The 57,317-nt window shown below is 72.5% G+C and carries 47 protein-coding genes (2 of these 47 cut by a window edge); 15 read left to right on the top strand and 32 right to left on the bottom strand.

Annotated elements, in window-relative coordinates:
* The 3 genes from ACIBAF_RS06315 to ACIBAF_RS06305 form a co-directional block, all read left to right on the top strand.
* Window positions 1-1,219: the final stretch of a CHAT domain-containing protein gene (locus ACIBAF_RS06315; protein WP_399461955.1), read on the top strand. The gene continues 1,307 nt to the left of window position 1, outside the view; the window shows 1,219 of its 2,526 coding nt (coding positions 1,308-2,526); its start codon lies beyond the left edge, outside the window; the stop codon is at window positions 1,217-1,219.
* Window positions 1,220-1,286: 67 nt separating this feature from the next.
* On the top strand, window positions 1,287-10,817 hold the full coding sequence (locus ACIBAF_RS06310; protein ID WP_399461954.1) for a hypothetical protein: 9,531 nt from the start codon (window positions 1,287-1,289) through the stop codon (window positions 10,815-10,817).
* 84 nt (window positions 10,818-10,901) lie between these two features.
* On the top strand, window positions 10,902-11,351 hold the full coding sequence (locus ACIBAF_RS06305) for a hypothetical protein (RefSeq protein WP_399461953.1): 450 nt from the start codon (window positions 10,902-10,904) through the stop codon (window positions 11,349-11,351).
* 43 nt (window positions 11,352-11,394) lie between these two features.
* On the opposite strand, the gene ACIBAF_RS06300 is transcribed toward ACIBAF_RS06305, so the two are convergent.
* A complete protein-coding gene (locus tag ACIBAF_RS06300) occupies window positions 11,395-11,850 on the bottom strand; it encodes a MarR family winged helix-turn-helix transcriptional regulator (protein ID WP_399461952.1) in 456 nt (151 codons plus the stop codon).
* A gap of 114 nt (window positions 11,851-11,964) precedes the next feature.
* Here ACIBAF_RS06300 and ACIBAF_RS06295 point away from each other — a divergent pair, with 114 nt between their 5' ends.
* On the top strand, window positions 11,965-13,416 hold the full coding sequence (locus ACIBAF_RS06295; RefSeq protein ID WP_399461951.1) for an MFS transporter: 1,452 nt from the start codon (window positions 11,965-11,967) through the stop codon (window positions 13,414-13,416).
* Window positions 13,417-13,472: 56 nt separating this feature from the next.
* On the opposite strand, the gene ACIBAF_RS06290 is transcribed toward ACIBAF_RS06295, so the two are convergent.
* The 5 genes from ACIBAF_RS06290 to ACIBAF_RS06270 all read right to left on the bottom strand — a co-directional run bounded on the left by ACIBAF_RS06290 (window position 13,473) and on the right by ACIBAF_RS06270 (window position 18,849).
* Entirely contained in the window at window positions 13,473-14,123 is a 651-nt protein-coding gene (locus ACIBAF_RS06290) for a response regulator (protein WP_399461950.1), read from the bottom strand.
* Window positions 14,120-15,379, bottom strand: coding sequence for a sensor histidine kinase (locus ACIBAF_RS06285; RefSeq protein WP_399461949.1), 1,260 nt, complete (start codon window positions 15,377-15,379; stop codon window positions 14,120-14,122). The genes ACIBAF_RS06290 and ACIBAF_RS06285 overlap by 4 nt, the downstream gene beginning before the upstream one ends.
* A gap of 104 nt (window positions 15,380-15,483) precedes the next feature.
* On the bottom strand, window positions 15,484-16,626 hold the full coding sequence (locus ACIBAF_RS06280) for an ABC transporter substrate-binding protein (RefSeq protein WP_399461948.1): 1,143 nt from the start codon (window positions 16,624-16,626) through the stop codon (window positions 15,484-15,486).
* 171 nt (window positions 16,627-16,797) lie between these two features.
* Window positions 16,798-17,787, bottom strand: a complete 990-nt coding sequence (locus ACIBAF_RS06275) for a helix-turn-helix domain-containing protein (protein WP_399461947.1) — start codon at window positions 17,785-17,787, stop codon at window positions 16,798-16,800.
* A gap of 87 nt (window positions 17,788-17,874) precedes the next feature.
* Window positions 17,875-18,849, bottom strand: coding sequence for an alpha/beta hydrolase (locus ACIBAF_RS06270; protein ID WP_399461946.1), 975 nt, complete (start codon window positions 18,847-18,849; stop codon window positions 17,875-17,877).
* 240 nt (window positions 18,850-19,089) lie between these two features.
* Here ACIBAF_RS06270 and ACIBAF_RS06265 point away from each other — a divergent pair, with 240 nt between their 5' ends.
* A complete protein-coding gene (locus ACIBAF_RS06265) occupies window positions 19,090-20,070 on the top strand; it encodes a TerC family protein (protein ID WP_399461945.1) in 981 nt (326 codons plus the stop codon).
* On the opposite strand, the gene ACIBAF_RS06260 is transcribed toward ACIBAF_RS06265, so the two are convergent.
* The gene (locus ACIBAF_RS06260) at window positions 20,060-21,010 is read right to left on the bottom strand and encodes an FkbM family methyltransferase (RefSeq protein ID WP_399461943.1); all 951 of its coding nucleotides are present in this window, start codon (window positions 21,008-21,010) and stop codon (window positions 20,060-20,062) included. The genes ACIBAF_RS06265 and ACIBAF_RS06260 overlap by 11 nt on opposite strands.
* 159 nt (window positions 21,011-21,169) lie before the next feature.
* Entirely contained in the window at window positions 21,170-21,733 is a 564-nt protein-coding gene (locus ACIBAF_RS06255; protein ID WP_399461942.1) for an NAD(P)H-dependent oxidoreductase, read from the bottom strand.
* 118 nt (window positions 21,734-21,851) lie between these two features.
* Here ACIBAF_RS06255 and ACIBAF_RS06250 point away from each other — a divergent pair, with 118 nt between their 5' ends.
* The 3 genes from ACIBAF_RS06250 to ACIBAF_RS06240 all read left to right on the top strand — a co-directional run bounded on the left by ACIBAF_RS06250 (window position 21,852) and on the right by ACIBAF_RS06240 (window position 25,289).
* Entirely contained in the window at window positions 21,852-22,508 is a 657-nt protein-coding gene (locus tag ACIBAF_RS06250; protein WP_399461941.1) for a TetR/AcrR family transcriptional regulator, read from the top strand.
* Between the two features lie 116 nt (window positions 22,509-22,624).
* The gene (locus ACIBAF_RS06245; protein WP_399461940.1) at window positions 22,625-23,662 is read left to right on the top strand and encodes a LacI family DNA-binding transcriptional regulator; all 1,038 of its coding nucleotides are present in this window, start codon (window positions 22,625-22,627) and stop codon (window positions 23,660-23,662) included.
* Window positions 23,663-23,852: 190 nt separating this feature from the next.
* Complete coding sequence (locus ACIBAF_RS06240; protein WP_399461939.1) at window positions 23,853-25,289, top strand: aldehyde dehydrogenase family protein; 1,437 nt, start codon at window positions 23,853-23,855, stop codon at window positions 25,287-25,289.
* 19 nt (window positions 25,290-25,308) lie between these two features.
* On the opposite strand, the gene trxA is transcribed toward ACIBAF_RS06240, so the two are convergent.
* Complete coding sequence (gene trxA, locus ACIBAF_RS06235; protein ID WP_399461938.1) at window positions 25,309-25,689, bottom strand: thioredoxin; 381 nt, start codon at window positions 25,687-25,689, stop codon at window positions 25,309-25,311.
* Window positions 25,690-25,807: 118 nt separating this feature from the next.
* Between trxA and ACIBAF_RS06230 the strand changes: the two genes are divergently transcribed.
* Window positions 25,808-27,229, top strand: coding sequence for a dihydrolipoyl dehydrogenase family protein (locus ACIBAF_RS06230; RefSeq protein ID WP_399461937.1), 1,422 nt, complete (start codon window positions 25,808-25,810; stop codon window positions 27,227-27,229).
* A 1-nt stretch (window position 27,230) separates the two neighbouring features.
* Here ACIBAF_RS06230 and ACIBAF_RS06225 read toward each other — a convergent pair whose 3' ends face one another.
* Window positions 27,231-27,875 carry a peptide deformylase gene (locus tag ACIBAF_RS06225; protein WP_399461936.1) on the bottom strand — a complete coding sequence of 215 codons (645 nt, stop codon included), beginning with the start codon at window positions 27,873-27,875 and terminating at the stop codon, window positions 27,231-27,233.
* A 161-nt stretch (window positions 27,876-28,036) separates the two neighbouring features.
* Between ACIBAF_RS06225 and ACIBAF_RS06220 the strand changes: the two genes are divergently transcribed.
* Window positions 28,037-29,473 carry a PepSY-associated TM helix domain-containing protein gene (locus ACIBAF_RS06220; protein ID WP_399461935.1) on the top strand — a complete coding sequence of 479 codons (1,437 nt, stop codon included), beginning with the start codon at window positions 28,037-28,039 and terminating at the stop codon, window positions 29,471-29,473.
* A 158-nt stretch (window positions 29,474-29,631) separates the two neighbouring features.
* Here the strand turns inward: ACIBAF_RS06220 and ACIBAF_RS06215 are convergent, their stop codons facing one another.
* From ACIBAF_RS06215 to paaK, 4 genes are all read right to left on the bottom strand, one after another.
* The gene (locus ACIBAF_RS06215) at window positions 29,632-29,997 is read right to left on the bottom strand and encodes a tetratricopeptide repeat protein (RefSeq protein WP_399461934.1); all 366 of its coding nucleotides are present in this window, start codon (window positions 29,995-29,997) and stop codon (window positions 29,632-29,634) included.
* Window positions 29,998-30,119: 122 nt separating this feature from the next.
* Complete coding sequence (locus tag ACIBAF_RS06210) at window positions 30,120-30,563, bottom strand: MarR family winged helix-turn-helix transcriptional regulator (protein ID WP_399461933.1); 444 nt, start codon at window positions 30,561-30,563, stop codon at window positions 30,120-30,122.
* A complete protein-coding gene (locus ACIBAF_RS06205) occupies window positions 30,560-31,048 on the bottom strand; it encodes a MarR family winged helix-turn-helix transcriptional regulator (RefSeq protein WP_399461932.1) in 489 nt (162 codons plus the stop codon). Before ACIBAF_RS06205 ends, ACIBAF_RS06210 begins: the two co-directional genes overlap by 4 nt.
* Window positions 31,049-31,161: 113 nt before the next feature.
* Window positions 31,162-32,508, bottom strand: a complete 1,347-nt coding sequence (gene paaK / locus ACIBAF_RS06200; RefSeq protein ID WP_399461931.1) for a phenylacetate--CoA ligase PaaK — start codon at window positions 32,506-32,508, stop codon at window positions 31,162-31,164.
* 188 nt (window positions 32,509-32,696) lie between these two features.
* Here paaK and ACIBAF_RS06195 point away from each other — a divergent pair, with 188 nt between their 5' ends.
* Window positions 32,697-33,920, top strand: coding sequence for a thiolase family protein (locus tag ACIBAF_RS06195; RefSeq protein WP_399461930.1), 1,224 nt, complete (start codon window positions 32,697-32,699; stop codon window positions 33,918-33,920).
* Window positions 33,921-33,986: 66 nt separating this feature from the next.
* Here ACIBAF_RS06195 and ACIBAF_RS06190 read toward each other — a convergent pair whose 3' ends face one another.
* A complete protein-coding gene (locus tag ACIBAF_RS06190) occupies window positions 33,987-34,868 on the bottom strand; it encodes a hypothetical protein (protein ID WP_399461929.1) in 882 nt (293 codons plus the stop codon).
* A 162-nt stretch (window positions 34,869-35,030) separates the two neighbouring features.
* Here ACIBAF_RS06190 and ACIBAF_RS06185 point away from each other — a divergent pair, with 162 nt between their 5' ends.
* Window positions 35,031-36,674: an NAD-dependent malic enzyme gene (locus ACIBAF_RS06185; protein WP_399461928.1), complete on the top strand. Its 1,644-nt coding sequence runs from the start codon at window positions 35,031-35,033 to the stop codon at window positions 36,672-36,674.
* A 192-nt stretch (window positions 36,675-36,866) separates the two neighbouring features.
* Here ACIBAF_RS06185 and ACIBAF_RS06180 read toward each other — a convergent pair whose 3' ends face one another.
* From ACIBAF_RS06180 to ACIBAF_RS06170, 3 genes are all read right to left on the bottom strand, one after another.
* Window positions 36,867-37,289 (bottom strand): CBS domain-containing protein, encoded by a 423-nt coding sequence (locus ACIBAF_RS06180; protein ID WP_399461927.1) that lies wholly within the window; start codon window positions 37,287-37,289, stop codon window positions 36,867-36,869.
* A 69-nt stretch (window positions 37,290-37,358) separates the two neighbouring features.
* On the bottom strand, window positions 37,359-38,426 hold the full coding sequence (locus ACIBAF_RS06175) for a YihY/virulence factor BrkB family protein (RefSeq protein WP_399461926.1): 1,068 nt from the start codon (window positions 38,424-38,426) through the stop codon (window positions 37,359-37,361).
* A gap of 119 nt (window positions 38,427-38,545) precedes the next feature.
* The gene (locus ACIBAF_RS06170; RefSeq protein ID WP_399461925.1) at window positions 38,546-39,649 is read right to left on the bottom strand and encodes an endonuclease/exonuclease/phosphatase family protein; all 1,104 of its coding nucleotides are present in this window, start codon (window positions 39,647-39,649) and stop codon (window positions 38,546-38,548) included.
* Window positions 39,650-39,736: 87 nt separating this feature from the next.
* On the opposite strand from ACIBAF_RS06170, the gene ACIBAF_RS06165 reads away from it, so the two are divergent.
* The 3 genes from ACIBAF_RS06165 to ACIBAF_RS06155 all read left to right on the top strand — a co-directional run bounded on the left by ACIBAF_RS06165 (window position 39,737) and on the right by ACIBAF_RS06155 (window position 42,621).
* Window positions 39,737-40,441, top strand: a complete 705-nt coding sequence (locus tag ACIBAF_RS06165) for a response regulator transcription factor (protein ID WP_399461923.1) — start codon at window positions 39,737-39,739, stop codon at window positions 40,439-40,441.
* The gene (locus ACIBAF_RS06160; RefSeq protein ID WP_399461922.1) at window positions 40,434-41,546 is read left to right on the top strand and encodes a sensor histidine kinase; all 1,113 of its coding nucleotides are present in this window, start codon (window positions 40,434-40,436) and stop codon (window positions 41,544-41,546) included. Before ACIBAF_RS06165 ends, ACIBAF_RS06160 begins: the two co-directional genes overlap by 8 nt.
* A gap of 409 nt (window positions 41,547-41,955) precedes the next feature.
* Window positions 41,956-42,621: a phosphatase PAP2 family protein gene (locus ACIBAF_RS06155; protein WP_399461921.1), complete on the top strand. Its 666-nt coding sequence runs from the start codon at window positions 41,956-41,958 to the stop codon at window positions 42,619-42,621.
* Window positions 42,622-42,633: 12 nt separating this feature from the next.
* On the opposite strand, the gene ACIBAF_RS06150 is transcribed toward ACIBAF_RS06155, so the two are convergent.
* The 14 genes in view from ACIBAF_RS06150 to ACIBAF_RS06085 are tightly spaced (at most 19 nt apart) and all read right to left on the bottom strand, a layout consistent with a single transcriptional unit that may run on beyond the window.
* Window positions 42,634-43,968, bottom strand: coding sequence for a glutamate-1-semialdehyde 2,1-aminomutase (locus ACIBAF_RS06150; protein WP_399461920.1), 1,335 nt, complete (start codon window positions 43,966-43,968; stop codon window positions 42,634-42,636).
* A 19-nt stretch (window positions 43,969-43,987) separates the two neighbouring features.
* A complete protein-coding gene (gene rfbC, locus ACIBAF_RS06145) occupies window positions 43,988-44,533 on the bottom strand; it encodes a dTDP-4-dehydrorhamnose 3,5-epimerase (RefSeq protein ID WP_399461919.1) in 546 nt (181 codons plus the stop codon).
* Window positions 44,530-45,774, bottom strand: coding sequence for a polysaccharide pyruvyl transferase family protein (locus ACIBAF_RS06140; protein ID WP_399461918.1), 1,245 nt, complete (start codon window positions 45,772-45,774; stop codon window positions 44,530-44,532). The genes rfbC and ACIBAF_RS06140 overlap by 4 nt, the downstream gene beginning before the upstream one ends.
* Window positions 45,771-46,727, bottom strand: coding sequence for a glycosyltransferase family 2 protein (locus ACIBAF_RS06135; protein WP_399461917.1), 957 nt, complete (start codon window positions 46,725-46,727; stop codon window positions 45,771-45,773). Before ACIBAF_RS06135 ends, ACIBAF_RS06140 begins: the two co-directional genes overlap by 4 nt.
* Complete coding sequence (locus ACIBAF_RS06130; protein ID WP_399461916.1) at window positions 46,724-48,031, bottom strand: hypothetical protein; 1,308 nt, start codon at window positions 48,029-48,031, stop codon at window positions 46,724-46,726. Before ACIBAF_RS06130 ends, ACIBAF_RS06135 begins: the two co-directional genes overlap by 4 nt.
* A complete protein-coding gene (locus ACIBAF_RS06125; RefSeq protein WP_399461915.1) occupies window positions 48,028-49,326 on the bottom strand; it encodes a DUF4910 domain-containing protein in 1,299 nt (432 codons plus the stop codon). Before ACIBAF_RS06125 ends, ACIBAF_RS06130 begins: the two co-directional genes overlap by 4 nt.
* Window positions 49,323-50,348 (bottom strand): NAD-dependent epimerase/dehydratase family protein, encoded by a 1,026-nt coding sequence (locus ACIBAF_RS06120; RefSeq protein ID WP_399461913.1) that lies wholly within the window; start codon window positions 50,346-50,348, stop codon window positions 49,323-49,325. Before ACIBAF_RS06120 ends, ACIBAF_RS06125 begins: the two co-directional genes overlap by 4 nt.
* A 3-nt stretch (window positions 50,349-50,351) precedes the next feature.
* Entirely contained in the window at window positions 50,352-50,999 is a 648-nt protein-coding gene (locus tag ACIBAF_RS06115) for a PIG-L deacetylase family protein (protein WP_399462115.1), read from the bottom strand.
* A complete protein-coding gene (locus ACIBAF_RS06110; protein WP_399461912.1) occupies window positions 50,996-51,790 on the bottom strand; it encodes a glucose-1-phosphate cytidylyltransferase in 795 nt (264 codons plus the stop codon). The genes ACIBAF_RS06115 and ACIBAF_RS06110 overlap by 4 nt, the downstream gene beginning before the upstream one ends.
* Window positions 51,787-53,031 carry a class I SAM-dependent methyltransferase gene (locus tag ACIBAF_RS06105; protein ID WP_399461911.1) on the bottom strand — a complete coding sequence of 415 codons (1,245 nt, stop codon included), beginning with the start codon at window positions 53,029-53,031 and terminating at the stop codon, window positions 51,787-51,789. Before ACIBAF_RS06105 ends, ACIBAF_RS06110 begins: the two co-directional genes overlap by 4 nt.
* Entirely contained in the window at window positions 53,028-54,239 is a 1,212-nt protein-coding gene (locus ACIBAF_RS06100; RefSeq protein WP_399461910.1) for a glycosyltransferase, read from the bottom strand. Before ACIBAF_RS06100 ends, ACIBAF_RS06105 begins: the two co-directional genes overlap by 4 nt.
* Window positions 54,240-54,241: 2 nt before the next feature.
* Complete coding sequence (locus tag ACIBAF_RS06095; RefSeq protein ID WP_399461909.1) at window positions 54,242-55,561, bottom strand: O-antigen ligase domain-containing protein; 1,320 nt, start codon at window positions 55,559-55,561, stop codon at window positions 54,242-54,244.
* Window position 55,562: 1 nt separating this feature from the next.
* A complete protein-coding gene (locus tag ACIBAF_RS06090; RefSeq protein ID WP_399461908.1) occupies window positions 55,563-57,119 on the bottom strand; it encodes a right-handed parallel beta-helix repeat-containing protein in 1,557 nt (518 codons plus the stop codon).
* Between the two features lie 9 nt (window positions 57,120-57,128).
* A protein-coding gene (locus ACIBAF_RS06085) for an alginate lyase family protein (RefSeq protein WP_399461907.1) crosses the window boundary here: on the bottom strand, window positions 57,129-57,317 show its final stretch. Its footprint extends 1,779 nt past the window's final position; the window shows 189 of its 1,968 coding nt (coding positions 1,780-1,968); its start codon lies beyond the right edge, outside the window — the gene reads right to left on this strand; it ends in the stop codon at window positions 57,129-57,131.

The raw sequence follows: 57,317 nt of genomic DNA, 5'->3' as shown, positions 1-57,317 counted from the left end.
CTCGATGGGGTTCGTGGTGTGCTGGGACGCGCCCGAGGGCTGCGCTGCGGGCGCCGTCCGTCCCGCAGTGGACCTCATGCGGGCGGTCGCCTCGGTGCTCCCCGGCGCGGCAGTGCTGCTGCAGGTCCGAGGGAGCGACGAGGAAGCCCTGCTCGGTGCGGCCGAAGAGGCGGCCAAGCGGCTGCCTGCCCGGGACGACGGCTCGGGGATCGCGCCGGCGGTGCTGACCCGGGTGCGATGGGGGGACACCGCCTGGCACGGGCTCACGGAAACCGATCCCCCGGGGGATGCGGACGCCGCCGGACACCCCGACGCACAGTCCTCCGAACACCTGACGCTCAGCGCTCTGGCCGAGCTCTACGAGCGGGAGACGGGCCAGCAGGACGCGGCCGAGCAGCGGTTGAACGTCGCGAAAAAGGACATCGCGGAACTGAAGGCGGGCAGGCTCTCCCATCTGATGACGGATCCGGTATTCCTGGCGAAGTATTTGTTCCGGACGCGCGCACGACCCGAGACCGAGGCACTGCTCACCGTGCTCGCACGGGAGCCGGACGACGAGGAGCGCTACGCCTCTTTGGCCGCCGCGGCCACCCGGGAAGATCACCTGGACGTCTGGCTCACCGCCGCGGAAGGGCTTCCCACCGCGAGCGGCGAACCCGCTGAGGGCGTCAAGCCGATCGCCCCGCTGTCGCTGCCGCACGTCCTGTTCCCCGAGCCGGTCCGGACCCGCGTGGCGCTGGGGCTCCTCCGTCGTGGCGACGATCCCGCGCGGGCCGTCCCGGGACCGCCCTGGGACTACCAGGTCCCCCAGGACCTGCGCCACGTGCTCGCCTACCTGCGCTCCGCGCCCAAGGGCCGTGACACGGCCGAGGGCAGAGCCGCCGACCTGGAGTTCCTGCTCGGTCTGCGCAGCCACGAAGCCGCGGCCATCGCGCTGCGGGCCGGCGTCGGCCGGTCGTTGTCGATCCGTGAACTGGCCCCTGCCGAGCCGAAGTTCCCCAACGGGCGGCTGTCGCCCGCGGGTTGGGCGGCGCTCGCGTCCCGGCCGCTGGAGGCGGCCTCCGTGCGGCTGCTGAGGGACGAACGCGCCGAGTGGATGCGGCGAGCCGTCGGCTTCCACGCGAAACCCGCCGAACCCGACGGCGACAACCTCCGTTTCGCCGAGGGGCTGCGCCGCGCTCTCTTCACCCCGCACCCGCCTCTCGCCGCCTCCGTCTGACCACCGCTGTTCGACCACCGCCCGATCACCACCATCACCACCCCTCATCGACACACGAGGAGAGTCCGTGCTCGCTGCCTGGTACCTCTGTTCCTGTCTCGGTCTCACCATCCGGCAGAGCGCCGACTACCTGGACATCCTGGAGATCCTGCGCTCGAGGAAGAGCGACGAGCACCAACTGGCCGCCGCCGTCGAGAAACTGGTGGAGTGCGAGCCGTCGCTGCGGCTGCACGGACTCGCCCACGTCCTCGCGGCGGCGCGACGGCCGGCGCACGGCGGCGAACAGGGTGACGCCGAGGCCGGCGGGGGCGCGCTCGGCGTGGCCGCGCTGGCCATGGCCACCCGACTCTGCGAGGGCCTCGTCGAGTGGGCGGCCCCGGCCAAGGCCGGCACCCGGCAGAGACTGAGCGACCTGCTGAAAGACGCCCTCGACGGCTCCCGCCACCCGGAGTACGTCGAGCGGATCGGCACACTGCTGGGCGAATGCGACCAGCGGACCAGGTCCGTGCCCACCGAGGCGACCCCCTACCAGGACGTCGACGGCACCGTGCTCGAGACGCTCGCCCTCACCCTGCTCGTGGCCGCCGTGGCGCAGGACCCGGACGACGCCGCCAAGCTGTGCGTGGGAGACGACCGCCCCGAGGTCGTCACCGACGCGCTGGCCAACCGGCTGGGACGGCTGCCGCTGCTCGTCGCCGTCGACGCCGTGCTGGCCGCCTCCCCCGAGGAGGCGGACGACGCCGTACGCACGGCCGTGTGGCACGCGGGGCAGGGCTCCGCGGACCTCGAACCCGATCTGTTGACGGCCGCCGCCCGGTCCTGGTTCCCCGCCCGCCCCCAGGACGGGGACCACGCATCCGCCGAGGACTCGCAGGACCTGCAGGACGTGGAGGACCTGGAGGACCTCGCGACGCGCTTCGAGACCGAGCTGGGCACCGGCCTGCTGTTGCGTGGCTGGGCGGGGGACAGACGCGGTGTCGGTGCGCGCGGGAAAGAGGTGCTGACCCGGCTGGGCTGTGGGTCGGTCGGCCTCTCGGACGCACGGGTGCGGACCACCCTGTGGCAGCTGGTCCTGTGGGAACTGTTCGCCGAGGACGCGCCCGCCCAGGCGCTGGCGTCGGCCGCGCGCTGGTGGGGCGCGCCCGCCTGGTACGAGAACCGGACCCTGTTCGCAGGCGCGCTGGCCGTTCTGCCGTCCGCCGAGGCGACCGACTCCGAGCGGCAGACGGCCGTCGACTGGATCGGCACGATGGTGCGCAAGCCCTACCGGCCCGGAGGCGCTCCCGCGGTCACCTGGCGCGACGACCCGGACGGCCTCGCGCCGCACGTGGTGTGCTCGCCCTGGATGTGGCGGGGCGACAACCGCTTCTCCGTCAAGGGCAAGAGGGAGTCCCCGACCACCTGGTACCGGAGCTGGGACCACCTCGACCTGCTGCGGGTCACGGCGCTGGCCCCGGTCGCGGTACGGCTCCTGCGCGAGGCCCACGACCCGGTCCCGCCCCTGGACTTCGACGGGCGGCGGCCGACCGATCCGGCCGTGGCCTTCCTGTTCCACGCCAAGGACGTCTTCACCGACCCCAGTTGCCGGTTCTTCCTCACCGCCCTGCGCACCCAGTCCCGCCCGGACGTGCTGACCGTCGACGTCCGCCTGGCCGCGCTGGTGATGCACGGCCACCTCACCGTGGGACGAGCCGGGCGGGGCCTGTACCCCGAGCTCCCCGTGGCACTGTTCGCGGACTTCCTGATCGACGGCCCCGGCGACGTCAGCGAAGCCCAGGAGAAGACCCAGTGGTACCAGCTGTTCTCGCGCCCCGCGTTCAACGGCGCACGGGACTGGATCACGGACTCCGCGGCCGGCGCCCGGCTCACCAGCACCGACGAGGCACACGGGCCGCGCTGGTTCGACGGCAGGACGCCCCATGCCCGCCGACTGCTGACGACGGCCGTCGACCGTCTCCTGCCCATCGACCGGGCGGAGGAGGGGGCCGACGCCGAGAAGGCGCAGAAGGAGGGCAAGGCCGCCCGCCGACAGAAGTACGGGTCCACCAAACCGTTCCTGAGGTCGCTCGGCGAGGACTTCACGCCGGATCTCGTCACGGCCGCCCTCGCCGAGATCGACCGGGACTGGATGGCGCCGGACCGGCTGGGCCAGCGCGTCGAGCGCCACGACAGTCTGTACAAGGCCGCTCGCCGGCGTGGTGAGCCGGTACAGCCGGGACTGCGCCTGGACGATCTGCTGGTCGCCGAGCGCTATACGGCGCAGGCGTGGGAGGCCAACCAGGACAACATCGGACGGCTTGTCCCCGACCCGCTCGACAAGGAGGAGTGGAAGCACTACCGACCGCCGTTCGAACAGTTCCTCACCAACATCGGCGCCGTCCCGCTGACCCTGCAGACGCTCAGGGTGGCGGCCCTGCTGCAGGCGGAGCACCCGGAGACCATCCGCCACGGCGAGGAGTGGCTCACCTCCTGGCACCGGTTGATGGACAGCGTCACCCACAGAAACCACCTGGGCCGTTTCATCCGCAGGGCGGCCCTGGAGATGTTCCGGACACCGGACCGGGGCGTGGACGCCCAGGACCGTGTCCGGGGGGTCCTGGAACGGGTCGTCGCCAGCGTCGTGGCCTTCAGCGCCGAAGCCCCGCGCTACTACCAGATCCTGCTGTCGGAGGAGGCGTTGAGGCCCGGCCCCGACGCCGCGCAGCCGCTGCCGCCCGAAGGGATGAACCGGCTGCGGAAACAGGCCCTCGACGCGATCCGCCGCCGTAACTGGCACGCGCAGCGGGCCCTTGAGCCCACGACCGGTCCGTGGGAGGTGATCGAGGGGCGACGGTCCCGCGCCGATGTCGACGCACAGGTCCGCGCGTTCGTCGCCGCGGCGGCCACCGAAAAACTGACGTCCGACCCCGGGAAGACGCTGGGGGACGTCTTCGTCAGGTCGTGGGAGCGGTATGCGCTGAGCCTGCCGGGCCGTCCCGGGGACGAGCGGGCGGACCCCCGGCTGGTCGTCGCCCGGGGCGTGCGCCACCGGACCGGGGAGCCGTGGTCCGGTCTCGGCCCCAGCAAGCTGGAGCCCGAGGAGAGCGGGTGGGACGGCTCTGGGGCCACCGATCTCGGCGTCCTCTCCACGGACGAACGACAGGCGCGCCTCGCGGCATGGCGCAACGTCCCGCGGTCCCGGACCGTCCTGGGCATGGTCTGCGCGCGCGATGCCGCGCCGGCCGGCGTACGGATCAACTGGGGCGCCGGGGCGCCGCTGTTCGCCGAGGACGGCGGGAAACTGGGCGTCGGCGAACCCTGCGTGGTGCAGGTGGTGTGGGACCAGGCGCGTGAGGCCTGGCAACAGGCGGTCGGCGACACGGCGCGCCGGGCGGGCCGCGCCGATCCGCGCGACGGCGAGGTGCGCACCGCGCGCGTCCGCAACGACGACGGCACGGTGCGCGTCGCCGTGGACGGCGTGCCGGGTGACGCGGTCGACGGCGGGGCCGCCGCCGTGCTCTGGGAGCCGGACCTCTCGCAGGTGGTCGCCCGGCGGGGCGACAGCGCCGCCCCGACCGCCCTCGACACCCTCGCACGCTGGGACGCGGCCACGAACCGCTGGCTGCCCGTCGACCGTTCGCTGACCGAACTGGTCGCCGCCGACCTGCCGTACCTGGATCCCGACGACCGGCGCGCGACGGTCCTGGTGTACGCGGGCGGCGCGGACAGCCCCGAGGAGCCCGAGGCGCGGCGCTTCTCGACCGTCGCCGGCCGAAGCTATCTGCTGCGGCCCCAGGACTGGGCGGATCCGGAGGCGCTCACGGCCGTTCTCAGCCCCGCGGCGCACGGACCGCTCGCCCCCGAACAGGACGCACTCCAGGAGAACGGCGCGGCGCCCGCCCCCGGGATGCTCGTCTACGTGGCGTTGGCCGAGGGTCCCGATCGACGGCTGGACCTGCTCCCGGACCCGCCCGCCGGAGCGGAGCAGCGGTGGCCCGCCCTCGCCTCGGGTGCGGGCCGCGACACTCGCAACGTCGACTGGCTGGCTCTCTTCAACGAACCCGAGGCACGGCCGTGGCGGGCCACCGCCCAACGGGACGACACCAGGGCGGACAAGACCCTCGTCTGGCAGGTGCAGGTCGACGACCTCGCCGGCTATCCGAGGGGCGCACGCTTTCCGGCCCGGGTGACCGTCGAGGGAGTGGAGTCCGGCCACGGCGAGGAGCGGCTGTTCCAGCCGTGGCCCTGGGACGAGCAGGCCGCCCGAGACGTCAGGGTGATCGGCGACCTGCTGCCCGTCCAGCGCCTGGAGAACGCCGAACAGCCCCCGAGCGGGGCGCGGTTCGACGCGTTCTGGCAGATCGCACCGGGCGACACGTTCCCGGTGCGGTCCCTGGGCCGGCCCGGCGCCACGACGCCGACGGTCGGGGCCACGGCGGGAGAGGGCTTCCCGGTCCTGCTGGAGCGCTCCGGACTGCTCTTCGAGGACAGGATCACCGACGGCCTCACGCTGAGCGTCACGCGGGTCACCGCCGTGGCCGCGCGGTCCGACCGGGACCTGGTCCCCCTCCCGGACCAGGACCTGTGCGCGCGCCTCGGGACGAGCACACCTCCCGACACAGGGCTGGAAGGGGTCGTCGTCCAGCTGCTCGACGGCTCGGTCGACTCCTACGACGTCTGGCTGCGCGCGCCGGGCGAGGAGCCGCGGCTGTGCGCGCTGCCCGTCGCCTCCTTCCGCGCACCCGTCCGCGACGCCGGCGCCACGTTCCGCGGCACACGCACCCAGGACGGCTGGCTGTTCACCCCGCGCCAGGTACGCGGCGCCCCGCTGCACCAGGTGCGGAGGGTTTCGACGCTGCCAGGGCAGCCGTGGGAGTTCCAGGGGCTCTTCCGCCGCCCCGGGGACCAGGAGTCCGCGCTGTACACCCAGCGGCGCACCGGCGAGATCGTCCTGGCCCCCGCCCCGCCCCCGGCCGAACGCCCCCGTAGGCGGGTCAACGTGCGCGTCGCCGTCGGCACCTGCCAGGTCCGCTCGAGCGAGATGAAGCTGGTGCTCGCACGGATCGGCACGTCCGCGGTGGTGGTGGGCACCGTGCCCTCCGCCCTGGCCAGCAGGATCGTGGCCGGCAAGGTCCCGATCACCGGGGTCCACTTCGAGATCGCCTCGGACGGCCCCCACGAGGACGAGCCGGCCGACGGGAGTCCGAGCCTGATCGCGCTGCGCCGCGGCTTCGACGTGGGCCCCCGCCCCCGCGCCGCGTCGAAGGCCGCCCCGGATCGGCCGCGCACCCAGGACGACCTCTGGCGCCAGGCCTACGACGACGGGGTACCCCAGACGGAAACGGGCGAACTCAGCGGCAGAACGCTGATCGTGCGCGGGCACCGGCTCCCGGTACGCCGCGACGACGTTCCGTTCGTACGGGCGGTCCGGTACTCCCTGAACGACGTCAGGGCGCAGGTCGTCGTGGAGAACGGCGAACTCGTCGCCTCGTCCCGCCAGGTGCCGCCGCTCGACGCGGCGCAGTTCGCCCGCTACCTGTCCACGACGCTGTCCGCGAAGAAGGGCCGCGTGTGCGAACTGCGGCGCAGGCTGCACTACGTGGGGACCTTCCGGCAGGGCGGGGAGACCCTGTGGCACTTCGAGTGGGGGCGGGGCTACACGGTCGCGCTGCGCCCCGGTGAACTCACCTGCGACGGCAAGCCCTGCGGCGAGGCGTTCCCGCTGTTCCACGGCGACCAGTTGGTGCGGCTGAGCTACCGCGAGGAGGCGTCCGGCCGGGTCAGGGTGGACTTCCGCTCGGGGGACATCCGGGTCCAGGCCGGTACCCGGGTCGCCCACGAGGCACAGGACGAAGGCTTCCTCCACCAGGTCACCGTCTTCGCCGACCCGAGCACCGGCGACGTACGGATTCGCCGGGTCAGGCTGACACCCCGTTTCCTGCCGCGGGCCGACGAGCGGTTCCAGGACGTGAACATCGCGGCCCACCTCTCCAGGTCCGACCGGGAGAAGGTGCTGCGGCTGCTGGGGGACAGCGCCCAGGCGACGGAACTGTGCGTGCTGGCCCGCTTCGACCGCGACCAGTACCTCAAGACCAACGGAGTGGTGCGGACCTTCCGCTACGTGGAACCCCGGTTCATCGGGGCGCACGACGGAAGAGGCCCTGCCAGGAACCGCCTCTTCATGGTCGCGGACGGCATCACACGCACCGCCGACAGCACGTACCTCACCCTGAAGCTGCCGGAGTCGGTGCGCCAGCCCGAGGGCACCGAGCTGAAGGTGCGGGTGTACCCCCGTGACTTCTCCGTACGGCCGAACCTCCTGCCCCGGATCTACGACGAGGTCGGCGGCGACGGCAACGGCGCAGCCGACGAGTCCGACCCGGCCCTGCGGTACAGGGGAGTCGTCTTCCTGGTCGAGGTGAGTCAGGGCGCGACGCCCGGCACCTGGCGGGGCAGACTCACCTCCGCGCCCGCCAGGGACGCGCGGACCCTCGTCAGCGCCGTACGGCAGGCCGGAGGCTCGCTGCTCGCGGTGGTCGCCGACGAGCGGGGGCGGACGGTCGAGGTCCTGCCCGGTGTCATCTTCGAACTGCCCCAGGATTCCTGGAAGTTCGCCGACGAGGCGGGCAAGGGCGCGATCGTCCGGCTCTACCCGCGCGGCGGCGAGAGACTGTTCGTCGGCCTGGCCCAGCGACCCGACCACGACTACCTGCACCGGGACAGGCGGGGCCGCGTCGCGCTCATCGAGGAGTCCGCGAGCCGCGGCGACAGCCGCGCCGCGTTCCGGGTGCGAGGGCTGCCCGCCCTGTCCGTCGGAGTGGCCGAAGCCCTCGCGAGCCGACTGCGCGACACCCGGCTGCCCCAGACCGCCATGCTGCTCCGCTCCGGCGCCAAGGTGACGGCCGTGCCGCCCGGCCCCCGGGCCCAGGTGCGGGCCGCGAGGGTCGACGCGGGGAACAAGGACAGCGCGGAGGCTGTCATCAGGCCCCTCCGACTCGGCGGCAGCAAGGCGCCGGAGGGACCCGTCCCCTGGTCCCGGCTCAGCTTCGCCGACGGCTCCGTGGAGGACATCCGCGCCCACTGGGCCAAGCGCCGGCCGGACGGCGCCGCCGGGTCGGGAGCCGCCGAGCGCTGGCGCGCACCCGTCTTCTTCGACGACGACGGCAGCGGCGGCTGGACCCTGCGCTACCGCTCCGACCGGCTGCTGAGGAACTTCGCGCTGCCCGCGACCACGCTGACCGAAGTGCCGCGACCGGCCGGTTCCGCCTGGTACACCGTGGCCGGACCGGCACGGGACCACAGGGGCGCCGCCTACGGCCTGTGGCTCGAACTGAGCCCCGGCGCCGTCATCGAGGTCCACGGCCAGCTGGTCACGGGGCCGGCCGGTCACCCCCTGGCCCATCTCTCCTGGGACCGCTTCGGCCCGGGCGACCAGGTGCGCCTGGAGGTCGTCGGGGGCGCGCTCGCCGCACCGCGCGAGCTGCGGCTCCTGGACTGGCGCCCAGGTGCACGCGCCGCCTGGTCGGCCGGCCTGCGGGACCGGGTGTGGCTGCCCGTCCGAGCGCTGCCCGGCAGGAACGGCGTCGAGCTGGGGGTGAAACACTTCCGTTGCCGCTACCCCGTGATCGACCCCGCCGCCGAACTCGCCCCGGGCGGCTTCCTGTACTCCGCCATGCCCGGGGCGACGGCGGTCGTCCTGGACAGTGCCGCCAACACCCTGACCGGCGCCCCCGAAGCGGGTCCGGCGTCCGGCGACTGCGCCCTGCTCGGCCTCGACCCGCAGGGCGACCCGACGCTGCTCGGCCTGCCGCACCGCCGGGTCGAGCTGAGCGAGGCCGCGGCCGGATGGCCCGGCGGAGGCTGGCTGCGCGACCTGCTCGCTGACGGGCCGGCGGCGCTGCTGGAGCAGCTGGGCTGTCTGCCGGTGACCGTCGAGGAGTGGGGCGAGGAGTCCGTCACCGTGTCCCGACGGCTCCAGCCGGCCGGGACGCTGCCGGAGAGAGCGACGATGCTCTGCACCGCGCTGGCCGAGGCCGGCGGCGATCTCGTGGTGCGCTGCGGGGGAGCACTGCATCTGCTTCCCCTGCGGGAGGTCGTGCCCGGACTTCCCGAGCGACTGGCCGTCGAGGCCGCCCGCTTCCTCAGCGGCCTTTCGCCGCACGAGGCGCAGGAGAACAGACGAGGCCAGCGGCTGTGGTGCCAGTCGACGATCCCCGGCGACCGCGGCCCGCAAGCTGGCGCCGACCCGGTGCTCCACGTCCGTCTGCCGGTCGCCCCGCTGTCACCCCACGCGGACGAACTGCACGCCACACCGCGCGGGGTGCTGGTCCCGGCGGACGGGCCCGACCGGCCGCCGCACGGTCTGCTGCTGGAGGCGGACCGCGACCGGCGCTGGCACTGGATGCCGGTGGAGCGGGCCTCGTGGCTGCCCGACCCCACGGCCGGGGAGCTGCGCGCCGCACTCGTCGACGGCGCACGGCCTTTGCGCGTCCGTCGACTCGCCGACGACACGGTGTCGGTGCTGCACGCCCGCGACGTGGAGCGGGCGCGGCTCGCGCTGCGACCCGGCACCCGGCTCCGCGTCGCCCCCGGCAAGGACCGGGAGCGGACGGCGGACGGACCGCAGCCGAGGGTGGCGCGCGCCCTGCCCACCGGAGTCCTCGTGCAACTGCGGCCCGCCCAGGAGGAAGGCGTACGGACGGGCGAACAGCTGTGGTGCGAGGTGGAGCGGCTGGACACCGGGCACGGCCGGGGCGCCGTCCGCGTCGTGCCGGTCGGCAGCCGCCGGCACCGGGTGGACCTCCCCGAACGCCTCGCCGTGGACGCCGCGACGACCGCGGCCAAACAGCACGCGGAACAGCTCGCGACCTGCAAAGACCAGGAGGTCGTGGTCGAGGCCCGCCGGCTGCTGCGCGAGCCCGAGGTCCCGCTCTCGCCCGAGGCCCGCCAGGCCCTGCGGCGCTGGCTGACCGAGCACGGCGCGGCCGCGTACCACCTGAGCGCCGATCCCGAGGCGGCCGACCTGGATCTGGAGCTGACGGACGTCCTGGCCGTGACCCTCCTGCTGGAGCGGCACGGCCGAAGCAGCCCGCCGCACGCCAGGGGCGCGGTCCTGCTCGCCCATCACCTGGGGCTGCGGGCGACCCGCTCGCTGCACGTGGAGCCGCTGGTCCGGTCCTGGGCCTCGCTCGAACGGATCGCCGCCGACCCCCGCCTGGCGCGGCTGCGGTTCCCGGCCGAGCTGGACGACACCCAGCTGCACACCGTTCGCTCCTACGGCAACGGGCTGCTGAGCCAGACCGACGGCGCAGGAGAAGAGCACACCGACGCGCCCGTGGCCCGTGCCGCCCTCGCGGCGGTGGGCGACCTGCCGCCGGGCGAGGACCTGTCGAAGGGCGCCGACTGGCTGTCCCCGCTGGCGGCCCTGGGCCGGGCCCTGCACCCGCCGAAGGGCGAGGCCACGGCCCAGTCCGAGCTGGACCCCGGCCAGCGCGACCAGCTGCACACCTCGCTGGGCAACGCCCTTCACGTCCCGATCCCCCTGCTGGCCCACACCGGCGCCGTCCCCGCCCCCCAGCGGGACCTCGCCCGACTGGTCCTGGAGGAGGACATCGAATGAACGGCCACGGCCGCTGACCCGTATCTCTTGGCGAACGCCCGGCCACAGGCGTGGCCGGGAAGCGCGCCGAAAACGGAGTTGCACGTGCTTCAGCAGTCCACGGCCCGCCTCGTGCGCGGTGCCGCACTGGCCGGCAGCCTGGCCCTGCTTCCCCTCGCCGCCGCGTGCAGCGGCGGCGGCGGCGAGGACGACGCGTCCGCGAAGAGCACCCCGGCGCCCACGGCGGTGACCGCCGCTCCGGCGGCCGGGGTCGTGGCGCCGGCGAAGGTCGAGGTGATCGCCGGCCTGACCGGCTGCACCGCCAAGATCCGCATCGAGGCGGACGAACTGCGCCAGGGCGTCTGCCACACGGCGGAGGCCGACTACCTCATCACGACCTTCCCCGAGGAGCAGTACAAGGAGACGTGGCTGGAGTCCGCCAGCATCTACGGCGGCAAGTACCTCGTGGGCTCCCGCTGGGTCGTCAGCGCCAAGCCGAAGCTGCTGGAGCAGTTCCGGCCCAAACTCGGCGGCACCATCCAGCAGTTGGGCTGAGCCCGTCAGCTCTTGAACCCGAAGACGTCGTCGGCGCGGGCCGTCAGGGGCGCGGCCAGGGGCGGCCGCCGACGGCCTCGATGCCGTTGTTGAAGCGCCGCAGATAGGCGGCGAAGGCGGCTCTGTCCTCGTCCGGCCAGTCCTGCATCACCTGGTCCAGGACCTCGACGATGCCCTCGCGCTCGGCGTCCAGCAGCCGGGCGCCCTCGTCGGTGAGCCGGAACTTGCGGGCCATCCCGCCCTCCGGGTCCGGGATGCGCTCGATCAGACCCGCCCGCATCGCCGCCGCGGTCTGCCGGTTGAGGGTCGAGGCGTCCAGGCCGAAGGCGTCGCTGAGCTCGCCGATCGACATGGGCCCCTGGACCCGGATCCGGCTCAGCATGATGTAGGCGCTGCGCTCCAAGAGGCTGTTCTTGCGCCGGCCGCCCCGCTGGTTCAGGAACGTGTGGCGGCTGAGCAGCATCTGCTCGTACTCGACCTCGTGCGTCGGCGACTCCATGGGGCCATCGTGGCACACCCCTGTGCACCTCCCACATCATGTGCTTGATGCATACGACATGTACGATGCACATCCTTCACCGTCGATCCCCAGACACCACCGAGGAGTCCACCCATGGACGCCCCCCAGACCACGGCCCGCCCAGGCGCCGTGATCGCCACGCTGGCCTTCGCCGGCACCACCGCGGCGATCATGCAGACCCTGGTCACGCCCCTCATCGCCGAACTGCCGCAGATCCTGGACACCTCGTCCTCGAACGCGGCCTGGGTGATCACGGTCACTTTGCTGGTGGCGGCCGTGTGCGTGCCGGTCGTCGGCCGCCTCGGCGACCTGCTGGGCAAGCGCCGGATGCTGCTCGCCTGCTCCGTGCCGCTGGTCGTCGGCTCGGTGGTGTGCGCGTTCGCCTCCGACGTCGTGACGATGATCGTGGGCCGCGGCCTGCAGGGCGTGGGCATGGGCATGGTGCCCCTCGGCATCGCCCTGCTGCGCGACGTCGTGCCGGCCGAGAAGCTCAGCGGTTCCATCGCGCTGGTCAGCGCCTCCATGGGCATCGGCGGCGCGATCGGCCTGCCGCTGGCCGCCGCGGTCGCCCAGTACGCGAACTGGCGCGCACTGTTCTGGGGCTCCGCCGCCCTGGCGGCCGGCGTCGCCGTCCTGATCTACCTGCTCGTCCCCGACGTCCCGGCCGGCGCCAAGGGGCAGCGCTTCGACCTGCCCGGCGCGATCGGCCTCGGCGTCGGCCTGGTCGCCCTGCTGCTCGCGGTCTCCAAGGGCGCCGACTGGGGCTGGGGCTCGGCCACCACGCTCGGCCTGTTCGCCGTCGCCGTCGTGGCGCTGCTCGCCTGGGGCCTGTGGGAGGTGCGCACCACCGACCCGCTGGTCGACCTGCGCACCACGGCCCGCCCCCGGGTGCTCCTGACCAACGTCGCCTCGGTCTTCGTCGGCTTCGGCATGTACGCGAGCATGCTGGTGATGCCGCAGCTGCTGCAGTTCCCCGAGGCCACCGGCTACGGCCTCGGCCAGTCGATGCTCGCGGCCGGCCTGTGGATCGCGCCCGGCGGCCTGGTGATGATGCTGGTCTCCCCGCTCGGCGGAAAGCTCACCAACGCCCGCGGCCCGAAGTTCACCCTGGTCTGCGGCACCCTGGTCCTGGCCGCCGGCTACTTCGCGTCCATGGCCCTGATCGGCTCCGCCTGGGGCGTCATGCTGGTCACGATCATCACCAGCGGCGGTGTGGGCCTCGCCTACGGCGCCATGCCCGCCCTGATCATGAGCTCGGTCCCGATCACGGAGACCGCCGCCGCCAACGGCTTCAACGCCCTCATGCGCTCGTTGGGCACCTCGATCGGCTCCGCCGTCATCGGTGTGATCCTCGCCCAGATGACCACGACCATGGGCGGCCACACCTTCGCCTCCGAGGACGGCTTCCGCACCGCGCTCCTCGTCGGCGGCGGACTCGCCCTGGTCTCCGCGGCCATCGCCGCCGTCATCCCCGCCGCCCGCACAGCGGCGGCCGACGAGCACCCGGCCGACCCGGCCCTCGCGCCGGAGCAGGCCGAGGTCTGAGCCGCGGGAGACGACGAGGGGGCGCCCACGTGGCCGGGCGCCCCTCGTCGTACGTCTCAGGCGAGGTCCAGCAGCCCCCGGCGTACCGCCTCCGACACCGCGGCCGCCCGGTTGTCCGCGCCCAGCTTGCGGTAGAGCCGCACGAGGTGCGTCTTGACGGTGGCCTCGCTCAGGAACAGGGCCTCGGCGATGGAACGGTTGCTCAGCCCGTCCGCCAGCAGCCGCACCACCTCCACCTCCCGCCCGCTCAACTCCCGCTCCGGATCGGAGACTTGGGCGACCAGCTCGCCCACCACGTCCGCGGCAAGGCCGAGCGCTCCGGCGGTCGCGCCGCGCACGGCCCGGAACAACTCCTCGGGCGGACCGGCCTTCAGGACGTAGCCCCGCGCCCCCGCCTCCAGCGCCCGCACGACATCGACCCGACCCGAGTAACTCGTCAGCATCACCACAGGGACTTCCGGCGCCGCGACCCGCAGTCTGCGCACCGCCTCGATCCCGTCGATCCCGGCCCCGCCGGCGCCCGCGAACCGCAGGTCCATCAGCACCGCGTCCGGGACCAGCGCCGCCGCCAGCCGCACGGCCTCCTCGCCGGTGCCCGCCTCGGCGACCACCTCCAGGTCCGGCTCACCCTCCAGCAGCGCGCGCAGCCCGGCCCGGACGACGGCGTGGTCGTCCGCCAGCAGCAGACGCAACGGGGCGCCGCTCACCGGGCGGCCACCGCACTCGGCGCGCCCACGGGCCGGGCCGTCGACGACGCGGGCACCGTGGCCCGCACCCACGTACCCCGCCTGGGCGCGCTGCCGACCTCCAGATCGCCACCGCACTCGCGCAGCCGGGTCCGGGCCGCCGGAAGTCCGAGCCCGCGGCCCGGACCCGAAGCGGCTGCGCCCCGGCCCGCGTCGAACCCCGCGCCGTCGTCCCGCACTTCGAGCTCCACCCGGTCGGCGTGTCCGTGCAAGGTGACCAGGACGTTCCCCGCGCGGGCGTGTTCGCGCACATTGGCCAGCATGCTCTGGGCGACCCGGAACAGGGTCGCGGCCGTCCGGCCGTCCACGGCGGGGCGGGGTGCGCCCAGTGAGCGGAACCGCACCCGGGCCGCGGCCCCCTCCGCCTCCGCGCGGGCGCACAGCAGCCGCAGTGCGCCCTCCAGACCGGCCTCGTCCACGGCGGACGGCGTCAGGTCGCGGATGATCCTGCGGGTCTCGGCGAGGTTGGCGTGCAGTCCGTCGGCGACGGCCCGGACCCGGGTCCGGGCCACGTCCGGACGGGCGTCCCAGTCACGGTCCGCCGCCTGCAGCAGCATGACGCCGCCGGCGAGTTCCTGCGCCAGCGTGTCGTGCAGGTCCCGGGCGATCCGGGCCCGTTCCGCCAGCACCCCGGCCTCACGCTGCTGCCGGGCGAGCACGTCCCGGGCGCCCTGCAACTCCTCGACGAGCCGCAGCCGTTCGGCGGCGTCGCGCTGCTGGGTACGGTAGAGGGACACCGTGCCCCACACCGCGGCCACCGGGATCAGCACGATCTCCGGGTCGAACTGACCGACGCTGCGGGTGAGTTGACCGGCCAGCACGACGGTCAGCGCGGCCACAGCCACCCCGGCCGCCCGGCGGCCGAGCGCGCGCAGCGCCACACAGGCCAGCGGCACCGCGCACCACACGTAGGCCCCGGTGAGCGCCGCGGGAGCGAGGAGGACGAGGACGGTCCACAGCGCCAGCAGCGTCGCGACCCACACGGGCCGGCCGAACCGCCCCAGCCGGTCCCCGGCCGCGAGCCCGCCCGCGTACACCAGCGCCAGCAGCCCGCTGACGGTCACGATGTCCCAGCACAGGCCGATCCTCAGCTTCTCGAGCCGCACCAGACCCGCGCCGACGACGAGGAAGAACGTCAGATGCGAGAGACGGGCCAACGCCCACCGGCTCCCGCGGGCGGCCCTCGCTGAGGTACGGACGGGAGCACGGTCGGACACGGCAGAAACCCCTTGGACGCCCTTGGACGGTGATCCGTTCGAACAGGGGTGCCGAGTCTATCCGTCAGCTGTAGGGCCGGTGTGAGGACGGCGGGTGCCGTCCGTCACGCCCCCGGGTGCAGCCCGAGCACGCCCGGCGTCGGGTCGCCCTTGACCTCGCCGAAGTACAGCGCGAACGTCTGCTTCCAGCGCTCGACCTCGGCGCGGTCGGCCATGAAGCGGGGGAAGCCGTCCACATGGGCGTTGGGATATTCCCAGATCTGCTTCAGTCCGGCCGGGGGAGTGACGTCGGTGCGCACCGACCAGCCGTTGAAGGACCCCTGCTGGTGCTCCAAGGACAGCTGCCAGTTGAGGAAAAGTTTGGCGGCGGTGGAGTTCCTGGCCTGCTTGAGGACGGCGGTGCGCTGGCCCCACGCCATGAACGGGTGTCCGGCGCCGATGGCGAACGTCACGGGGGACGAGCCGACGGCGGACCCCGCGGTACCGACCCCGATCGGCTTCTGCCCGCCGAAGACGGCATCGCCCGGGGAGTTGCTGCCGCGCGCGAACTGCACGTCCTGAGCAGCCAACTTGGCCACCCAGTCCCAGCCGTACGTGCGGGCGTAGAGCGTGTAGAGGTAGAGGACCGCGTCGTCGTCGTGCGGGTAGGACGAGGCGATCCTGCCCTTCCACTCCGGGGCGACGAGGTCGAGCGGGGTGAGCGCCCTCGTCGACCCGGCCGCCGCCGTGTCGTACAGGAAGCTGAAGGCGATCGCGCCCGTGGCCACCCATGCGCCCTGCGGATCCTTGAATCCGTCGTAGACCTTGGAGAAACCGGCGGGCTTGTAGTGCAGCAGTCGGCCCTGCCGCTTCCAGCGGTCGAAGTCCTGAAGGGTCTGGAACTGGACCACGTCCGGGACGAGGGTGTCGGTGGCGAACTGGTTGTCGACGCGCACGTCGTGGTACTTGCTGTAGTCGACGATCAGCGTCAGGTCGATCTCCGGGAAGCGGTCCTTGAAGGCCGCCTTGGTGCCGTCCTGCTGGGTCGGGGTGTCCCCGCCGGCGTAGACGACGAGTTTGCCGCCTTCCGCGAGCGCGGCCCGGTACAGCTCGTCGAGCGACCGGGTCTCCTCGCCGCCGGAGCCGGTCCGACGGGGAGACGTGGACGACGTGGTCGCGGAGGCAGGGGCCGTGCCGAGAGCGCCGAGGCCGAGGGCGGCGCCCGCCCCGGTCGCGAGGAGACGCCTTCTGCTGGGGAATCCGGACATGGTGAGGAGACCTCTCAGGACTCGGAGGGGGGTGAGGACCGGGCGCCACGGTCGATGCCGAGTGTGCCGGGCCCGACGGCCGGTCCGCGTCGTCCGGACGGATCGGACGACCCGCGTCCGGTGGAACCCCCGTTCAACCGATCGGTTGAACGCCCGCCCCGCCAGGCGCCGCTACGGCCGCGCCAGCCGCCGCATCGTCAGCGCGAGGTGCAGCCGCAGCCGGCCCTGGGGCGTGCGCACCGGCCACCCCAGCAGATGCTCGGCGTGCACCAGCCGGTCCTGGAGCGTGGAGTGGTGGACGTTCGCCTCGGCGGCCGCCGCCCGCAGACTGGCCGTGGCGGTGACGGCGTACAGGGTGGCGAGCAGCCAGGGGGCGTCCGCGGCGGCCGCCTCGACGGCGTGGACGTCCGGCGGCGGCTCGGCGCCCGGCGCCACGAGGTCGGCCAGCAGGGCGACGCCGCCGAGCTCGTCGGCGTACACGACCCGGGGGCCGGGGTCCTGCGCGGTGCCGTCCGCGGTGAAGCGGAGCGCGGTGCGGGCCGCGGTCCAGGAGCGGGGCAGGTCAGGCACCGGCACGGCGGGCCCGACACCGGCCCGGCCGGCGGGTGCCGCGTCCCGGGCGTCCGCGGGCAGCACCCGGGGCCGGCCGCCGGGCGTGGCCAGCGCGCGGGCCGGGGCGGCGGGGTCGAGGCCGAGTCGGCGGGCCGCGTGCAGCCGGGCCGGTTCGGCGGCCGTGGCGTCGAGGAGGGTCTCGACGAGGGCGGGATCGTCGAGCGGCGCCCGTCCACGGGTGCGGTCGAGGACGAGACGTGCCGCGCCCGCCGCCCGTTCGAGGATCACCGCGTCCACGACGCTGGGCACGGCGCCGGTGCGTTCCAGCCACAGCGCGGGAGCGCCGTCGGGCGTCAGGCCGGTGGACGGCCAGGCCGGGTCCGGCGGCAGGTCCGTGTCCCGGCGGGCGCCGTCGGCCTCCACCCGGATCCGCACCCGCCGGTCGGCGTCGACGAGCCGCGCGGGCACCCCGGCCAGCACCGCGGCCCCGCGCACCAGCGCCTCCACCCCGGCCCGCGACTCGGCGAGCCGGTCGAAGTAGGCGATGACCTGCACCGCGGCCCCGGCGTCCGGGTCCAGCGCGGTCAGGCGCCCGGCCAGCTCTTTCATACGGCCATGATGCGCCACGCGGGCCCGCCAAGGAACGGACCGCCTCGGATCCGCACCCGGCGCCGGGCGGCGAGCCGTCTGCGGGGGTTACTCGGCGAGCAGCCTGCGCAGCCAGTCCAGGTGGGCCGCGCGGGCGGACCGGGACAGCGTGGCCTGCGGCGCGAAGCCGTCGAAGCCGTGGAAACCGCCCGGCCAGACGTGCAGTTCCGCGATCCCGCCGGCCTGCCAGATCCGGGTGGCGTAGGCGACGACCTCGTCCCGGAAGGTCTCGGCGGAGCCCACGTCGAGGAAGGCCGGGGGCAGCCCGGACAGGTCCTCGGCGCGGGCAGGCGCCGCGTACGGGGAGACGTCCGGTCCGCCGCGCAGCTCGCCGAGCAGGGCGCCCCACCCGGTCTCGTTGGCCGTGCGGTCCCAGACGCCGAGGCCCGCCATCTGGTGGCTGGAGGGGGTGTCGTTGCGGTCGTCCAGCATCGGGCACATCAGCATCTGGCCCAGCGGCCGCGGGCCGCCCCGGTCGCGCAGCAGCAGGGCGAGCGCCGCACTGAGGCCGCCGCCCGCACTCGCTCCGGCGATCACGATGCGCTCCGGGTCCCCGCCCAGTTCCTTGGCGTGCTCCGCCGTCCACAGCAGACCGGCGTACACGTCCTCGACCGGCGCCGGATGCGGGTGTTCGGGCGCCAGCCGGTACTCCACGGACACCACCACCATGTCCAGCTCCCGCGCCCAGTCGAGGGCGACGTCCACCCCGACCCGGTTGTTGCCCAGGACCATGCCGCCGCCGTGCACGTGGTAGACGACCGGACGCGGCCGGTCGGGGGCGGGCGCGGTGGGTCGGCAGATCAGCAGCGAGATCTCGGCGGCGCCCTCGGGCCCGGGCACCGTCCGGTCCTCGACCTCGAAGGCGCCGCCCGCGGTCAGGTCGAGCTCGGCGAGCAGGGAGATCCCCGGTCCCTGCCGGATGACCTCGATGTCCTCGGGGGCCATCCCCGGCTGGATCATCTCCTTGATCAGTTCCAGGGCGGCGGCGAGTTCGGGGTCGAAGGGCGGCGGCACGTACGTCATGGGCTTCTCCTCACGCGAAACGCGGATGCGCGGCGGCTCGTGCGGCCCATGATCGGCGCATCCGCCGCCCTGGTGAGCACCGCCGTACGGCGGAACCTGCCCGCCGTTCGGCGGGTGACGCCCGCCCCACCCGCGCAGCTTGCCAGGACATGACCTGTTGTTCACCTGTGCGGGGTGGAAAGGAACAAGCCGGTGCGACAACGATTTTCACCTCCCCCACAGGCTCCAGGAGTACCACCCGTGAACGTCTCGCTCTCCGTCTGGCTGCTGACCGTCGCCGCCCTGTGCGCGCTCGTCGCCGTCGACTTCTTCATCGGCCGCAAACCGCACGACGTGTCGGTCAGGGAGGCCGGGATCTGGACGATCGTCTGGGTCGTCCTGGCCTGTCTGTTCGGCCTCGGCGTGTTCGTCTTCGGGGGCGGCAAGCCGACGGGGGAGTTCTTCGCCGGGTACATCACGGAGAAGTCGCTGAGCGTGGACAACCTCTTCGTGTTCGTCCTGATCATGGGCAAGTTCGCGGTGCCCTCGCAGTACCAGCAGCGGGTGCTGATGGTGGGCGTGCTCGTGGCCCTGGTGCTGCGCGCGGTGTTCATCGCCGCCGGAGCGGCGATCATCTCGACGTTCTCCTGGGTGTTCTACCTCTTCGGCGCGTTCCTGATCTGGACGGCCTGGAAGTTGATCCAGGACGCCAAGAAGGGCGGGCACGAGGACGATTACGAGGAGAACAAGCTGCTGAAGTCGGTGGAGAAGCGTTTCGGCGTGGCCGACCGCTACCACGGCACGAAGCTGTGGGTCGAGCAGAACGGCAAGCGGGTCATGACCCCGATGCTCGTCGTGATGCTGGCGATCGGCTCCACCGACGTGCTGTTCGCCCTCGACTCGATCCCCGCCATCTACGGGCTGACCGAAGACCCGTACATCGTGTTCACGGCCAACGCGTTCGCGCTGATGGGCCTTCGGCAGCTGTACTTCCTCATCGGCGGCCTGCTGAAGAAGCTGGTCCACCTCAGCTACGGCCTGTCGATCATCCTCGGTTTCATCGGCGTCAAGCTGCTGCTGCACGCGCTGCACGAGTCCGGGGTGCACGTGCCGGAGATCGGCATCCCGTTCTCCCTGGGCTTCATCGTGCTGGTCCTCGCGGTCACGACCTTCACCAGCCTGCGGGCCTCCAAGCGCCAGGAGTCGGAGGCCGAGGCGCTGGAGGGCGGCTCTACGGCGTAGGCGCCGCGTCCGCGCGCATCAGCACGCAGTCGAACTCGATCACCCGGCCGGTGGTCGCCTCACGCGTCACGGGGTACATGCCGGTGATGCCGAACCCGGCGGCCTCGTACACCGCGACGGCCTCGCCCATGCCGGGGCTGCCCTCGTACAGCTTCAGCACGGCGACCTCGGACTGCATCCCCGCGAACTCCGCGATCCGCTCCCCGGCTCCGGCGAACACCTCCAGGTCATAGCCCTGGGTGTCCATCTTCAGGTAGGGGCGCGGTTCGGCGAGGCCCTCCAGGGCCTCGTCCATGACCTCCGCCAGCCGGCGGACGCGGATCTCCTCGGTGTCGGCCTTCGTGAACCGGCTGTAGCGGCCCTTGCCGTAGTCGCTCGCCGACAGCAGGGAGTTCATCGTCTGCCAGCCGATGTGGATCTCCGCCGTCGTCTCCTCGCGGCCCAGCCCGCACTGGTACACGTGCCAGTCGGGGTCGTTCGCGGCGGCCTTCTCCAGCCGGGCGAACGTCTCGGACGTCGGCTCGAAGGACACGATCCGGCCGGTGTAGCCGAGCCGGCGCAGCCGCTTGGCGTACTGGCCCGTGTTGGCCCCGACGTCGAAGACGCAGTTCACGCCGTAGAGCTCCAGCATCGCGGCGACGTGCTGGGCGCAGAGGTATTCGGCGGCATCCAGCTGCAGCCTGCGCTCGTCCAGCCGCTCCGGGGCGTCCATGAGGAGCAGGGTGGCGGTGTCGCCCAGCCGCGCGGCGGCGCCCTGGGCGACGCCGGGCCGCGCGCCGTCTCTCGTCCGGCGCAGCACCCAGGTGTCCTTGTCCGCACGGGTCGCCTCGTACGGACCGCCGCCGCCCCGCGAGACCACCGCCGCCCCCGGCCCGAGATCGGTCACCCGGACGCCGACACGGGGCATCAGGTCGAGCAGTCGTCGATAAAGGGTGCGCATCTCCCCAGCCCTATCAGACATGACCGGAAGACGTCTGCAGGTTGCACGACATTCGCGGCGGACCGAGCCGAGCCGGGCGAGGGGTGTGCAGCACGAACGGGGCCCGGAAAACCGCTCCGGACCCCGTTCGGGCCTGCGTGCTGCGTGGCGTCACCGCACTCAGGCGGCCGCGGCCTCGCCCGCGTGGCCGTGCAGACGGGCCACGACCTCGGTCAGCTGGGCGGCGACCTCGGCGTCGTCGACCGGGTGGGTCTCGGCGAAGCGGGTCAGGGAGCCCGGGATGGAGAGCTTCAGGTCCTCGATGACCTTGCCGCCGGCGATGCCCACGGCCTTGCGGGCCTCGTCCTGCGCCCACACGCCGCCGAACTGGCCGAAGGCGGTGCCGACCACGGCGACGGGCTTGCCGCCGAAGGCGCCGGCGCCGTAGGGGCGGGACAGCCAGTCGATGGCGTTCTTCAGGACGGCCGGGATGGTGCCGTTGTACTCGGGGGAGAAGAGCAGGAAGGCGTCGGCGGCCTGGGCGGCCGCACGCAGCTTGGCGGCGGCTGCCGGGACGCCGCCCTCGACGTCGAGGTCCTCGTTGTAGAAGGGGATCTCGGCCAGGCCCTCGAAGAGGTCGACCTCGGCGCCCTCGGGAGCGACCTTGACGGCCGCCTCGGCGAGCTGGCGGTTGGTCGAACCGGCGCGGAGGCTGCCGACGAGCGCGAGGATGCGGACAGACATGGGTACTCCCAGAGGCTGAAACACTGCTGTTACGAATCCGGACCGAGGTCCGTTTAATGTTCTAGCACCCTAACCGGACCGCGGTCCAGTTTCATTCCCGGTGCTTTACGCTGAGTTCATGTCCGCCCTTCTGCCGCCCTGTCCGGAACCCGAGGAGACCGCCGGCGAGCCCGAGCTGCTGCAACTCGGTTCGCCGGACGACGAGCCGTGCCTGCGCGCCGACGCGGCACGCAACCGGGCCAGGCTGCTGTGCGCCGCCGCCCGGCTGATCGCCGAGCACGGGGCCGCCGGAGTCACGATGGAAGCGGTGGCGGCGGCCGCGAACGTGGGCAAGGGCACCGTGTTCCGCCGCTTCGGCGACCGCACCGGACTGCTCACCGCGCTGCTGGACCACTCCGAGAAGATGTTCCAGGCCGCGTTCCTGAGCGGCCCCGCGCCGCTGGGGCCGGGCGCGCCGCCCGTGGAGCGGCTGAGAGCCTTCGGCGTCGCCCTGCTGCGGCGCGCCGCCGACGAGCTGGACCTGCAGCTCGCGGCCGAGCCCGGCCCGGAGCGCCGGTACTCCGTGCCCGTGCGCCGCGTTCACCACAGTCACCTGACGCTGCTGCTGCGGCAGGCGGTGCCCGACGCGGACGCCGAACTGCTCGCCCACACGCTGATGGGATACCTCAACCCCGTCCTGATCCACCACCTCACCCGGCAGTGCGGGCTGTCGCCGGCGCGGCTCGAGGCCGGCTGGAGCGACCTGGTCGACCGGGTGACGTCGAACCCGGGGTGAGCCGAAGAGGTCACGACCGGTCGACTTCGGTCGACTTCGGTCGACGGTGGGGTCTCGGATTTCGACGTCCCCCGCCCGGAACCCCGCCCACAGCTTCTGCCAAGATGCCGTACGTCATGGTGCAGATACCGAACACGCCCGCGCCGACGAAGTCGCCGGCGCCCCGCCCCGTGCCCACCAGCGCCGACGTTGCCCGCCTGGCCGGCGTCTCGCGCGCGACCGTCTCCTACGTCCTGAACAACACCAGCGCCGTACGCATCAGCGAGCCCACCCGCCGCCGTGTCCACGAAGCCGCCAAGGAACTCGGGTACGTGCCGCACGCGGCCGCCCGCACCCTGCGCGCCGGACACAGCAGGATGGTCCTGATGCCCACCCTGCCCGTCCCGGCAGGCCACCTCTACAGCCAGTTCGTGCACGACTTCCAGGGGGCGCTCAGCCGCCTCGACTACACCGTCGTTCAGTACGGCGCCACCGGTCTGCGCGGCGACGACGCCGCCCGCGCCTGGGCCGAACTGCGGCCCGTCGCCGTGCTGGTGCCCACCCCCGGCATCGGCCCGGAGGGGGTCGCGGTCCTCAAGCGGTCCGGCGCCAGGGCCGTGCTGACCCTCAGCCCCGTGGCGGTCGAGGGCGCCCGCTCGGTGCGCCTCGACCACGCCGACGTCGGCCACAGCGCCGCCGCGCACCTGTACGCCCGCGGTCGCCGCCGGATCGGCGTGGTCGTCCCCGAGGAGCCCGGCATGGAGGTGTTCTCCACGCCCCGACTCGCCGGCGCCCGCATGGCCCTGCACGGCACCGACGCCACCGTCACCGAGCTGCCGCTCGTCTACACGGAGGAGTCCGCGGCCGCCCTCGCCGCCCGGTGGCGGGGCCTCGGCCTCGACGCCGTGTTCGCCTACAACGACGAGTACGCCATGCTGCTGATGAGCGCCCTGCAGGACGCGGGCTTACGCGTACCGCAGGACGTGGCCGTCATCGGCGCCGACGACCTCGTGCTCGGCCGACTGCTGCGGCCCAGGCTCAGCACCGTCCGCATCGAGCTGCCCTCGGGCCGCGACCTCGCCCGGCTGCTCGACGAGGCGGTCCGCAACCCCACGGCCACCCCCGAGTCCCCCGAACAGTGCGGAGCCACGGTCGTGCACCGCGACTCCAGTTGACCCACGGTCCGTCGGCTGTGTCCCCACGTTCCCGACAGGACGCATGACTAGGATGTTGCACGCTCAACCAGATGGGATGCGCGGTTCACCGCATCCCGTCACACCGCCGCCCAACTGGCGGTGACCGCACGGGACTTCCGCTTCCCGTGTGAGCCGTCAGTCCCGTGGGTTCACTGATCGGAGAGCCGTCATGCCGTTGCTCGACCCCCAGACCTGGCAGTCCCGCCCTCTCTCGGGCCCCCAGCACACCGTGACCGAGCCCGCCACCGGCGACGCGCTGGGCACGGTCGTCCTGGCGAGCGGCGCGGACGTCGGTCCGGCCGCCGAGGCCGCCCGCGCCGCACAGGCCGAGTGGGCGCGCCTTCCCCACTTCGTCCGCGCCGGAGTGCTGCGCAAGGCCGGCGACCTGTTCGCCGCGCACGCCGAGGAGCTGCGCGAGTGGATCGTCCGCGAGTCCGGCTCCATCCCCGGCAAGGCCGACTTCGAACTGCACGTCGCCGCCCAGGAGTGCTACGAGGCCGCCGCCCTGGCCTCCCGCCCGGCCGGCCAGGTCCTGCCCAGCGAGGCGCCCCGGCTGTCGTACACCCGGCGGGTCCCCGTCGGCGTGGTGGGCGTGATCTCCCCGTTCAACGCCCCGCTGATCCTGTCGATCCGCTCCGTCGCCCCCGCCCTCGCACTCGGCAACGCCGTCGTCCTCAAGCCGGACCCGCGCACGGCGGTGTGCGGCGGCCTGTCGCTGGCCGCGGTCTTCGCGGAGGCGGGCCTGCCCGAGGGCCTGCTGCACGTCCTGCCGGGCGGCGCCGAGACCGGCGCGGCCCTGGTCGCCGACCCGCGCGTCCCGGTGATCTCCTTCACCGGCTCCACCGCGGCCGGCCGCGCCGTCGGCGAGGCCGCCGGACGCCACCTCAAGCGCGCCCACCTCGAACTCGGCGGCAACTCCGCCATGATCGTCCTCGCGGACGCCGACCTGGACGCGGTGATCTCCACGGCCGCCTGGGGCTCCTTCTTCCACCAGGGCCAGGTCTGCATGACCACCGGCCGCCACCTGGTGCACGCCTCCCTCTACGAGGAGTACGTCGAACGGCTCGCGGCGAAGGCCGACGCCCTCGCCGTCGGCGACCCGCACCGCGCTCAGGTCCACCTCGGACCGCTCATCGACGACGGCCAACTCGCCAAGGTGCACGGCCTGGTGGAGGCCAGCACGGCGGCCGGCGCGAAGCTCGCCGCGGGCGGCACGCACGAGAACCTCTTCTACCGGCCGACGGTCCTCGCGGGCGTCGACGACACCACCCCCGCCTACGCGGAGGAGGTCTTCGGCCCGGTGGCCCCGGTGCGCCCCTTCCACACGGCGGACGAGGCCGCGGCCCTGGCCGCGCGCAGCTCCTACGGCCTCGCGCTCGGCATCGTCACCCGGGACGCCGCCCGCGGCCTCGACCTCGCCGAACGCATCCCGACCGGCATCGTGCACATCAACGACCAGACGGTGAACGACGAGGCCGTCGCACCCTTCGGCGGGGTCGCCGCCTCCGGCACCGGCGCCCGCTTCGGCGGCGAGGCCAACCTGGAGGCCTTCACCGACGTGCGCTGGACGACGGTGCGCGGAGACGTGGCGCCGTACCCCTTCTAGGGCCGGACCGGCCCTGGGGTCACTGGCTGTCGGCGGCGTTCTGCTGCTCCTCGACCGACTTGCGGACCTCGTCCATGTCCAGCTTGCGCGCCTGTCCGATCACGTCCGTCAGGGCGGCCTCGGGCAGCGCGCCCGGCTGGGCGAACACGGCGACCCGGTCCCGGACGATCATCAGCGTGGGGATCGACCGGATGCCGAAGGCCTCGGCCAGCTCCGGCTGCGCCTCGGTGTCCACCTTGCCGAACACCAGGTCGGGGTTGTCCTCCGCCGCCTTCTCGTACACCGGTGCGAACTGACGGCACGGCCCGCACCACGACGCCCAGAAGTCGATCAGGACGAAGTCGTTGTCCGTGACCGTCTGGTCGAAGTTCTCCTTGGTGAGCTCCACGGTGCTGCTCATGACCTGAATCCCTCTTCCCTGTGGGGGCGAAACCGTCCGCACAACACGGCGACCCGGAAACCTATTCCGCGCCCCTACCCGTGTGGTCACCGGCCACACCACCCACCACACTGGGCCCATGACGGAAACGGAAACCAACGTGTACGACGTCGTGGTGCTCGGGGCCGGGCCCGTGGGGGAGAACGTCGCCGACCGCACCCGCGCGGCCGGTCTCACCACCGCGGTCGTGGAGAGCGAACTCGTCGGCGGCGAATGCTCCTACTGGGCCTGTATGCCCAGCAAGGCCCTGCTGCGCCCGGTCATCGCCCGCGCCGACGCCCGCCGCGTGCCCGGTCTGCGCCAGGCGGTCCAGGGCCCCCTCGACGCGGCCGCGGTCCTCGCCCACCGCAACTACTACACCTCCGACTGGACGGATGACGGCGCCGCCCAGTGGCTCGACGGCATCGGCGCCGACCTCTACCGCGGCCAGGGCCGCCTCACCGGCCCGCGCACGGTCACCGTGGGGGACAAGGTGCTCACCGCCCGGCACGCCGTCGCCGTCGCCACCGGCACCCGTGCCGTCCTGCCGGACCTGCCCGGACTCGCCGAGGTCAAGCCCTGGACCAGCCGGGAGGCGACCAGCGCGCAGACCGTGCCGGGCCGGCTCGTCGTGGTCGGCGGCGGAGTCGTCGCCACCGAGATGGCCACCCTCTACCAGGCCCTCGGCACCCAGGTCACCGTGCTCGTGCGCGGCAAGGGCCTGCTGAACCGCATGGAGCCGTTCGCCGGCGAACTCGTCGCCGAGGCGCTCACCGAGGCCGGCGCCGACGTGCGCACCGGCGCGTCGGTCGAGTCGGTGACCCGCACCGCGGACGGCGTCGTCGTGGTCGTCACCGGCGCCGGCGACCGTATCGAGGCCGACGAGATCCTCTTCGCCACCGGCCGCGCCCCGCACACCGACGACCTCGGCCTGGAGACCGTGGGCCTGGAACCCGGCTCCTGGCTGACGGTCGACGACAGCCTGCTCGTCACCGGCACCGACTGGCTCTACGCGGTCGGCGACGTCAACCACCGCGCCCTCCTCACCCACCAGGGCAAGTACCAGGCGCGCATCGCGGGAGCCGCGATCGTCGCCCGTGCGGCCGGAACCCCTCTCCAGGCAGCCGATCCGTGGAGCGCCCATGCGGCCACGGCCGACCACCAGTGCGTCCCCCAGGTCGTCTTCACCGACCCCGAGGCCGCCGCGGTGGGCCTCTCCCTCGCGGAGGCGGAACAGGCCGGGTACCGGGTGCGGGCCGTCGACGTCGACATGACCTCGGTGGCGGGCGCGGGCCTGTACGCCGACGGCTACAAGGGCCGCGCCCGGATGGTCGTCGACCTGGAGGAGGAGATCCTGCGCGGCGTCACCTTCGTCGGCCCGGGCGTCGGCGAGCTGATCCACTCCGCGACGGTCGCGGTCGTCGGCCAGGTCCCGATCGCCCGCCTGTGGCACGCGGTCCCGTCCTACCCGACGATCAGCGAGGTCTGGCTGCGACTGCTGGAGGCGTTCCGGGACAACTGACCTACGGCAGCTCGAAGTTCAACGCCTGCGCCGCCGCTGCCGGAGTCGGCTGCGCCCACCGCTCCAGCACCGCCTGGTTGGCGGAGAGCGACCGCAGTTCGGCGCGGTCGAGGTACAGCAGGCCGTCGAGGTGGTCCGTCTCGTGCTGGACGATACGGGCGGGCCAGCCGCCGAACACCTCGTCCAGCGGCCGGCCGTGCTCGTCCTCGCCGGTGAGCCGGACCTCGGCGTGCCGGGTCACCACCGCCTGGTAGCCCGGCACGCTCAGGCAGCCCTCGAAGAAGGCGGCGGGGGTGGAACCGACCGGCTCGTAGGCCGGGTTGACCAGGACGCGGAACGGCTGGGGCACCCGGCCGCGGGCTGCCCGCACCTCCTCCGGCACCGGCGCCGGGTCCTCGATGACCGCGATCCGCAGGCCCACCCCGACCTGCGGGGCGGCGAGCCCGACGCCCGGCGCCGCGTGCATGGTGACCCGCAGTGCCTCCACGAACCGGGCCAGCAGCGCGGGGTCGAGCTGGCCGTCGTAGCGCACGGCGCCCGCCCGCAGGACCGGGTCGCCGGCCGCGACGATGGGCAACGGGCCGCCGGGGGCGAGGAGTTCCTCGATCCGGTCGGCAAGGGGCGTGCGAGGACTGGGAGATGACATTCGGCCAGGATGCCATGGACGGCCTCCGTGTGACGCAGGTCACTCGAAGTGGCGGGAACTCGGGGGTGCTCTCCTCCGACTACTGGTGCGTCACGGCTGAAGAACGTCCCCCAGTCCTGAGCCCCCGGTCCCCGATCCCCTGACCCCGGAGAAGCCCGCCGATGTCCACCGCTCCCTCGACCTCCCCCACTCCCGGCTCCGCTCGAGCGGGGAAACCCCCATCGGACGAGGCCCCGCAAGCAGCGGCCCCCGCGCCGAAGTCCCGTGGTGCGTGGGCCCCGTTGCGCCCGCTGGTGCTGCGCCTGCACTTCTACGCCGGCGTGTTCGTGGCGCCCTTCCTGCTGGTCGCCGCCACCACCGGGTTCCTGTACGCCGGCGCGTTCCAGGCCGAGAAGCTCCTGTACTCCCACGAGATGACCGTGCCCGTCGGCGACGCCAAGCTGCCGATCTCCGCGCAGGTGGACGCCGCCCGCAAGGCCCACCCCGAGGGCACGGTCTCGGCCGTCCGCCCCTCCCCGGAGGACGACGCCACCACCCGGGTGATGCTGTCGGGCGTCAAGGGCGTCGACTCCGGCCACACCCTCGCCGTGTTCGTCGACCCGTACACCGCCAAGGTGCGCGGTGCGCTGGAGCAGTACGGCGCGACCGGCGCGCTGCCGCTGCGCACCTGGATCGACGAGTTCCACCGCGACCTGCACCTCGGCGAGAACGGCCGCCTGTACAGCGAACTCGCCGCGAGCTGGCTGTGGGTGATCGCCGGCGGCGGCCTCGTGCTGTGGTTCACCCGCCGCCGCGCCCTGCGCAAGGTGCGCGGCACGAGCGGCCGGCGCCGCACGCTCGGCCTGCACGGCGCCGTCGGCGCGTGGGCCGCGGCCGGCTTCATCTTCCTGTCCGCGACCGGCCTGACCTGGTCGACCTATGCGGGCGCCAACATCGACGAGCTGCGCACCTCCGTCGGCCAGTCGACCCCGTCGGTCTCGGCGGCCGTCGGCGGCGGTGGCGAGCACGCCGGTCACGACGCGGCCTCCGGCAGCGGCGGAGACGCCGAGCACGGCGTCGGCCTCGACAAGATCCTCGGCGCCGCGCGCGCAGAGGGGCTGGGCGACCCGGTCGAGATCGTCCCGCCCGCCGACGCCTCCTCCGCGTACGTGGTCAAGCAGGTGCAGCGCAGCTGGCCCGAGAAGCAGGACTCGGTGGCGATCGACCCGGCCACCGGCAAGGTCGTCGACGTGCTGCGCTTCGACGACTACCCGCTGCTCGCCAAGCTGACCCGCTGGGGCATCGACCTGCACACCGGAGTCCTGTTCGGCCTGGTCAACCAGATCGCGCTGATGCTGCTCGCGCTCTGTCTGATCCTGCTGATCGTGTGGGGCTACCGCATGTGGTGGCAGCGCGGCCGCGGCTCCGCCTTCGGCCGGCCGATCCCGCGCGGCGCCTGGGCGCAGGTCCCGCCGTACGTCCTCGTCCCGCTGATGGCGGCGGTCGCCGTGGTCGGCTACTTCGTCCCGTTGCTCGGCATCCCGCTCGCCGGGTTCATCGTCGTGGACGTCGTCCTCGGGGAGATCGCGCACCGAAGGGGGCGGCGCACGGCCGTCTGAGCCCGTCCGGCTCGGCGGCCAGGAAGGCGGCGACCACCGGCATGGTGTTCCGCCGGCATGGTGTTGGGCCGGCATGGCGCTCGGCGGTCCGGAGCGCCGCAGCCGTGAACGCGTGGGGTCACGCGATCACGGCTGCGGCGCTGTGCGGGCGGGGTGCGTCAGGCCTCCGGGAAGTCCCCCGCCAGCGCCGAGGCGAGGCGCAGATGCGGGCCCGCCTCCTCGTGCCGCCCCTGCCGCTCCAGGGTGCGGCCCAGCATCAGCCGGGCGTACTGCTCGACCGGGTCGCGCTCGACGATCACGCGCAACTCACTCTCGGCACGCAGGAGTTGGGCCGAGTGGTAGTAGGCGCGCGCCAGCAGCAGCCGGGGCCCGGTCTGCTCAGGCACCTCCTCGACCAGCCCGACCAGCACCCGCGCCGCGGCGGCGTACTCCTTCGCGTCGAAGAACAGCTGAGCCCGCTCCCACCGCTCGGCCGGCGTGCCGTGACCGTAGTACGCGGAGTCGCGCGTCGTCTCGTATGTCATGTCCACTCGTGACCTCCTTCGACGCCGACAACCGGGAGTAGTGGTTGAATATTCCACCATCCGGGTGTGGCGGGACGGCGGGGACGTCAGGGGCGGTGGGGACGGCGGGGACGGCGGGACGGCTACGAGGTCAGGGCCGCCAGCTCCGCGTCGGCCCGTTCGGTGATGCGGGCGAGGACGCGCCCGGCGGTCGCCAGGTCCTCCGCGGGGATCCCGGCGTAGATCCGGGCCGAGATCTCGCCCGTCTCGGCGCCGATCGCGGCGAACAGGTCGCGCCCGGCGTCCGTGGGGCTGATCAGCGGGCCGTCGGCGGACAGCAGCCCCTTGGCGAGCAGTGAGTCGACGCTTGCGCGTACGCCGGCCGGGTCCGCCTTGAGGTCCGCGGTGACCCGCTCGACGAGCGTGCCGAGGTCCAGCGGGCCGTCGGCGACGACGGCCCTCCGGAGGGTGATCTGCTGCTGGAAGGTGGCGTCGTGCCGGGTCAGGACGTGCTCCAGGACGGCGCGGCCCGCGTAGTGCGCCAGGCCTATGGTGCGACCGTTGGCGGGCTGTGGCGTTGAGGTCATCCATGCTCCTGAGAGGTCTCGTCGGTGGTTTCGAGCGGCGCGTCGAGCAGGAGCGCCAGCTCGCTCTTGAACGTGTGCGTCCGTGCGCTGTCCAGACCGCCGAGCGGCTGCAGCAACTGCTCCAGCAGCCCCTGGACCACCTGGACGGCCCGGCGGGTGACGTCCTGCCCCCGTTCGGTGAGCGCCAGTTGGACGGCGCGCGGATCGCGGGGGTCGCGGGTGCGCTCGATCAGCTCCGCGGACTCCAGGGCGCGCGCGAGCTTCGAGACGTAGAGCGGCTCGAGCCCGGTGTGGTCGGCGAGGCGGCGCTGGCTGGGGCGTTCGCCGGCCCGCTGCATGCCGTGGAGCGAGGCGACCAGCGAGTACTGCGCGTGCGTGAGGCCGAGGGGCGCCACCGCCCGGTCGACGGCCACGCGCCACTTCGTCGACAACCGCCACACCAGGTAACCGGGCGTGGCCCGTTCGGAACCCATGCTCTCGCTCATGGGCGATACATTACATGGCTACTATGTCCATGGCTACTAAATCCGCGCACCTGCACCTCGTCAGGGCGTCGGCCGGTGCGGTCGCCGGCGGCCCGCGCTCCGTGCCGAGCGGATCACGCCTTGCGCAGGTCCTTGACCCGACGCAGCTTGCCGAGCGAGCGCTCCAGGGTCTCCGGGGCGACGATCTTCACCTCGACGGTCACCCCGACGCCGTCCTTGATCCCCTGGGCGATCGCCCGGGCGGCGGCGTCGCGCGGCTCCCGCCCCGTACCGGGGCGTGCCTCGACGAGGACGGTCATGTGGTCCATCCGCTCGCGCCGGCTCAGCTGGATCTGGAAGTGCGGGGCGACACCGGGGGTGCGCAGCACGATCTCCTCGATCTGGCTGGGGAAGACGTTCACCCCGCGCAGGATGATCATGTCGTCACAACGGCCGGTGATCTTCTCGATGCGGCGGAAGGCGGGCCGGGCGGTGCCGGGCAGCAGCCGGGTCAGATCGCGGGTGCGGTAGCGGACGACCGGCAGTGCCTCCTTGGTGAGGGAGGTGAGGACCAGCTCGCCCTCCTCGCCGTCGGGCAGTGCCTCGCCCGTGATCGGGTCGACGACCTCCGGGTAGAAGTGGTCCTCCCACACGTGCAGCCCGTCCTTGGTCTCCACGCACTCCTGCGCCACACCCGGACCGATCACCTCGGACAGGCCGTATATGTCGACGGCGTGGATGTCCATGCGTTCCTCGATCTCGCGGCGCATCTCCTCCGTCCACGGCTCGGCGCCGAAGATGCCGACCTGCAGCGAGGTGGAGCGCGGATCGACGCCCTGACGCTCGAACTCGTCGAGGAGCGTGAGCAGGTACGACGGCGTGACCATGATGATCTCGGGCTGGAAGTCCTGGATGAGCTGCACCTGCCGGGCGGTCATGCCGCCCGACGCGGGGATGACCGTGCACCCGGCCCGCTCGGCCCCGTAGTGGGCGCCGAGGCCGCCGGTGAACAGCCCATAGCCGTACGAGATGTGAACCTTGTGTCCGGGGCGGCCGCCTGCGGCGCGGATCGAGCGGGCCACCACGTCGGCCCACATCGACAGGTCGTTCTCCGTGTAGCCGACCACGGTGGGGCGGCCGGTGGTCCCGCTGGAGGCGTGGATGCGGCGGATCTCGGACGTGGGCACGGCGAACATGCCGAAGGGGTAGGTGTCCCGCAGATCGGCCTTCGTGGTGAAGGGGAACCGGGCCAGGTCCTTCAGCGAGTGGCAGTCGTCGGGTCCGATCCCGGCTTCGTCGAACTTCTTCCGGTACTGCTCGACGTTGTCGTACGCATGCCGCAACGTCGCCCGCAGGCGGTCGAGTTGGAGCTCCGTCAGCTGCTCGCGGGTCATCCGCTCGCCGTCGTCCAGCAGCTCCTGGGGGAGCGGCTCTCCCCGGTGAGGTCGGGCGACGGCCGGGGCTGTCGGTTCAGTGCTCATCGCGACTCCTCGCCTCCATGCTGCGGGCTGCGACCGCGGCCGTCTCGTCGGCGGGCCGCGGCGCCGTCTCCGCCGCCCTGTGAACCGACCGAACATTCGGTTAGCATGCGACACGGCCAAGTAATCCAGCCGTACCACTGCATGTCAAGAGGTGGATCGCATGCCCATCGCCGTCGAGGAGTGCGCCCATGCCTGACGACGTCTTCCTGGTCGACGGGGCGCGTACCCCGCAGGGCCGCTACGGCGGCGTCCTGGCCTCGGTGCGGCCCGACGACCTCGCCGCCCTGGTCGTCGGCGAGGCCGTCCGGCGCGCCGGGATTCCTGGCGAGGCCGTGGACGAGGTGATCCTCGGCGCGGCCAACCAGGCCGGTGAGGACAACCGGGACGTGGCCCGCATGGCCGTCCTGCTCGCCGGGCTTCCGAACGGCGTGCCCGGCTACACCGTCAACCGGCTGTGCGCCTCCGGCCTGACCGCGGTCGCGAGTGCCGCGCAGGCCATCCGGTCCGGCGAGGCCGAGCTGGTCGTCGCCGGGGGCGTGGAGTCGATGACCCGCGCGCCCTGGGTGATGGAGAAGCCCGGCGCCCCGTGGGCCAAGCCGGGGCAGGTGCACGACACGTCACTGGGCTGGCGGTTCACCAACCCGCGCTTCGCCGACGCCGACCGGGAGGCGCCGGCGGGCTTCGGGCCGGAGACGGCGAAGGTCACCCTGTCGATGGGGGAGACCGCCGAGGAGGTCGCCGCCCTCGACGGCATCACCCGCGCCGACTCCGACGCCTTCGCGCTGCGCAGCCATCAGCGGGCCGTCGCCGCGCAGCACGCCGGGCGCTTCGACCGGGAGATCGTCCCGGTGCCGGTCGGAGACGGGCAGGTGACCCGCGACGAGGGACCGCGGCCGACCACCACCCTGGAGAAGCTGGGCGGCCTGCGCACGATCTTCCGCAAGGACGGCATCGTCACCGCCGGCTCCGCCTCCCCGCTCTCCGACGGCGCCGCCGCACTGGTCGTGGCGAGCGCGGCGGCCGTCGAGCGCCACGGACTCACCCCGCGGGCCCGGATCGTCACCTCCGCCTCGGCCGGCGTCCAGCCCCATCTGATGGGTCTCGGCCCGGTGCCCGCCACCGAGAAGGCCCTCGCCCGCGCGGGCTGGGGGACCGGTGACCTGGAGGCGGTCGAGCTCAACGAGGCGTTCGCCGCGCAGGCACTGGCCGTGATCCGCCGGCTGAAGCTGGACGAGGAGAAGGTCAACGCCGACGGCGGCGCGATCGCCCTCGGCCACCCGCTGGGCTGCTCCGGCGCCCGCATCCTGCTGACCCTGCTGGGACGGCTGGAGCGCGAGGACGCCCGCCGAGGCCTGGCCACCCTGTGCGTGGGCGTCGGCCAGGGCGTCGCGATGCTCGTGGAACGCGTGTGAGCACGGTGATGCGGGTGGCCTGGACGGCCGATCAGCATGCAGCCGGTGTCAGCACATGTGCCGGTGTCAGGACATGTAGGCGAGGAGGCCGATCTCCGGGGTCAGCGCTCCCGGCTGCCCGAGGGACCGGAAGTCGGCCTCGACCGCTGCCAGGTCGAGAGCGCCGGCGCGTACGGCCTCGTACCGGACGACCGACCACAGAAACACGTCGAGGTTGTCGTACTGCGTGTCCGCTTCGATGACCTGCTCTTCGTGCAACCACACCGCGGCCCGACCGCTGGTGAGGACGACGTAGTAGTCCGTGGCGAGGGTGGTGTCGGCGACCTGCGCGGCGGTGCGGGCCAGCAGCGGGAAGGAGGCGCCGCGCGGGGAGGCGGTGGCGTCGCCGAGCGCCGGGATCGTGTGCCGGTCCCTGGGGACGTACCACTCCTGGCACTTGGGCTTCTGGACCGTGTACGGCAGCGTGAACTGGGCGCCGCCGTCGGCCGGGACGCGCAGCGTCACCCCGGTGGACTCGGCGGCCACGGTGTGGGTGACGCCGTCGCCGCGGTCCGGGAAGCGGTAGCGGAAAGGCCACCCCCTCGTCGTCGGCGCGCAGCACGAGGTCCATGGGCAGGCCTTTGGCGTTGCGCAGCGACACGACGCGCTCGGTCGTCTGCTTGCGGACCCGGGAGACCTTCCCCTGGAGGAGTTCGTAGTCGACGACGACCGTCTTCGGACGAAGTCGGCGTCGTCCAGGGTGAGTCCGAGCGGACTGGGCGGGACGACCTCGGCGCCGTCCACCGTGACCGCGTACCTCGCGGTCCCGGCGTCGAGACGCAGGGCGAGCTCGACCCGGCCGTCGTGAGAGGTGACGGTCACCGACCTGCCGTCGAGGTTCGGGCCCTGGCCCGGGGAGGCCCCCTGCGCGGGCGTCGCCGACAGTGGCGCCACGACCGTCGCGGCCACGGCGCCCGCGGCGATGACGGCTCTTCTGGACGGCTTGCCGGAGTGATCGCAGCCGGTTCCGCTTGGCCGTCCGTCGCGTGTGTCGGGTCGGGAGGGGTACCTGGGTGCGAGGTGACGAACGAGTTCTGACGGCAAGCGCCGCGGCCGACGTGAGGAGACCCCATGGTCCACAGGCGCGAGGGACCGAGCGGCCGCGCGCTGCTCGCGGACCCGCTGAGCAACAAGGGTGTCGCCTTCACCCAGCAGGAGCGGGAACGGCACGGCCTGGTCGGGATGCTGCCGCCCGGGGTGCTGTCCCTGGAACTCCAGGCGCGACGTGCGTGGGAGCAACTACGGGCCCAGCCGGACGACGTGGCGAAGAACGTGTACCTGGAGCAGCTCCACGACCGCAATGAGGTCCTCTACTTCCGGCTGCTCTGCGACCACCTCCCCGAGTTGCTGCCGATCGTGTACGACCCGACCGTGGGCGAGGCGGTCAAGCGGTACAGCCACGAATACCGGCGGCCGCGCGGCGTCTACCTGTCCGTCGACCGCCCGCAGGACGTCCGTCCCGCCTTCCGGGCGCTGGGCCTCGGCCCCGACGACGTCGACCTGGTGGTGGCGACCGACGGAGAGCAGCTCCTCGGCATCGGCGACTGGGGTGTCGGCGGCATGCAGCTCTCCGTCGGCAAGCTGGCGGTCTACACCGCCGCCGCGGGCATCCACCCGGGGCGGTCCGTGGCGGTGATGCTCGACGTCGGCACCGGGAACCAGGCGCTGCTCAACGACCCGCTGTACGTCGGCAACCGGCACACCAGGGTGCGCGGAGAGGCGTACGACGCGTTCGTCGCCGCGTTCGTGGAGGCGGTCGGCGAGCTGTTCCCGCACGCGCTGCTGCACTGGGAGGACTTCGGCCCCGGCAACGGCCGCCGACTCCTCCAGCGGTACGGCGAGAAGCTCTGCACCTTCAACGACGACCTCCAGGGCACCGGCGCGATCACGCTGGCCTGCGTCATGAACGCGGCACGAGTCACCGGCACGCCCCCGCGTGACCAGCGGGTCGTGGTCTTCGGCGCGGGGACGGCGGGCGTGGGCATCGCCGACCAGCTGCGCGACGCCATGGTCCGCGACGGACTGGACCGCGAGACAGCCACCCGCCGCATCTGGTGCGTGGACCGCCAAGGCCTGCTGCGGCGGTCCGCCGAGGGACTCCGCGACTACCAGCAGCCGTACGCGCGGCCCGACGACGAGTGGCCCGACGACACGCCGGCCGACCTGCCCGGCGTGGTGGACCGGGTGCAGCCGACCGTGCTGGTGGGAACCTCCACCCGGCACGGGGCCTTCACCGAGGACGTGGTCCGTTCCATGGCCCGGCACGTGGACCGGCCGGTCGTGCTGCCCTTGTCCAACCCCACGGAGAGGATCGAGGCCATGCCGGAGGACGTGCTGCGGTGGACCGACGGCAAGGCCCTGGTCGCCAGCGGCATCCCGGTGCCTCCGGCGGAGCTGGACGGCACGACGTACGTCATCGGCCAGGCCAACAACGCGCTCGTCTACCCGGGGCTGGGGCTGGGGGCGGTGGTGGCCCGCGCCGAGCGGATCACCGACGGCATGCTCCAGGCCGCGGCGGCAGCCGTCGCCGGCCTCGCCGACCTGTCGCAGCACGGCGCGGCGCTGCTGCCGGAGGTGCGGAACCTGCGTACCTCGTCGGCCGTGGTCGCCGCGGCCGTCGCCCGCCGCGCCGCCGAGGAGGACGTCGCGACGGCCCGCCTCGACGACGTCATCCAGCAGATCCAGGACGCCATGTGGCAGCCCGAGTACCGCTGACAGGAGAAGGTCGCAAAGGGGGCGGGGAAGCGGCGCAGACCTCCCCAGGCGCTCCGCCGCTTCCCCGCCGACACGGCCCGGTTACCCCAAGACGCCGGTCCCAAGCCCGGCGCCTTCAAGCGTGCGCCTCGGGTCGGGATCGGGAGTCGTCATGGCGCACGCTCCTCTCGGCGTCGTACGGGTGAGGGCGCGTCACTTGTTGGGGCTCGTGGAGCTGATGTCGCCGAGAGCCGACTCGGGGTCGCGCTCGATGGCCAGGTCGCCGATGGAGACGATGCCCACCGCGTGCTGCCCTTCGTCGACGACCGGTACTCGGCGGACCGAATGCTCGCGCATCACTTCCACGGCACGGCGGAGGTCGTCGTCGGGCTTCACCGTGACGAGATCGTCGCTGCACGCGTCCGCCACCGTCATGCGGTTCGGATCGCCGCCCTCGGCCATCGCGCGGACCACCAGGTCGCGGTCGCTGACCAGCCCGCGCAACCGCTCGCCCTCGGTGACCAGCACGGCGCCGATGTCCTCGTCCCGCATCATCCGGGCCACGACCGTCACCGAGGTCAGCGGTTCGACGGCCACCGGGGCACGCGTCATGACGTCGCTGACATGCTGAGTCATGGGAAGGACCATCCCTTCGTGGAGTGGCGGTGCGTCCCACCGCCGCTGGGCCTCCCGAGTACCCCCGGGTCAGGAGCCCAGGCGACGGCGGTCCTCCTCGTCCCACGTCCGGGTGTCACGCGGCTCGACGTACGGCTCCTCGTCGGCCGGAAGGCCCCCGGCGACGGCCCGCTGACGCACCAGCTCCGCGTCGAACTCCAGGCCGAGCAGGATCGCCAGGTTGGTGATCCACAGCCACACCAGGAAGATGATCACGCCGGCGAGAGCGCCGTAGGTCTTGTTGTACGAGCCGAAGTTCGCCACGTACAGCGCGAACCCGGCCGAGGCGATCATCCAGATCAGCATCGCCAGGAAACTGCCCGGCGTGATCCAGCGGAAGCCGCGGACGCGCGCGTTCGGGGTGGCCCAGTACAGGACGGCGATCATCACCGTCACCAGGACCACCAGCACCGGCCACTTCGCGATGGACCACACGGTCAGCGCCGTGTCACCGATCCCGAGCGCGGCGCCGACCTGCCGGGCCAGGCCGCCGGTGAACACGACGATCAGCGCACTGATCACAGCCATCACCATCAGCACCACGGTCACGCCGACCCGCACCGGCAGCACCTTCCAGATCGGACGGCCCTCGGGGATGTCGTAGACCGCGTTGGCGCTGCGGATGAACGCGGCGACATAACCGGACGCCGACCACACCGCCAGGACCAGACCCACGATCGCCATGATCGAGCCCAGCCCGCCCTTGCCCTGCATCTGCTGCACGGCGTTGCGCAGGATGTCCTGCGCCGCACCCGGGGCGAGCTTCTGGATGTTGTCCAGGACCGCCTGGGTGGCCGACTGCCCGACGACCCCCAGCAGCGACACCAGCGCGAGCAACGCGGGGAACAGCGCCAGGATCGAGTAGTAGGTCAACGCGGCGGCCCGGTCGGCCAACTCGTCCTTCTTGAACTCCTTGAGGGTGCCTTTCAGCACCGCTTTCCAGGAGCGTGGGGGCAGGTCCGTCGGCTTGTCCGGGGCCTGCCGCTCAACCTGCTCGTCCGGCCCGGCGGCGGACGGTGCGGCCTGCGCGGTCTCGCCCTCGCCGTCGGCCGCGACGCGCTCGCCGTGCCGTCTGTGCGGCTTCAGTGTCCGTACCATTCCGCCCGGGTATCCGGCCCGGCCCCACCCATGCGTGAATACATGACATGAATACGTGACATATCGGGCGTTCGTGGAGCGGTCGTCGAGGTGTCACCGTGGTGGCCTCGGGCGGTGCCTCACCAGGTGATTCCGGCTGCCACCGGCAGGTGGTCGCTGGTGGTGGCCGGCAGTACCCATGAGCTCTCCGGCTGCACGCCGCGGACCAGGATCTGGTCGATCCGCGCCACCGGGAACTTCGCCGGCCAGGTGAAGCCGAAGCCGTCCCCGGCCACGTCCTGCACCGAGCGCAGCTGCGAGGTGATGCCGTCGAACGCGCGGTCGTCCATCGTGCCGTTGAAGTCGCCGAGCAGCACCACCCGCTCGTTCCGCTCGGCGGCGATGGCCTCGCCGAGCGCCTGCGCGTTTCTGTCCCGCGAGTCCGTCCAGAAACCCGTCCTGGGATTCACCCGCACCGACCCCAGGTGGGCCACATACACCGCCAGCGGCCCCTGGTCCGTGGCCACCGTGGTGCGCAGCGCCCGGCTGTAGGCCATCTTGGCCTCGTCCGGCTTGGCGTCCCCCAGCGGCCCGGCGTCCTGCTTGATGTCGACCGGCCGGGTGTCCGACAGCGGCAGCTTGCTCCACAGCCCGACCGTGCCCTGCACCGCGTGGTACGGATACGCCTTCGCCAGCTCCTTCTCGTACGTGCCCCTGGCCTGCTGGGTCACCTCCACCAGGGCCAGCACGTCCGCGCCGGAGGCGGCCAGGTCGCGAGCGGTGCCGGCCGGGTCGGGATTGTCGGCACCGACGTTGTGGCTGACGACGGTGAGGTCGCCGCCCGGGTGCGACTTGTCGCCGAGCAGCCCGCCGAAGAGGTTCAGCCACACCACGACCGGCAGCATCAGCGCGGCCACCGCTAAGGCGGAGCGCCGCCACAGCGCCCCGGCCAGCAGCACCGGAATGAGCAGGCCGAACCACGGCAGGAAGGTCTCGACCAGGCTGCCGAGGTTCCCGATCCGGTTCGGGATCTGCGCGTGGAGCAGCATGAGCAGCCCGAGCAGCAGCGCCAGCGCCGCGAGGACCAGGCCGCGCTTCCAGGGACCCGGCCGGGAGCCGAGGCGGATCAGGCGGCGGATGCCCCTGCTCCAGGCACCGACGAGGGTGTCCCGGCGGTCGGCGCTGCCCTGGTCGGTCTCCGCCGTGTCCACCTGCGCCATCGTCGACGGTGGTGTTCGATTCATGCCGTCAGTCAAGGCGGCGCCGTGTTGTCGGCGCGTATGCGGTTTTCGATACGCCGACGATATGCGCCGGCTCGTAGCCTGAAGGACATGCGTGTGCTGATCGTCGAGGACGAGCCCTATCTGGCGGAAGCCATCCGCGACGGCCTGCGCCTGGAAGCGATCGCGGCCGACATCGCAGGTGACGGCGACACCGCCCTGGAGCTGCTGCGCGTCAACGCCTACGACATCGCCGTCCTCGACCGTGACATCCCCGGCCCTTCCGGCGACGAGATCGCCAAACGCATCGTCGCCTCCGGCAGCGGCATGCCGATCCTCATGCTCACCGCGGCCGACCGTCTCGACGACAAGACCACCGGGTTCGAACTCGGCGCCGACGACTACCTGACGAAGCCCTTCGACCTTCGCGAACTCGTGCTCCGGCTCAGAGCGCTCGACCGCAGGCGTGCGCACAGCCGACCGCCCGTACGGGAGATCTCGGGTCTGCGTCTGGACCCGTTCCGCAGAGAGGTCTACCGGGACGGCCGCTACGTCGCGCTGACCAGGAAGCAGTTCGCCGTACTGGACGTCCTCGTCGCCGCCGAAGGCGGTGTGATCAGCGCCGAAGAACTCCTGGAGCGCGCGTGGGACGAGAACGCCGACCCGTTCACCAACGCTGTGCGCATCACCGTCTCGGCACTGCGCAAGCGTCTCGGCGAACCCTGGATCATCGCCACCGTGCCGGGCGTCGGCTACCGCATCGACACGCAGCCGGAGGCCGGAGCCGAGGGAGTCGAGGGAGGCGAGCATGGCTAGGGCGCCCGGGTTGAGCGTTCGCGTCAAACTCACCCTCAGCTACGCCGGGTTCCTCATGCTGGCCGGCGCCCTGCTGCTGGCCGCCGTGTGGGCGTTCCTCCTGCGTTACGTCCCTGACCGGGCGATGCTCATCAACCCCGACGACCAGCCCACGCACGGTGTCTTTCCCATTCGGTCCGCCCTCCTGGGCGTGTTCGCTCCGAGGGCAGCCGCGGTGTTGGCCTTCCTGCTGGTGTTCGGCCTCGTGGGAGGGTGGATCCTCGCCGGCCGCATGCTCGCTCCCCTGACCCGCATCACCGACGCCACACGCACGGCCACGAACGGATCGCTCTCTCACCGAATCCGGCTACCGGGCCGCAACGACGAGTTCCGCGAACTCGCCGACGCCTTCGACACGATGCTCGCACGGCTCGAAGCGCACGTCGCCGAACAGCAGAGATTCGCAGCCAACGCCTCGCACGAGCTGCGCACCCCGCTCGCGATCTCGAAGGCACTTCTCGACGTGGCCCGCACGGATCCGACGTGCGACACCCGCGAGGTCATCGACCGTCTCCATGCCGTCAACACCCGAGCGATCGACCTCACCGAGGCCTTGCTCCTGCTCAGCCGAGCCGATCAGCGGTCCTTCGCCCGAGAGCACGTCGACCTGTCCCTCGTGGCGGAAGAAGCCACCGAAACCCTCCTCCCCCTCGCGGAAAAGCAGGGCGTCACCATCGAGACCTGCGGTGACGTCACCCCCGTGATCGGATCGCCGGCGCTCCTGCTGCAGCTGACCACGAACCTCGTGCACAACGCGATCGTCCACAACCTGTCCGGACGGGGCACCGTGCGGGTCGACACGAGCGTCCGCCCCGACACGGTGGTGCTCACTGTCGAGAACTCCGGCGAGAAGGTCACCCCAGAGCTGGCCTCGACCTTCACCGAACCGTTCCGGCGCGGCACTGAGCGCGTGCACACCGACCACGCCGGCGTCGGCCTCGGCCTGGCCATCGTCCAGACCATCACTCGCGCCCACGACGGAACGCTCACCCTCACCCCGCGCCCGGCCGGCGGGCTCCGCATCACCGTGGAACTACCCGGGGGGCCCGCCGGCGGGCAGCCCTGAAAACGGTCGCGCCGCCACCTGCCGCCACGACAGGAGACCCGGTTGCGGACGGCGTCCGGCTACCTGGTCAGCGTTCGCGGAACCCGGGTCGATCCGACACCGACCGAGTTCCGCAGGACGAAGTCACGGACCGCGCCGGCGAACAGCTCGGGCTCCTCGACGGGTCGCATGCGCCTGCCGTCTCCAGCACCAGCAGCTGCGAGTCGGGGATCAGCTCGTCGAGTTCGAGCGCCCGGCGAACCCCGCAGTGTTCGCGCGACCGCATTGTTGGTTAGGGTGGCGAACGGAGACTGAATCCGACGTTCATGGCCAAGGTGACGGCCAGGACGGCGAGTTGGCCGGAGCGGGCCTGGACGTCGGTCCGGCTCAGTTCGTGCGAGGGGGAGGTGCATCGCATCTGCCGGATCGAGTGACCGGCCGGCCGGCGCCCGCGGTGTTGCTGCCGCCGTCGCTGCGCCCGCGGCTCGGGTTGATCGCGGCGCTCGCCGCGCTGGTGGTCGTCGTGCTCGGGGTCGGGTACGCCGGCCACAGCGAGCCCGGCAGGGTGGACCGGTGGATCGTCCAGCCGACGGCGGACAGTGTGCGGCCGCCCTGGAGGCGCGTCGCTCTGGGCATGGACTTCTTGGGGGAGCCCGCCGGATCGGCGATGCTGATCGTGGCCGTCGTGGCGGGCTGCCTGCTGCTTCGACGTCCGCGCGCGGCGGTGCTCGTCGTGGCCGGCACCGCCCTGACCGTGGGGACGACGACGCTGCTCAAGCATCTGGTGGGACGCACCATCCACGGCGACGACAACCTGTCCTATCCGAGCGGGCACACCGCCTTCTTCACCGCGCTCGCCGTCATCGGGGCGCTGCTCGCGACCGGCCGGCTCGGCCTCGGCAGGACGGCCGGCATGTCACTCGTGCTCGCCGCCGCGCTGGTCGCCGGCACCGCCATGGGCTGGGCGCAGGTCGCCCTGAGCGCGCACTATCCGACCGACGTCCTCGGCGGCTGGTGCACAGCGCTGGCGGTGATCCCGGCGACCGCCTGGCTGATCGACTGGACGGCCGCCGCCCGTCAGCCAGAGCGCCGCTGACGTCACGTCACCTCACGCCAAGCGCCGGAACACCGGCTTCACCGGCCGCCCGGCCAGCCAGGGGTCGGGGTCGGCGGCGTCAAGTGCCTTCCGGTACACCGCACATGCCTGGGCCACCACGTCGACGGTGTGATCGATGTCGGCGTCGTCGAGCGCGCTGCTCACCACGAACGACGGGGCCAGCACCCCGCCCGCGAGGAGCCGGCGCAGGAACAGGGTGCGGTACTCCTGCGACGGCTGCCCGTTCGCGTCGAGGGTGGCGAAGACCAGGTTGCTGGCCCGGCCCCGGAGGACGAGGTGGTCGCCGACGCCCATGGCGGCCGCGGCCTCGCGGACACCGGCGGCCAACCGCTCGCCGAGGGCGTGCAGCCGGGCGGTGACTCCCTCCTCGACGTAGGTGGCTTGCACGGCCATCGCGGCCGCCAGGGAGTGCGTTTCCGCACCGTGCGTCGTGGACAGCAGGAACACCCGCTCGCCGGAGTGCCGCAGCCCGCCCAGCTCCATCAGATCGCGGCGCCCGGCCAGCGCCGAGACGGCGAATCCGTTGCCGAGCGCCTTGCCGAACGTGGAGAGGTCGGGGACGACGCCGTACAGGCCCTGGGCGCCCGCCTCGGACCAGCGGAAACCGGTGATCATCTCGTCGAAGATCAGCACGCAGCCGTGCCGGTCGGCCAGTTCGCGGAGGCCGGCGAGGTACCCGGGCGGCGGCTCGGTGTGGGTGGCGGGTTCGAGGATCAGGCAGGCGACCTCGTCCTGGTACCGGGTGAGCAGTTCCTCCGTGGCGGCCAGGTCCCCGTACGGGAACGCCACCGTGAGCTCGTTGGTCGCCGCCGGAATGCCGGCGGACATCGGGGTGGCGCCGATGAACCAGTCGTCGACCGAGAAGAACGGATGGTCGGCGCAGATGGCCACCCGCGGGCGCCCGGTGGCGGCGCGGGCGAGGCGCACCGCGGCGGTGGTGGCGTCGGAGCCGTTCTTCGCGAACTTCACCATCTCGGCGGTCGGCACCGTGGCCAGGAAACGTTCCGCGGCCTCGACCTCCACGATGGACGGCCGCACGAAGTTGCTGCCGCGGTCCAGTTCCCGCCGCACCGCCTCGATCACGCGCGGGTGGGCGTGGCCGAGACTGACCGACCGCAGGCCGGAGCCGTACTCGACGTAGCGGTTGCCGTCGACGTCCCACACGTGGGCGCCGCGGCCGTGGCTGATGACCGGGGCCAGGTGCTCGGGGTACTGGTCGTCGCCCTTGGCGTAGGTGTGCGCGCCCCCGGGGATCATCGCGTGCAGCCGCTCGTTCGCCGTCCGCGACCGGGGCAGGAGGAGTTCTGCGGTGTCTACGGTGTCCACACCGACCTCAACTTTCTACTTACTGTTGCTTCAGGACCTCGGCGAGGCTCGGCGCCTCCCGGTCCCGCTGGGACATCGAAGTGACCGGCAGCGGCCAGGGAATGGCCAGCTCCGGGTCGTCGAACGCGATCGTCACGTCCTCGGCCGGATCGTGCGGGCGGTCGATCCGGTACGAGGTGTCGGCGGTTTCGGTGAGCGCCTGGAAGCCGTGCGCGCACCCCGCCGGGATGTACAGGGTCGTCTGCGTCTCGTCGGACAGCTCGAAGAAGGCCTGGCCCAGGTAGGTCGGCGAGTCCGTCCGCAGGTCCACGACGACGTCGAAGATCCTCCCGTACGAGCACCGCACCAGCTTGGCCTCACCGGCGCCGGAGCGCAGATGCAGGCCGCGCAGCACGCCCCGGGCCGAGCGGGACAGGCTGTCCTGGACGAAGGCCTGCGGGTCGAGGCCCGCCGCGCGGACCACGTCGGCGTCGAACGTGCGGCAGAAGAAACCGCGCTCGTCGGCGTACGGCGTCGGCTCGAACAGGTACGCGCCGGCGATCTCCGGGACTTCGGTCGCCTTCATGGAGCCTCCCGATACGCGTGGGCGTGGGTGTGGGGGTGGGCCGTCGTAGGGAACAGGGCGGCGGTCAAGGCGGCGAAATGCTGCGCCAGTTGCTGGGTGATGACCAGGTTGCGCTCGGAGAGCGTCTGCCTCAGCTCGGCCGATTGCTTCTCCAGCGCCCGGAACTGGTCGAGCAGCCGGTCGGCGTCGACCTCGCGAGCCGGGTGGCAGTACGCGTCCAGCCCCATCTGGGCCATGAGCGCGTCGCTCTTCGCCGCGTAGCCCAGTGCGAGCGTCGGCGTGCCGACCTTCAGCGCGCAGATCAGGTTGTGGTACCGGGTCGCCACCACGGTGTCGGCAGCCGCCGTCTCCTTCATCAGGTCGGCGAGCGAGGCCGCCTCGGAAGCGGTGACCAGCGGCGAGTCCACCGCGCCGAGGATCGCGGCGACCACCGGCGCGTCGCACGCGTCGCCGGTGAGCAGCCTGACCGGCCTGCCGTCCTCGACGAGCGCGCGGACGAAGCGGATCGTCCCGTCGAGGTAGCGCCGATGGATCTCCTCGGCCCGGGCGCGGTCGTCGTTGCCGCCGTGGAAGTCCATGACGCCGACGCAGACCAGGCCCGGCGGGCCCGAGGGGGCGCCCGCCGGCGGGGTCGGCAGGGAGAACGCGAGGTCCGGGTGGACGGCGTCGCGCGCGGTGTCCACGCCCATCGCGCGCATCGCGTCGCGGGACGGGGCGTCCCGGTACGACCGGTAGGCGGCCAGCCGCGCCGACCAGCGCACCAGGGTTCGGGTCGGCCGGTTGCCGATCGCGGCGGCGCCGACGCCGACCAGCGCGACCCGGGTGCGCAGCAGCCGGCCGCTCGCGCAGAGCAGGAACAGCGCGTACGGGAAACCCCACGGCCGCAGCGGCAGCGTGGCCTCCAGGACGCCCATGCCCGGCACGATCACCACGTCGTGCCGGCGCACCCAGGCGGCGGTGCGGAAGGCGTCGACGAGTTTGCCCAGACCCTTCGCCGCGATCGCGCCCGCCCTTGACGCGGTCCGGTACTCCCCGCGGTTCCAGTGCAGCCGCGTCGCGGGGATCCCGAACCGGGCCGTCACGGCCTCGGGTCCGCCGCACAGCGCGTCCACGACCGCCTCCGGGTGCTCGGCGCGGAGATACCCGAGCACGGCCTCCAGCGACCCGTCGTTGCCGAGGTTGCCGGAGCCGAGCAGGCCGAACACCCCGACCCGCACCGGGGTTTCGCCCGCGGACGTCATGCCTGCCTCCGTTCACGGCCTTCACGCCCGGCGACGAGGGCGTCGACGGAGACGGTCAGCTTGGCCGGGTCGACCGGGGCGCGGTCCTCGACCCGCTCGCCGGCGCCCGGCCGGGCCCGGCTGGTCATCCATGCGGCCAGGTGGCGGTAGCACGCGCGCCGGTCGGCCGCGGACAACGGCGCCCGCCGGATCGCCGAGACGAAGCCCCAGACGTACTCGGCGAGCAGCCGGGGCGTCGGATGCAACAGGCCCGCCCGGCGCGGGTCCAGGTTGACGCACCGGGAGCGCTTGGACGGGTTCGCCCGCTCGGCGCGGGTGGGGTGGTCGCGGCGGAAGTAGAGGAGCTCCGGCACCTGGTGGAAGGGGCCCTGCAGGCCGATCTCCGCGACGAACGTGCGGTCCGCGTGGTGGTAGCTGTCCATGGGTTTCACCCGGCGCAGCACGTCGGCCCGTATCACCCCGTAGAAGTCGTCGCCGCCGGGCTCGAACAGCATGCTGCGGAAGCGCTCCGGCGGGTGCGGCGAGGCGGTGGCGAGTGTGTACTCGTACGGGACTTTCACCTGGCCGTCGCCGTCGATGACCGCCTGGTCGGCGTGCGCGAGGATCACGTCCGGCCGCTCGTCCAGCGCCTGGACGCAGCGCCGCAGCAGGTCCCGGCCGTACAGGTCGTCGTGCGAGGCCCACTTGAACAGCTCGCCGCGGGACTGGGCGAACACGTAGTTGTGGTTCGGCGTGGCGCCGACGTTCCGGGGCAGCCGGAGGTACCGGATGCGCGTGTCCTGCGCCGCGTACTTGCGGCAGACGTCCTCGGTCCCGTCGGTCGAGGCGTTGTCGGAGATGATCAGCTCGAAGTCCTCGTAGGTCTGGCCGAGCAGGGCGTCGAGCGACTCGGCCAGGTACTCCTCGCCGTTGTACACGGGCAGGCCGATGCTCAGCCTGGGCTGGGAGGTCATGAAGTCCTCACTTCGGGAACGGAGTTGGGGTGGTGCTCGCGCAGGGCGGACCGCAGCTGCAGCCACCACACGGCCGAGCTGCCGACGGTGGCCGCGGCGACGCCCCAGGCCGAGCCGACCGTGCCGGCCAGGGCCGCTCCGCCGAGCCCGCCGCCGACGTAGCAGACGGAGGCGAACAGCTGGGAGCGCAGGCTGCGCTTGGCGGCACCGAGGGCGCGCAGCCCGGCCGCCGCGCCGGTGCCGAGGCCGGCGCCCGCGACGCTGAAGGTGATCGGCACGATGAGATGCGAGGAGGAGTGCCAGACGCTGCCGAGCAGCAGGTCGCCGAGCCGGTTCGGCAGCAGGAGCAGCGACCCGCCCCAGAGCAGCGCGGCGATGGCCTGTCCGCCGCCCAGCAGGAGACAGAACCTGCCCAGGCGGTGTGGGGCCTGCCGCAGCACCCGTGCCGCCTCCGGGACGGTGACCAGCGACAGTCCCATCAGTACGGCGAGGAAGGGGCCCATCAGGAGCTCGGCACCCCGCACCGCGCCCACCGCGCCGAGCCCGACGATCGCGCCGAGCCCGTAGGCCCGCAGTTGGCTGGCGCCGCTGAGGCTGACGTTCTCGACCAGGTACCGGTAGCCGAGATCGCGCTGCTCGCGCAGCCACCCGCGCGCCTCGGTCATCCGGGGGCGGATACCGGACTGGAGGCAGCCGTACGCGGCGGCCACCGCGGCGGACGCGCCCCAGGCGAGGACGAAGGCGGCCACGGTGTCCACGCGGGCCGCCAGCACCATGGCCGGGACAAGCGCCACACACCACACGACGTCGTTGACGAAGGCCTTGCGCCCGTCGCCCGCGGCGAAGAACGAGAACCGCCAGGCATCCTGCAGCAGCAGCCCCGGCAGCATGACGCCCAGGCAGACGAACGCGGGCCCCAGCCGGCCGCCGAGCCCCAGCCCGGCCACCAGGGACACCACACCGATGGCGGTGCCCACGCCGAACGCGGTACCCGTCGACCGGGCCACCGCCCCGCGCCAGGACGCCTCCGGCACGCCGCTGAAGCGCACCACGAGCGGGTCGGTGGCCAGGCCCCGGGAGACGTTGAGCACCACGCCGTAGGTCACCCAGGCCAGGCTGAACACACCGAACGCGGTGACCCCCAGCGAGCGGGCCACGTAGATGCCCACCGCGAAGTTGCTGATGCTGGAGGCCGCCTGGTCGGCCAGTCCCCAGGACAGCCGGCCGACGAGGGCCCGCTTGGCGGACCGGGCCGGTGGCGCCGCTGTCTGTGGGCCCTCCCCCTCGACGGGCATGGACGTCATGTCTTGATCAAACCTGCCTCGTGCAGTGCGTCGGCCGCGTCGGCGACGGTGTCGAAGGGCAGCCCGGACCGCTCGGCGACGTCCAGCAGGCTGTGCTCGCCGTCGGAGAGGTTGAGCACCCAGAGCATGGCCATCTGGGCCTGCTTGGTGTCGCTGCGGCCGCCGAGCGCGTCGTACAACCCGCGCCGCCCCAGCTGTGGTTCGCCGTACGGGCTGAGGTTGACGTACTGCCGGTTGCGGTCCAGGACGTCGAAGGCCTCGCGGCAGACCGCGAGGGTGTCCGCCATCGCCTCCGGGGAGACGAAGTCCAGGTTGTCCGCCGAGGTGTGGTACTCGGGGTAGCCCGCGTACGGGGTCCGGGTGAGCGAGCCGACGCCGAGGTCGAAGCCGGGCGAGCAGTACTGCCGCTCGTCGTAGCCGTACGGCGTGAACTCGTTGACCTGGTGCGGGCGTTCGGAGGCGGACAGCACGTGCCGCAGCACGCGGTCGATCTCGGCGTCGCCGCGCCTGCTCTGCTTGTACGTCAGTTGACCCGGGTCGCCGGCGCAGGCCAGCACGACGCCGTGCTTGACCCGTTCGACCCGCTCCCTGTTGCGGGCCAGCCAGGTGATCGCCCCGATGGTGCCGGGCGCGAAGATGAACCGGTAGGTGTAGTACGGCGTCCGCTCCGCCAACTCCCGCGCCAGGAACGTCGCCACCGCTACGCCGGCCATGTTGTCGTTGGCCAGCGAGGGGTGGCAGACATGGCAGGAGACGATCACCTCGTCCGGGACCTGCCCGGGGACCATGTGCTCGGCGTAGGTGAGGTGGCCGTCGTCGAGCGTGGAGTCGATGCGCACCTCGTAGTCGCCGTCCGGCATGGCGTCCAGGGTGTCCTGGGCCAGGCAGAAGCCCCACTCCGGCTTGTAGTAGCTGGTGCGGTACGGCACCCAGGACGGCTGGTCCGGCAGGGTGTGCAGGTGCGGGCGCAGTTCGGACAAGGGCATGGTCGCCGACACCGGCACGCTGTAGCCGAGCACGTGCAGGCTGGACTCGGCGAAGTCGACGACCCGCCTGCCAGTGCTGTCAGCGATGTACGCGTCCCGGATGTTCCACTCCTGCGGCACCGTCCAGTCGAGCACCTGCGTCCCGGTCGGCACCTCGTGCACCTGGAGCGGGATGTACTCGCCGACGATGTCCAGGGTGGCGCGCACCCCGTCGCCGGTGATGCTGCGGCACAGCGGGTACAGCCGCTCGACCAGCGCGTACATCTCGTCGCCGGCCGAGGTCGTCGGCTGTACACCGCCCGCGGTCATCCGCGCCGCCGCAGGGTGTCGTCGACGGTGCCGGCCTCGGAGGCCGAGCGGAGCACGGCCAGGCGGGTGAAGCGCTGCTCGAAGGCTTCCCGGGTCAGGTCGAACGTGCGGTAGGCGTCGGCGAGTTCGAGAGCGCCCCGCTTCACCGACCACTCGCAGTCGAATCCGGGGATCGCTGCGCGGAAGCGGGCGAAGTCCACCCGGTATGAGCGCGGGTCGTTGCCGTTCTCCCCGGTGATGTTCACCTCGGAGCCGGGCACCGCCTCGGCGACCTGCTCGGCGATCTCGGCGACCGTGACGTTGTTGGCCTCGCTGCCGATGTTGAACGCCCGGTCGTGCACCGCCTCCCGCGGCGCGGTCAGCGCGGCCGTGAAGGCCCGAGCGATGTCGACGGCGTGCACCAGCGGGCGCCAGGGGGTGCCGTCGGAGAGCACGAGGACTTCGCCGGACAGAAGCGCGTGGCCCACCAGGTTGTTCAGCACGATGTCGGCGCGCAGCCGGGGCGAGTAGCCGAAGGCGGTGGCGTTGCGCATGAACACCGGGGTGAAGTCGCCGTCGGCGAGCTCGTGCAGATCGTCCTCGACCCGCACCTTGGACTCCGCGTACGGCGTCACCGGGCGCAGCGGGGCGTCCTCGCCCACCAGGCCCTCGCCGCCGGCTGCGCCGTACACCGAGCAGGTCGACGCGTACAGGAAGCGCCCCACTCCGGCCTCGCGGGCCAGCCGGGCCAGCCGTACGGACGCGTGGTGGTTGATGTCGTAGGTGAGGTCCGGCGCCAGCGATCCCAGCGGGTCGTTGGACAGGGCGGCCAGGTGGATCACGGCGTCCACCCCGGCCACGTGTTCGGCCGTGACGTCGCGCAGGTCCACCCGATGCCCCGGCGGGTCCGCGGGCGTCGGGCCCAGCACGCAGTCGGCGAACAGGCCGGCGTCGAGGCCGACGACCTCGTGCCCGGCGGCGGCGAGCACCGGGGCCATGACGGTTCCCAGATATCCCTGGTGTCCGGTCAGTAGTACGCGCATGGTTCAACCCCCCAGGTTGAGCGTGAGTTTGGTGACGGCGAACGCTTCGGCGTATCGCTCGTGGCATTCGATGCCGCGGATTCGCGCGAGGCCGAGAAAGGCCTCCCGGTCGTACCAGGGCCGGTGGCGCTGCGAGGCGTAGTGCTCCTGCAGCAGCCGCACCTTCTGTTCGGCGATCTCCGTCGACAGGGGCTGGTACGCCGCCATGCGGCCGAGGTCGCCGTCCCACTTGACGATCTCGTAGCCGAGCACGAGGTGGTCGCGGAAGGCGGTGGGTACCAGCTGCGCCAGGCCGCGGTGGTCCTGGTGGGCGTCGTCGGTGCGCGGGGCGAGGATCAGATCCGGGTCGGTCTGCGCGCGCAGTTCCTCGACGGCGGCCTTGGCCTCGTCCCAGTGCACGGGCATGCGGCCGTCCGGCAGTTTGAGCACGGTCAGCCGCAGGTCGGCGCCGGGGCAGAAGGCGGCGAGCGCGGCCCGCTCCTCCTGCTCGCGTTCGGTGCCGCCGCCGGAGAGCACCAGCGCGTCGACCCGGAGACCGGGCCGCGCCTGGCACAGGGCGAGCAGCGTGCCGCCGGCTCCGATGGCGATGTCGTCGCAGTGCGCGCCCACCGCGACGATCCGGTCCAGGCGCCCGGCCCCGAGCCGGATCACCCGCTCACCGCCGCGCCGTCCCGCTCCCACACGGCCCACGGACGGTCACCTCGGGCGTAGGCCTCGTCGAGCGCGGCCCGCTCCTTCACGGTGTCGGTCGGCTTCCAGAAGCCGCGGTGCTGATGCGCCACCAGACGGCCCTGTTTGGCCAGTTGGGCGCATCCGTCGGCGACCAGGTCCCCGTTCTCCGGTATGTGGTCGAAGACCTCCTGGCGGAGCACGAAGTAGCCGCCGTTCTCCCACAGCGGCAGTTCGCTCACCGCGGTGATGCCGCCCACCAGGCCGTCCTCGCCGAGGTCCACGCAGTGGAACGAGGACTGCGGCGGCACCACCATCATCGACGCGCCGGCGTCGCGCCGGGCGAAGTTCTCGATCATCTTCGGCAGTGGGGCGTCAGTGAGTACGTCGGCGTAGTTGGCGAGGAACATCTCGTCGCCGTCCAGATGGTGCCGCACCCTGCGCAGCCGCTCCCCGATCGGTGACTCGATGCCGGTCTGCGCGAACGTGATCGTCCAGTCCGAGATGTCGGTGGACAGCAGCTCGGTCCGCCCGCCTCTCAGCACGAAGTCGTTGGACGTCGTCTCCTCGTAGTTGAGGAAGAAGTCCTTGATGTGGTGGGCCCCGTAGCCGAGGCACAGGATGAACTCCGTGTGCCCGAAGTGCGCGTAGTAGCGCATGACATGCCAGATCAGCGGGCGCGGGCCGACCATCGCCATCGGCTTGGGCACGTCGTCGGAGGTTCCGTTGCGCATCCGCATCCCGTAACCGCCGCAGAACAGAACGACCTTCATCGCTTGACCTCGACAATGCTCAGTTCCGGGATGGGGAAGACCAGTCGGCCGCCCCAGTCATGTATGAAGGACAGTTGCTCGACCAGCTCGGCCCGCAGGTTCCACGGGAGGACGAGGACGTAGTCCGGTTCGTCGGCGGCGATCTGCTCGGGCGGCAGGATCGGGATGCGGGTGCCCGGGGTGAACCTGCCGTGCTTGTAGGGGTTGCGGTCGACCGTGTACGGGAGCAGGTCGGGCCGGATCCCGCAGTGGTTGAGCAGGGTGTTGCCCTTGCCGGGGGCGCCGTAGCCGACGACCGTCTCACCGCGCTCGGCCGCCTCGATGAGGAACTTGAGGAGGTCCCGGCGCACCTTGGCCACCCGGGCGGAGAACTCGGTGTACCCGGACAGCTCCTGCAGCCCGGCGGCCTTCTCGCGGGCCAGCACGTCGGCCACCCGCTGCGTCGGCTCGCCCGCCGCCTCGGCGGGCCGGGCCCACAGCCGGATGGAGCCGCCGTGCGTGGGCAGCAGCTCGACGTCCACGAGCGTGAGTCCGCCGCTGGCCAGCGCCCGGATCGCGGACGCGACCGTGTAGTACTGGAAGTGCTCGTGGTAGATCGTGTCGTACTGGTTCTCCTCGATCAGGGTCAGCAGGTGCTGCACCTCGATGGAGACCCAGCCGTCGTCGGCGACCAGGGCGCGCAGTCCCTGGGTGAACCCGACCACGTCGGGGATGTGCGCGTACACGTTGTTGGCCACGACCAGGTCCGCCGGGCCGTGCTCGGCGCGGACCGCCGAGCCGGTGTCCGGGCTCAGGAACTCGGTGAGCGTGGGCACACCCGCGTCCCGCGCGGCGGCGCCGACGTTCACCGACGGCTCGATGCCGAGGCAGCGGATCCCCCGGTCCACCACGTGCCTCAGCAGGTAACCGTCGTTGCTCGCGACCTCGACCACGAAGGCGTCGGAGTCATCGGCGCCGAGACCCAGCCGCTGCACGGCGTCGGCGACGAACGTGCGCGCGTGCTCCACCCAGGAGGTCGAGTACGAGGAGAAGTACGCGTACTCCTTGAACGTCTCCTCCGGCGTGATCAGCGGCGGGATCTGCGCCAGCCAGCAGTCGGTGCAGACCCGCAGGTGCAGCGGGTACGCCGGCTCCGGCTCGTCCAGTTGGTCAGCGGCGAGAAAGCTCTCACACGGCGGGGTCGCCCCCAGATCGACGACGCTCGCCAACGTCGCCGAGCCGCAGAGTCGGCATCGTGTCATTTACTGCCCCCCATTGATTCCGTCCGACCCGCGATCGCGGTGCGGTACCCCTCCACCAGGCGCTCAAGGCCGACGGCCGGGCTGAACGCCTGCTCGTAACGGCGCCGGGCGGCCTGGCCCATCTCCCGGCCCAGGGCCGGCTCGGCCGTGATCCGGCGCATGCAGGACGCGAGCGAGGCGGGCTCGCCCGGCCGGTGCAGCAGCCCGGTCACCCCGTCCTCGACGAGTTCGACGAAGGCGCCGTGACCGGCGGCGACGGCCGGGACCCCCGCCGCCATCGCCTCCGCGGCCACCAGGCCGAACGTCTCCCGGGCCATCGAGGGCGCCACCACGGCGACCGACCGGGCGACGGCCTGCCGGCACTGATCCGGGTCGTACAGGCCGACGTACCGCACGTCGTCCCGGCCCGCGGCCCAGGCCGTCACCTCTCGCTCCAGTGGCCCCGCGCCGGCGATCACGAGCGGCACGCCCACCCCGCCGGCTGCGGCGATCTCATCCCATGCGGCCATGAGCAGCCGCACGCCCTTGGCCTCCGCGAGCCGGCCGAGGAAGAGCAGATGCTCGCCGGCGCCCGCTCGGCAGGCACCCGGGTCGGGCACGAAGTTGTGCTTCACCACCAGCCGCTCGGCCGGCATGCCGGACCGCACCAGGACGTCGCGCTGCGCCGTGGAGATGCAGAAGAACCGCTCCACGCCGGACCACCACCGCCGCCGGTTGACCGACAGGCTGACCGCGAGCGGAACCGTCGCGAGGCGGGAGTTGCGGTAGCAGCCGTGCCGGACGGCGGGCAGCGACGCCGCCGACCCGACGCACTCGGCGCACGGCCGGCCGTCCCGATGCAGCGTGCCGGGCGGGCAGACCTGGGTGTAGTTGTGCAGCGTGGCGACGACGGGCACGCCGGCGTCGGCGCAGGCGGCGAGCACCGAGGGCGACAGGAGCGGGAAGACGTTGTGGACGTGCACCACGTCCGGCCGCTCGGTGCGCAGCCGGGCGGCGAGCTCCGTGCGAACCGCCGGGTTCCACGGCACCAGGAGCGGCACCGCGGCCTTGGCGAGGAGGGACCGGGCGGCGATGTCGTCGCTGCGCCGCTCGAACAGCTCGACCCGGTGGCCGGCCGCGCGCAGCAGACCCACCTCTTCGTCGACGACCCTGTTCTCGCCGCTCGGCTGTGCCGAGGAGTAGCGGTTGTGCACCACGAGGACGTGCATGGTCAGATCACCTCCCGGTTCCCGGCCCAACGCGGGATACGTCGTCGGGGGACAGCGGCCGTCGGCAGGGGCGTGGCCGCGGCAGGCGCCGCCAGCAGCGAGGCGGCCAGGGCCAGATGCAGCAGATACGGCGAGGCGTCGCCCAGCCCGGCCTCGGTGTACGACGAGATGGCGACGTAGCTGATCAGGAAGATCGCGCAGGCCCTCGGCAGCGACGGCGGCCGCAGCAACGCGACGCCGCCCAGCACGATGAGCATCGCCGCCACGAGGGTGACGCCGACCATACCCTGCTCGTTGTAGACGGCCAGCCAGCTGTTGTCGATCGGCAGCCCGCCGAACGACTTGTCGCCCAAGCCCGTGCCGAACACCTTCTCCGGGATCGTCCGGGGCGCTGCCAGCAGAGCGTCCCAGACCTTGGCCCGACCGGTGAGGTTGGAGAAGTTCTCCTTGCTCTGTCCGCGCATGAACCACGCCTGCAGCGCGGAGCCGAACCCGACCGTGGCCACGGCGGCGCACACCACCGTCCAGGAGAAGAACCGGCGGGCGGCGGCGCTGGTCAGGATGAGCGAGAGAATCGCCAACACCAGCCCGATGATCAGGCCGAGCGTGGCCGTGCGGGTATGGGTCAACGCGAGCAGGACGAGTGTCGGCACGATGACCATCGCCGCACTGGCCCCGGTGGTCCGCCGGCCAAGGACGAGCAGCACGGTGAGCCCGATGATCACCGCGGAGTACTGGCCGATCTGCGGCGGTGTGAGCGGCCACAACGCACCGACCAAGCGCCCGCCGTAGTACTCGGGCAGGGCCGTGCCCGGTGAGATGACCAGGCCGGCGGCCACCGACCCGAGCACCGCGAAGTACATCCGGATGTGGAACCGGACGAACGTCAGGCTGCCGTCCCACCAGCGGCTGAGCAGCCACAGCGTGCCGACGAAGAGAGCCAGCCGGGTGCAGCGGAACAGCGCACCGAACCCGACCTCGAGGTTCACGCTGGAGATCACGCTCGGCACAAGGAGCAGGGTGAGCAGGAACAGGAAGGCGCTGGCCCGGATGCGCAGCCGGAGATTGAGCACGAGTGCCAGCGTGAACGCGGCGACCAGCGCGCCCATGGTGGCCATCTGGATGAGGGAGCGGGGCAGCGTGACGATCGTCTTCGCCCCGGCGGAGCCGAGCGTGTTGAGGCCCAGCAACGCCCAGACGATCCAGACGGCCCTGGGCGTTTCGGCGGAACGCGGTGCGGCAGGGCCTGGTTCGGCGCCGGGCCCTGTGCCCGTCGTACCCGGTCCGCCCGGCTGCCCGCCGTGCATCAGGTCTTCGCTCATCTCAACCACCGGCCTGGGGGCCGAAGGTTGAGCCTGCGTCCTGCTGGTACGGAGTGCCCTGCCACTGCCCGGAGTCGAGGATCCGGCCGGGGTCGCCCGCGACGAAGCTCCACGGTCCGCGGTAGACGTTGTCGTGCCAGCGGTTGTGCTGCTTGAAGGTGATCGCCTCGGCCACCGCCTTGCCCTTGTAAGGCGACCAGTCCGGATAGGTGCCGTAGTTGGAGAGCACGGCCATGCGGCCGCACTCCGTCGTGCACTTGACGACGGATGCGTCGAGGACGAAGCGGTTGCCGTGGATGTCCACCCGCTGGGTCTTCCACCGGCAGTCGGCGTAGAGCGGTGCGGTGGCGATCGCCGGCTGTGCGCAGCTGGCGGTCTTCTTCACCAGCAACGTGCAGTAACCGGTCGAGGTGTTGGCCGGACTGTTGCAGAACCGGTCGGCGTTCTCCCACAGGGTGATCCCGGACCAGTTGTTCTCCAGCACGTTCCCGTAGACATCGATCTTGTCCGTGCGGGCTCGGAGCCGTGGCTCGCCGCCGGACTCGGACACGTAGACGGTCGCGTACGGGAAGTTGTCGCCGCGGGCGGCGTACTTGCGGCCCTCGACCCAGTTGTTCCGCCGGATCGTGTTGTTCCGGATGATCGCGTTGTAGCTGGTCTCGTACATCAGCGCGGCGCCGTCGTTGGCTTCGAGGACGTTGTCCTCGATGAGGAAGTCGTTGTTGTCGTTGTCCGCCCACAACCCGGCTCCGCGGTTGTCGTGCACCCAGTTGCCGCGTATGTCGGCGCCGTTGACGGCCCAGAACTTGATGCCTCCGGTGCAGCCGCAGCCCGGATTCCGCCGCTCCCAGTCGTCGGTGTTGTTGCCCACGATCTCGTTGCCCTCGACCACCAGGCCCCTGATCGAGTCGCCTGTCTTGTATGCGTTCATCCCGTACTGTCCGTTGTTGCGCAGACAACTCGCGCGGACCTGCTGGCGAGCACCCGCCATCAGCCCGGCGCCGGAGTTGTACTGGACCGTCGCGTGCTCGATCACCCACCCGTCGGCCATGTCATGGTTGACCACGCCCTCGTTGTTCGGCGCGACGAAGCCCTGCACGGTCAGGTAGCGGATGGTGACGTCGGGAGCGGTACCGCTGAACGCGTACTCGTTGATCTTCCGGCCGTCGAGCACCGCGCCCGGCGCGCCGAGGTACACGTCCCCCTTCTTGGCCATGACCTGGGCATAGCGGTCCGGCTCCAGCCTGTGCTTGCCCGGGCGAAGCCAGAACGTGGTGTTCGCAGGGCTGCTCTTGGTCTTCGCAGCCAGGTCACCGACCACCGCGGGGTCGACCGTGACCGCTCCCGCTGGCGCCTTCGACGGCCCCGGCGCGGGCTTGGCGCACACCCGGGCCACGGATGTGGAGGGCGCCCCGGACGTGGCGGGCGTACCGGACGCGGAGTGCGTACCGGTCGGCTTCGCCGTGGCGTCCGACGTGCTCGTGCAGCCGGTCGCCGCCGGCAGGACCAGCGCCAGCAGCGCCGCCGGCAACGCCCAGTGCCCCCACTTGATCCCCACGCGTCCTCCCTAGCCGTGGAACCTGAGTACGGTGGTGAACCCCTGCACGCCGTCGGCGAAGCCGGTGCCGATCAACGTGGTGGCGGGTTCCTTGCGCCCGAAGCCGGCGGAGTACCAGCCCAGCGGCGGGTCGGTCTCGCCGCGATGCGCCCGCCAGGACAGCTGACCGGGCAGATCGAGCGCCGCGGAGCGGTCCTC

This window comes from Streptomyces sp. NPDC051677, from assembly GCF_044453465.1.
In the GTDB taxonomy this organism is placed as follows: domain Bacteria; phylum Actinomycetota; class Actinomycetes; order Streptomycetales; family Streptomycetaceae; genus Streptomyces.
The sequence above is the reverse complement of the archived record's forward strand: the minus strand, read 5'-3'. Positions and strand labels throughout refer to the sequence as shown.

Coding starts and splice junctions, on each gene's coding strand:
- ACIBAF_RS06255 (WP_399461942.1), bottom strand. CDS start 21,733: ATGTCTGTCCGCATCCTCGCGCTCGTCGGCAGCCTCCGCGCCGGTTCG.
- ACIBAF_RS06260 (WP_399461943.1), bottom strand. CDS start 21,010: ATGCGCACCCTTTATCGACGACTGCTCGACCTGATGCCCCGTGTCGGC.
- ACIBAF_RS06125 (WP_399461915.1), bottom strand. CDS start 49,326: ATGACCGCGGGCGGTGTACAGCCGACGACCTCGGCCGGCGACGAGATG.
- ACIBAF_RS06130 (WP_399461916.1), bottom strand. CDS start 48,031: ATGACGTCCATGCCCGTCGAGGGGGAGGGCCCACAGACAGCGGCGCCA.
- ACIBAF_RS06215 (WP_399461934.1), bottom strand. CDS start 29,997: ATGACATACGAGACGACGCGCGACTCCGCGTACTACGGTCACGGCACG.
- ACIBAF_RS06105 (WP_399461911.1), bottom strand. CDS start 53,031: ATGACACGATGCCGACTCTGCGGCTCGGCGACGTTGGCGAGCGTCGTC.
- ACIBAF_RS06295 (WP_399461951.1), top strand. CDS start 11,965: ATGGACGCCCCCCAGACCACGGCCCGCCCAGGCGCCGTGATCGCCACG.
- ACIBAF_RS06195 (WP_399461930.1), top strand. CDS start 32,697: ATGCCTGACGACGTCTTCCTGGTCGACGGGGCGCGTACCCCGCAGGGC.
- ACIBAF_RS06210 (WP_399461933.1), bottom strand. CDS start 30,563: ATGACCTCAACGCCACAGCCCGCCAACGGTCGCACCATAGGCCTGGCG.
- ACIBAF_RS06120 (WP_399461913.1), bottom strand. CDS start 50,348: ATGCGCGTACTACTGACCGGACACCAGGGATATCTGGGAACCGTCATG.
- paaK (WP_399461931.1), bottom strand. CDS start 32,508: ATGAGCACTGAACCGACAGCCCCGGCCGTCGCCCGACCTCACCGGGGA.
- ACIBAF_RS06270 (WP_399461946.1), bottom strand. CDS start 18,849: ATGACGTACGTGCCGCCGCCCTTCGACCCCGAACTCGCCGCCGCCCTG.
- ACIBAF_RS06230 (WP_399461937.1), top strand. CDS start 25,808: ATGACGGAAACGGAAACCAACGTGTACGACGTCGTGGTGCTCGGGGCC.
- rfbC (WP_399461919.1), bottom strand. CDS start 44,533: ATGAAGGCGACCGAAGTCCCGGAGATCGCCGGCGCGTACCTGTTCGAG.
- ACIBAF_RS06300 (WP_399461952.1), bottom strand. CDS start 11,850: ATGGAGTCGCCGACGCACGAGGTCGAGTACGAGCAGATGCTGCTCAGC.
- ACIBAF_RS06175 (WP_399461926.1), bottom strand. CDS start 38,426: ATGGTACGGACACTGAAGCCGCACAGACGGCACGGCGAGCGCGTCGCG.
- ACIBAF_RS06180 (WP_399461927.1), bottom strand. CDS start 37,289: ATGACTCAGCATGTCAGCGACGTCATGACGCGTGCCCCGGTGGCCGTC.
- ACIBAF_RS06245 (WP_399461940.1), top strand. CDS start 22,625: ATGGTGCAGATACCGAACACGCCCGCGCCGACGAAGTCGCCGGCGCCC.
- ACIBAF_RS06100 (WP_399461910.1), bottom strand. CDS start 54,239: ATGCACGTCCTCGTGGTGCACAACCGCTACTCCTCGGCACAGCCGAGC.
- ACIBAF_RS06095 (WP_399461909.1), bottom strand. CDS start 55,561: ATGAGCGAAGACCTGATGCACGGCGGGCAGCCGGGCGGACCGGGTACG.
- ACIBAF_RS06240 (WP_399461939.1), top strand. CDS start 23,853: ATGCCGTTGCTCGACCCCCAGACCTGGCAGTCCCGCCCTCTCTCGGGC.
- ACIBAF_RS06220 (WP_399461935.1), top strand. CDS start 28,037: ATGTCCACCGCTCCCTCGACCTCCCCCACTCCCGGCTCCGCTCGAGCG.
- ACIBAF_RS06205 (WP_399461932.1), bottom strand. CDS start 31,048: ATGAGCGAGAGCATGGGTTCCGAACGGGCCACGCCCGGTTACCTGGTG.
- trxA (WP_399461938.1), bottom strand. CDS start 25,689: ATGAGCAGCACCGTGGAGCTCACCAAGGAGAACTTCGACCAGACGGTC.
- ACIBAF_RS06275 (WP_399461947.1), bottom strand. CDS start 17,787: ATGAAAGAGCTGGCCGGGCGCCTGACCGCGCTGGACCCGGACGCCGGG.
- ACIBAF_RS06135 (WP_399461917.1), bottom strand. CDS start 46,727: ATGACCTCCCAGCCCAGGCTGAGCATCGGCCTGCCCGTGTACAACGGC.
- ACIBAF_RS06110 (WP_399461912.1), bottom strand. CDS start 51,790: ATGAAGGTCGTTCTGTTCTGCGGCGGTTACGGGATGCGGATGCGCAAC.
- ACIBAF_RS06185 (WP_399461928.1), top strand. CDS start 35,031: ATGGTCCACAGGCGCGAGGGACCGAGCGGCCGCGCGCTGCTCGCGGAC.
- ACIBAF_RS06140 (WP_399461918.1), bottom strand. CDS start 45,774: ATGACGTCCGCGGGCGAAACCCCGGTGCGGGTCGGGGTGTTCGGCCTG.
- ACIBAF_RS06170 (WP_399461925.1), bottom strand. CDS start 39,649: ATGAATCGAACACCACCGTCGACGATGGCGCAGGTGGACACGGCGGAG.
- ACIBAF_RS06225 (WP_399461936.1), bottom strand. CDS start 27,875: ATGTCATCTCCCAGTCCTCGCACGCCCCTTGCCGACCGGATCGAGGAA.
- ACIBAF_RS06165 (WP_399461923.1), top strand. CDS start 39,737: ATGCGTGTGCTGATCGTCGAGGACGAGCCCTATCTGGCGGAAGCCATC.
- ACIBAF_RS06280 (WP_399461948.1), bottom strand. CDS start 16,626: ATGTCCGGATTCCCCAGCAGAAGGCGTCTCCTCGCGACCGGGGCGGGC.
- ACIBAF_RS06160 (WP_399461922.1), top strand. CDS start 40,434: ATGGCTAGGGCGCCCGGGTTGAGCGTTCGCGTCAAACTCACCCTCAGC.
- ACIBAF_RS06250 (WP_399461941.1), top strand. CDS start 21,852: ATGTCCGCCCTTCTGCCGCCCTGTCCGGAACCCGAGGAGACCGCCGGC.